49 protein-coding genes and 1 pseudogene (1 of these 50 cut by a window edge) are annotated in these 57,671 nt (G+C 69.9%); 31 read left to right on the top strand and 19 right to left on the bottom strand.

Features of this window, described 5'->3' with window-relative positions; translation table 11 throughout:
* From AB0B85_RS07265 to AB0B85_RS07235, 7 genes are all read left to right on the top strand, one after another.
* On the top strand, positions 1 to 420 hold the final stretch of the coding sequence (locus tag AB0B85_RS07265) for an extracellular solute-binding protein (protein ID WP_357404520.1). It extends 843 nt beyond the left edge of the window; only the last 420 of its 1,263 coding nucleotides appear in the window; its start codon lies beyond the left edge, outside the window; the stop codon is at positions 418 to 420.
* A gap of 5 nt (positions 421 to 425) precedes the next feature.
* A complete protein-coding gene (locus AB0B85_RS07260; RefSeq protein WP_357404518.1) occupies positions 426 to 1,406 on the top strand; it encodes a sugar ABC transporter permease in 981 nt (326 codons plus the stop codon).
* Positions 1,406 to 2,233: a carbohydrate ABC transporter permease gene (locus AB0B85_RS07255; RefSeq protein WP_357404516.1), complete on the top strand. Its 828-nt coding sequence runs from the start codon at positions 1,406 to 1,408 to the stop codon at positions 2,231 to 2,233. The genes AB0B85_RS07260 and AB0B85_RS07255 overlap by 1 nt, the downstream gene beginning before the upstream one ends.
* A 1-nt stretch (position 2,234) precedes the next feature.
* On the top strand, positions 2,235 to 3,458 hold the full coding sequence (locus tag AB0B85_RS07250) for a mandelate racemase/muconate lactonizing enzyme family protein (protein WP_357404514.1): 1,224 nt from the start codon (positions 2,235 to 2,237) through the stop codon (positions 3,456 to 3,458).
* 106 nt (positions 3,459 to 3,564) lie between these two features.
* Positions 3,565 to 4,590, top strand: coding sequence for an alcohol dehydrogenase catalytic domain-containing protein (locus AB0B85_RS07245; RefSeq protein WP_357404512.1), 1,026 nt, complete (start codon positions 3,565 to 3,567; stop codon positions 4,588 to 4,590).
* Positions 4,587 to 5,348 carry a 2-dehydro-3-deoxy-D-gluconate 5-dehydrogenase KduD gene (gene kduD / locus AB0B85_RS07240; protein WP_357404510.1) on the top strand — a complete coding sequence of 254 codons (762 nt, stop codon included), beginning with the start codon at positions 4,587 to 4,589 and terminating at the stop codon, positions 5,346 to 5,348. The genes AB0B85_RS07245 and kduD overlap by 4 nt, the downstream gene beginning before the upstream one ends.
* A 46-nt stretch (positions 5,349 to 5,394) precedes the next feature.
* Positions 5,395 to 6,402 carry an aldo/keto reductase gene (locus AB0B85_RS07235; RefSeq protein ID WP_357404508.1) on the top strand — a complete coding sequence of 336 codons (1,008 nt, stop codon included), beginning with the start codon at positions 5,395 to 5,397 and terminating at the stop codon, positions 6,400 to 6,402.
* Between the two features lie 82 nt (positions 6,403 to 6,484).
* Here AB0B85_RS07235 and AB0B85_RS07230 read toward each other — a convergent pair whose 3' ends face one another.
* Positions 6,485 to 10,033 carry a ThuA domain-containing protein gene (locus AB0B85_RS07230; protein WP_357404506.1) on the bottom strand — a complete coding sequence of 1,183 codons (3,549 nt, stop codon included), beginning with the start codon at positions 10,031 to 10,033 and terminating at the stop codon, positions 6,485 to 6,487.
* A 526-nt stretch (positions 10,034 to 10,559) separates the two neighbouring features.
* Between AB0B85_RS07230 and AB0B85_RS07225 the strand changes: the two genes are divergently transcribed.
* The 11 genes from AB0B85_RS07225 (at position 10,560) to AB0B85_RS07175 (ending at position 27,589) form a co-directional block, all read left to right on the top strand.
* Positions 10,560 to 12,071, top strand: a complete 1,512-nt coding sequence (locus AB0B85_RS07225) for a sugar ABC transporter ATP-binding protein (protein ID WP_357404504.1) — start codon at positions 10,560 to 10,562, stop codon at positions 12,069 to 12,071.
* Positions 12,068 to 13,042, top strand: coding sequence for an ABC transporter permease (locus tag AB0B85_RS07220; protein ID WP_357404502.1), 975 nt, complete (start codon positions 12,068 to 12,070; stop codon positions 13,040 to 13,042). Before AB0B85_RS07225 ends, AB0B85_RS07220 begins: the two co-directional genes overlap by 4 nt.
* Before the next feature lie 2 nt (positions 13,043 to 13,044).
* Positions 13,045 to 14,028 (top strand): ABC transporter permease, encoded by a 984-nt coding sequence (locus AB0B85_RS07215; RefSeq protein ID WP_357404500.1) that lies wholly within the window; start codon positions 13,045 to 13,047, stop codon positions 14,026 to 14,028.
* 12 nt (positions 14,029 to 14,040) lie between these two features.
* Positions 14,041 to 15,222, top strand: a complete 1,182-nt coding sequence (locus tag AB0B85_RS07210; RefSeq protein WP_357404498.1) for an ABC transporter substrate-binding protein — start codon at positions 14,041 to 14,043, stop codon at positions 15,220 to 15,222.
* 6 nt (positions 15,223 to 15,228) lie between these two features.
* A complete protein-coding gene (locus AB0B85_RS07205; protein ID WP_357404496.1) occupies positions 15,229 to 16,080 on the top strand; it encodes a sugar phosphate isomerase/epimerase family protein in 852 nt (283 codons plus the stop codon).
* Positions 16,081 to 16,135: 55 nt separating this feature from the next.
* Positions 16,136 to 18,532, top strand: coding sequence for a ricin-type beta-trefoil lectin domain protein (locus AB0B85_RS07200; protein WP_357404494.1), 2,397 nt, complete (start codon positions 16,136 to 16,138; stop codon positions 18,530 to 18,532).
* A gap of 349 nt (positions 18,533 to 18,881) precedes the next feature.
* A complete protein-coding gene (locus AB0B85_RS07195) occupies positions 18,882 to 21,347 on the top strand; it encodes a family 43 glycosylhydrolase (RefSeq protein ID WP_357404492.1) in 2,466 nt (821 codons plus the stop codon).
* 191 nt (positions 21,348 to 21,538) lie between these two features.
* Positions 21,539 to 23,959, top strand: coding sequence for a family 43 glycosylhydrolase (locus AB0B85_RS07190; RefSeq protein WP_357404490.1), 2,421 nt, complete (start codon positions 21,539 to 21,541; stop codon positions 23,957 to 23,959).
* Positions 23,960 to 23,986: 27 nt separating this feature from the next.
* Positions 23,987 to 24,619 (top strand): hypothetical protein, encoded by a 633-nt coding sequence (locus AB0B85_RS07185; protein ID WP_357404488.1) that lies wholly within the window; start codon positions 23,987 to 23,989, stop codon positions 24,617 to 24,619.
* Between the two features lie 62 nt (positions 24,620 to 24,681).
* Positions 24,682 to 25,749 (top strand): hypothetical protein, encoded by a 1,068-nt coding sequence (locus AB0B85_RS07180; protein WP_357404486.1) that lies wholly within the window; start codon positions 24,682 to 24,684, stop codon positions 25,747 to 25,749.
* Positions 25,750 to 26,050: 301 nt separating this feature from the next.
* Positions 26,051 to 27,589 carry a polysaccharide lyase family 1 protein gene (locus AB0B85_RS07175; protein WP_357404484.1) on the top strand — a complete coding sequence of 513 codons (1,539 nt, stop codon included), beginning with the start codon at positions 26,051 to 26,053 and terminating at the stop codon, positions 27,587 to 27,589.
* 91 nt (positions 27,590 to 27,680) lie between these two features.
* On the opposite strand, the gene sodN is transcribed toward AB0B85_RS07175, so the two are convergent.
* From sodN to AB0B85_RS07140, 7 genes are all read right to left on the bottom strand, one after another.
* Positions 27,681 to 28,085 (bottom strand): superoxide dismutase, Ni, encoded by a 405-nt coding sequence (gene sodN / locus AB0B85_RS07170; protein WP_357404482.1) that lies wholly within the window; start codon positions 28,083 to 28,085, stop codon positions 27,681 to 27,683.
* A 65-nt stretch (positions 28,086 to 28,150) separates the two neighbouring features.
* On the bottom strand, positions 28,151 to 28,963 hold the full coding sequence (locus AB0B85_RS07165; protein WP_357404480.1) for an inositol monophosphatase family protein: 813 nt from the start codon (positions 28,961 to 28,963) through the stop codon (positions 28,151 to 28,153).
* A gap of 3 nt (positions 28,964 to 28,966) precedes the next feature.
* On the bottom strand, positions 28,967 to 29,482 hold the full coding sequence (locus AB0B85_RS07160) for a hypothetical protein (protein WP_357404478.1): 516 nt from the start codon (positions 29,480 to 29,482) through the stop codon (positions 28,967 to 28,969).
* 138 nt (positions 29,483 to 29,620) lie between these two features.
* On the bottom strand, positions 29,621 to 30,070 hold the full coding sequence (locus AB0B85_RS07155; RefSeq protein WP_357404476.1) for a hypothetical protein: 450 nt from the start codon (positions 30,068 to 30,070) through the stop codon (positions 29,621 to 29,623).
* A 124-nt stretch (positions 30,071 to 30,194) separates the two neighbouring features.
* Entirely contained in the window at positions 30,195 to 30,896 is a 702-nt protein-coding gene (locus AB0B85_RS07150; protein ID WP_357404474.1) for an NAD(P)-binding domain-containing protein, read from the bottom strand.
* 26 nt (positions 30,897 to 30,922) lie between these two features.
* A complete protein-coding gene (locus AB0B85_RS07145) occupies positions 30,923 to 31,951 on the bottom strand; it encodes an LLM class flavin-dependent oxidoreductase (protein WP_357404472.1) in 1,029 nt (342 codons plus the stop codon).
* The gene (locus AB0B85_RS07140; protein WP_357404470.1) at positions 31,944 to 32,993 is read right to left on the bottom strand and encodes an LLM class flavin-dependent oxidoreductase; all 1,050 of its coding nucleotides are present in this window, start codon (positions 32,991 to 32,993) and stop codon (positions 31,944 to 31,946) included. The genes AB0B85_RS07145 and AB0B85_RS07140 overlap by 8 nt, the downstream gene beginning before the upstream one ends.
* A gap of 106 nt (positions 32,994 to 33,099) precedes the next feature.
* On the opposite strand from AB0B85_RS07140, the gene AB0B85_RS07135 reads away from it, so the two are divergent.
* From AB0B85_RS07135 to AB0B85_RS07120, 4 genes are all read left to right on the top strand, one after another.
* Entirely contained in the window at positions 33,100 to 33,591 is a 492-nt protein-coding gene (locus AB0B85_RS07135; protein WP_357404469.1) for a MarR family winged helix-turn-helix transcriptional regulator, read from the top strand.
* 281 nt (positions 33,592 to 33,872) lie between these two features.
* Positions 33,873 to 35,759: an ATP-binding cassette domain-containing protein gene (locus tag AB0B85_RS07130; protein WP_357404540.1), complete on the top strand. Its 1,887-nt coding sequence runs from the start codon at positions 33,873 to 33,875 to the stop codon at positions 35,757 to 35,759.
* 79 nt (positions 35,760 to 35,838) lie between these two features.
* Complete coding sequence (locus tag AB0B85_RS07125) at positions 35,839 to 36,984, top strand: sensor histidine kinase (protein ID WP_357404467.1); 1,146 nt, start codon at positions 35,839 to 35,841, stop codon at positions 36,982 to 36,984.
* The gene (locus AB0B85_RS07120; RefSeq protein WP_357404465.1) at positions 36,981 to 37,643 is read left to right on the top strand and encodes a response regulator transcription factor; all 663 of its coding nucleotides are present in this window, start codon (positions 36,981 to 36,983) and stop codon (positions 37,641 to 37,643) included. The genes AB0B85_RS07125 and AB0B85_RS07120 overlap by 4 nt, the downstream gene beginning before the upstream one ends.
* An 8-nt stretch (positions 37,644 to 37,651) precedes the next feature.
* On the opposite strand, the gene AB0B85_RS07115 is transcribed toward AB0B85_RS07120, so the two are convergent.
* From AB0B85_RS07115 to AB0B85_RS07105, 3 genes are all read right to left on the bottom strand, one after another.
* Positions 37,652 to 38,074 (bottom strand): DUF6223 family protein, encoded by a 423-nt coding sequence (locus tag AB0B85_RS07115; protein ID WP_357404463.1) that lies wholly within the window; start codon positions 38,072 to 38,074, stop codon positions 37,652 to 37,654.
* Between the two features lie 209 nt (positions 38,075 to 38,283).
* A complete protein-coding gene (locus tag AB0B85_RS07110) occupies positions 38,284 to 38,964 on the bottom strand; it encodes a class I SAM-dependent methyltransferase (protein ID WP_357404461.1) in 681 nt (226 codons plus the stop codon).
* Between the two features lie 81 nt (positions 38,965 to 39,045).
* Positions 39,046 to 39,819 (bottom strand): hypothetical protein, encoded by a 774-nt coding sequence (locus AB0B85_RS07105; RefSeq protein WP_357404459.1) that lies wholly within the window; start codon positions 39,817 to 39,819, stop codon positions 39,046 to 39,048.
* Between the two features lie 236 nt (positions 39,820 to 40,055).
* Between AB0B85_RS07105 and argS the strand changes: the two are divergent.
* Positions 40,056 to 40,294 (top strand): annotated as a pseudogene (gene argS / locus AB0B85_RS07100) (arginine--tRNA ligase); the annotation flags it as partial.
* 64 nt (positions 40,295 to 40,358) lie between these two features.
* Here the strand turns inward: argS and AB0B85_RS07095 are convergent.
* From AB0B85_RS07095 to AB0B85_RS07085, 3 genes are all read right to left on the bottom strand, one after another.
* Positions 40,359 to 40,700: a metalloregulator ArsR/SmtB family transcription factor gene (locus tag AB0B85_RS07095; RefSeq protein WP_357404457.1), complete on the bottom strand. Its 342-nt coding sequence runs from the start codon at positions 40,698 to 40,700 to the stop codon at positions 40,359 to 40,361.
* A gap of 224 nt (positions 40,701 to 40,924) precedes the next feature.
* Complete coding sequence (locus AB0B85_RS07090) at positions 40,925 to 42,118, bottom strand: endo-1,4-beta-xylanase (RefSeq protein WP_357404455.1); 1,194 nt, start codon at positions 42,116 to 42,118, stop codon at positions 40,925 to 40,927.
* Positions 42,119 to 42,646: 528 nt separating this feature from the next.
* Positions 42,647 to 43,477 carry a PIG-L family deacetylase gene (locus tag AB0B85_RS07085; protein WP_357404453.1) on the bottom strand — a complete coding sequence of 277 codons (831 nt, stop codon included), beginning with the start codon at positions 43,475 to 43,477 and terminating at the stop codon, positions 42,647 to 42,649.
* A 312-nt stretch (positions 43,478 to 43,789) separates the two neighbouring features.
* Here AB0B85_RS07085 and AB0B85_RS07080 point away from each other — a divergent pair, with 312 nt between their 5' ends.
* Positions 43,790 to 44,665 carry an alpha/beta hydrolase gene (locus AB0B85_RS07080; protein WP_357404451.1) on the top strand — a complete coding sequence of 292 codons (876 nt, stop codon included), beginning with the start codon at positions 43,790 to 43,792 and terminating at the stop codon, positions 44,663 to 44,665.
* 6 nt (positions 44,666 to 44,671) lie between these two features.
* On the opposite strand, the gene prfH is transcribed toward AB0B85_RS07080, so the two are convergent.
* Both prfH and AB0B85_RS07070 read right to left on the bottom strand, forming a co-directional pair.
* The gene (prfH, locus tag AB0B85_RS07075) at positions 44,672 to 45,310 is read right to left on the bottom strand and encodes a peptide chain release factor H (RefSeq protein WP_357404449.1); all 639 of its coding nucleotides are present in this window, start codon (positions 45,308 to 45,310) and stop codon (positions 44,672 to 44,674) included.
* A complete protein-coding gene (locus AB0B85_RS07070; RefSeq protein ID WP_357404447.1) occupies positions 45,310 to 46,494 on the bottom strand; it encodes an RNA ligase RtcB family protein in 1,185 nt (394 codons plus the stop codon). The genes prfH and AB0B85_RS07070 overlap by 1 nt, the downstream gene beginning before the upstream one ends.
* Positions 46,495 to 46,659: 165 nt before the next feature.
* On the opposite strand from AB0B85_RS07070, the gene AB0B85_RS07065 reads away from it, so the two are divergent.
* Positions 46,660 to 47,190, top strand: coding sequence for an AAA family ATPase (locus AB0B85_RS07065; protein ID WP_357404445.1), 531 nt, complete (start codon positions 46,660 to 46,662; stop codon positions 47,188 to 47,190).
* A 434-nt stretch (positions 47,191 to 47,624) separates the two neighbouring features.
* On the opposite strand, the gene AB0B85_RS07060 is transcribed toward AB0B85_RS07065, so the two are convergent.
* Together AB0B85_RS07060 and AB0B85_RS07055 are read right to left on the bottom strand one after the other, a co-directional pair.
* A complete protein-coding gene (locus AB0B85_RS07060) occupies positions 47,625 to 48,740 on the bottom strand; it encodes an ice-binding family protein (RefSeq protein WP_357404443.1) in 1,116 nt (371 codons plus the stop codon).
* A gap of 320 nt (positions 48,741 to 49,060) precedes the next feature.
* Complete coding sequence (locus tag AB0B85_RS07055; RefSeq protein WP_357404441.1) at positions 49,061 to 49,714, bottom strand: class I SAM-dependent methyltransferase; 654 nt, start codon at positions 49,712 to 49,714, stop codon at positions 49,061 to 49,063.
* A gap of 118 nt (positions 49,715 to 49,832) precedes the next feature.
* Here AB0B85_RS07055 and AB0B85_RS07050 point away from each other — a divergent pair, with 118 nt between their 5' ends.
* Positions 49,833 to 50,588 carry an SDR family oxidoreductase gene (locus tag AB0B85_RS07050; protein ID WP_357404439.1) on the top strand — a complete coding sequence of 252 codons (756 nt, stop codon included), beginning with the start codon at positions 49,833 to 49,835 and terminating at the stop codon, positions 50,586 to 50,588.
* A 9-nt stretch (positions 50,589 to 50,597) separates the two neighbouring features.
* On the opposite strand, the gene AB0B85_RS07045 is transcribed toward AB0B85_RS07050, so the two are convergent.
* The gene (locus AB0B85_RS07045) at positions 50,598 to 52,814 is read right to left on the bottom strand and encodes a hypothetical protein (RefSeq protein ID WP_357404437.1); all 2,217 of its coding nucleotides are present in this window, start codon (positions 52,812 to 52,814) and stop codon (positions 50,598 to 50,600) included.
* Between the two features lie 276 nt (positions 52,815 to 53,090).
* Between AB0B85_RS07045 and AB0B85_RS07040 the strand changes: the two genes are divergently transcribed.
* The 5 genes from AB0B85_RS07040 (at position 53,091) to AB0B85_RS07020 (ending at position 57,525) form a co-directional block, all read left to right on the top strand.
* Positions 53,091 to 54,224, top strand: coding sequence for an FUSC family protein (locus AB0B85_RS07040; RefSeq protein WP_357404538.1), 1,134 nt, complete (start codon positions 53,091 to 53,093; stop codon positions 54,222 to 54,224).
* 64 nt (positions 54,225 to 54,288) lie between these two features.
* Positions 54,289 to 54,813 (top strand): hypothetical protein, encoded by a 525-nt coding sequence (locus AB0B85_RS07035; protein ID WP_357404435.1) that lies wholly within the window; start codon positions 54,289 to 54,291, stop codon positions 54,811 to 54,813.
* Between the two features lie 72 nt (positions 54,814 to 54,885).
* Positions 54,886 to 55,728: a DUF4097 family beta strand repeat-containing protein gene (locus AB0B85_RS07030; RefSeq protein ID WP_357404433.1), complete on the top strand. Its 843-nt coding sequence runs from the start codon at positions 54,886 to 54,888 to the stop codon at positions 55,726 to 55,728.
* A gap of 34 nt (positions 55,729 to 55,762) precedes the next feature.
* A complete protein-coding gene (locus AB0B85_RS07025) occupies positions 55,763 to 56,740 on the top strand; it encodes an ATP-binding cassette domain-containing protein (protein WP_357404431.1) in 978 nt (325 codons plus the stop codon).
* Entirely contained in the window at positions 56,737 to 57,525 is a 789-nt protein-coding gene (locus AB0B85_RS07020; RefSeq protein WP_357404429.1) for an ABC transporter permease, read from the top strand. Before AB0B85_RS07025 ends, AB0B85_RS07020 begins: the two co-directional genes overlap by 4 nt.
* The last annotated feature ends 146 nt before the right edge of the window (positions 57,526 to 57,671 follow it).

Below are 57,671 nucleotides of genomic sequence, written 5' to 3'. Positions count from 1 at the left end.
GACTTCAACGAGTTCCTGACGGCGGAGAAGCTCGGCGTCATGAAGCCTCCGGTCGTCACCGCCGGCACCACCGCGAGCCTGCCGTACGACGGTGGTATCGGCTACGGCGTCGCCAAGTGGACCAAGGACCCGAAGGTGGCTGCCGACCTGGTGCGCTCGCTGACCTCGGCGGACGCGCTGAAGGCCTTCTACGCCGACGCCGGCGCGATTGTCGCCGACACCACTATCGACGTGTCGCAGAACGGTCCGGCCGTCTCCACGATCGTCAGCGAGCTGAAGACCGGCAAGCCGGCGCTGCACGTGGCGCTCTCCTCGAAGACGATCGACCTGATGGGTCGGCTGTCCCAGCAGTTGCTCAGCGGTTCGACCACCGTCGACGAGGTGGTGAAGCAGTTGGCCGCTTCGGACCAGGCGGGCTGACCCTCGTGTCAATCGGAAACACGCAACCGTCGGTCCGTCCGGCTCAGGCCGGACGGACCGACGGGGCGGCGATCACCCCCGCCGCCCATCGGCATGGTGCACAACCCCGGCGCGCCAGTGCCGGCCTGCGGGCCGAACGCTTCGCGCCCTACATCCTGGTCGCACCGGCGGTCCTGATCATCGTGTTGCTGCGGCTCTATCCGCTGGTGCTCGGCGTCAACTTCTCCTTCACCGGCGACGGTGCGCAGAACGGGACGGCGGTCGGATTCGGCAACTACCGCGAGCTGTTCCACGATCCGCTGTTCCGGACCGCGCTGAGCAACGTCGGGCTGCTGGTGCTGTTGCTCCCGGTGGCGGTGGCAATCCCCGGCCTGCTCGCCACGTTCATCTTCCTGCGGGTGCCCGGCCACCGCTTCTACCGCAGCGTCTACTTCTTTCCCGCGGTGCTCTCGCCGGTCATCGTCGGCGCGATCTTCAACCTGCTACTCGCCTTCGATGGCCCCCTCAACGCCATCCTCGGGTCGTTCGGCATCAGTCCGGTGGACTGGCTCGGCGATCCGGACCTGGCGATGTTCATGGTGGTCGGCGTGCACATCTGGGCCACCTTCGGAATGGCACTTGTGGTGTTCCTCGCCGGCTTCGCCACCCTGGACCCCGCGCTTCTGGACGCCGCCCGGGTGGACGGGGCGTCGCTACGCCAGGTGGTCTGGCACGTGATCATCCCGGGCCTCTCGCGCACCATCCAGTTCGTCTTCGTGACCACGATGATCGGGATGTTGACCTCGATGTTCGGCCTGCTCTTCGTGATGACCAGCGGCGGGCCGGAGGGTTCGACCTACCTGCCGGAGTACTACATCTGGATTCAGCAGGGCCAGATGAACCGGCCGGCGCTCGCATCTGCCGCCTCGACGATCCTCTTCATCATCATGCTCGTGGTCGGGCTGTTGCAGATCAAGCTGCTCGAACGATCCGGAAAGGAGGATTGATGTCTCGGAGCCGTCTGGGGTGGTGGTTGATCGCCATCCCCATGTCACTGCTCGCGCTGGCGACGATCTACCCGCTGCTCTTCACCGCCAACGTCGCGATGAAGACCCGCCGTGACTACATCCTCGACCGGTTCTCCATCACCGACGCGCTGCGCTGGGAGAACATCAGCACGGCGTGGAGCAGCGTCGGCATGGGTCGCTACTTCGTCAACTCGCTGCTCGTGGTGACGGTGTCGGTGATCCTGCTGCTGCTGCTCGGGTCGATGGCCGGGTTCGCGCTGAGTCAGCTGCGATTCCGGGGCTCGACGGCGTTGTTCCTGGGTTGCCTCGCGGGGCTCTTCATCCCGTTCCAGGTGATCATGGTGCCGCTGTCCCGGATCATGGCCGACACGGCGCTCATCGACACGTACCCCGGTCTGATCCTCGTCTACGTGGCCCAGTTCCTGCCGTTCACCGTGTTCCTGATGACGAGCTACTACCGGGGCATCCCGCCGGAGATCGTCGACGCCGCCCGGATCGACGGCAACACCGTGTACGGCGTGTACCGCCGGATCATGTTGCCGCTGGGCACCCCGGCACTGCTGTCGGTCGGCATCCTCAACGCCCTGTTCTGCTGGAACGACGTCCTCATGGCGCTGGTGATGATGCCCTCGGCCGATCACCGGACGCTCATGATCGGGGTGACCTCGTTGCGAGGGCAGTACTCCGACAACATTCCCACCTTCGCCTCCGGTGTGCTGATCGCCGCCATACCCGTCCTGTTGGTTTACCTGTTCCTCCAGCGCCAAATTGCCGACGGTGTAGCCGCCGGTTCCACGAAGGGTTGACATGCGGATCACGGGTTATCGGACGCTCTCCACGGTCCAGGAATGGGGGCGGCCCGTCGGCGATGCCAACGGGGTGTTCGCCGACGGGGTGGTTCCGATCTCGATCGTCATCGTCGACACCGACGAGGGCGTCTCGGGGGTCGGCCTCGGGCCGCACGTCGAGATCGAGCGGATCTTCGCAGCAATCGAGGGCGAAGACCCCCGTGCCGTGACGACCCTGTACGACCGCATGTTGCGGCACACCTTCAAGGCGGGCCACGCAGGCCCGGTGTTCGGCACCATCGGCGCACTTGACACCGCCCTCTGGGACATCAAGGCGCAGATCGCCGGCGAGCCGCTGTGGCGGCTGCTGGGCGGGCGGGACAGGAGGGTCACCGCCTACGCGTCCGGGCTGGACATCGGGCTCACCGACGACGAACTCGTCGCGGAGTACGAGGTCTACGCCAGCCACGGCCTGCGCGCCGCGAAGCTCAAGGGCGGTCTCGACATCGAGCGCGACCGGCACCGCCTCAGCCTGGTCAAGGACGTCCTGACCGAGGCGGGGCACGGCCGGCGACCGGGTCTCATGCTCGACGTCAACGAGGCCTGGACCCGTAAGCAGGCCGTCCGGCACGTCTGCGAACTCGAACGCTCCCTCGACCTCATCTGGATCGAGGAGCCGGTCCGACGCTGGGACGCCGAGGGCCTCGCCGCCGTCAGCCGTGGAGTCTGCGCGTCGGTCGCCACCGGGGAGAACCTCACCGGGCTCGAACAGTTCCGTCCGCTGCTCGCCGCCGGCGCTGTCGACGTCGTCCAGATGGCCGCCGTCTGGGGGGTCACCCACTTCCTGCGGGCGTCCGCCCTGGCGCACGCGTACGACCTGCCGGTCAGCCCGATCGGCAACAGCCCGATCGGTCTGTTGCACGCCGCGACCTCGGTGCCGAATCATCTGACAAGTGAGTTGCAGGATCTCCATCCACCGGTCGGTGTCTCCGTCGACCTGCACGTCGAGGACGGTGCCTTCATCCTCGGCGACGCACCAGGACTGGGTGTGCGCATCGACGAGGAGCGCATCCGGACGGCCAACCACCGCCCGCTGGCGCAGCAGGCCGAGAGCCCCAACGTCCGGCCGGAGCGGGCCGGCCGGCGGCTGCTGGCCGACATCGACGGGGTAGTCCCCGCCCGGCAGGTGCCGGTCGTGCCACTCAACTACCGCAACGAGGTGTCGCCCACCGTGCGGCACTGAGCTGACCGCCAGAAACAGAGGCGCGTGGGTGTACCGCCATCGCGGTGCACCCACGGCCATGTCCGGTCGGCACGAACGACGTGCCGGCCGTCGAGACGGAGGATCGATGAAGGCAGTCGTCTACCGGGGGGCGCGAGACCTCGGAATCGAGGATCGCGAACCGGTCCCGCCGGGGCCAGGCCAGGTGCGGATCGAGGTGGCGTACACCGGGATCTGCGGCACCGACCTGCACATCTACCACGGGGACATGGACGCCCGGGTCGGTGACTCCGCGATCATCGGGCACGAGATGTCCGGTCGGATCGCGGCCGTCGGCCCGGACACCACCGGCTGGCGCGTCGGGCAACCGGTCACCGTGCTACCGACCAGGCCGTGTGGGCAGTGCGCCGCCTGCAAGCGCGGGCACTCCCACGTCTGCCACGCCATGAATTTCCTCGGCATCGACTCACCGGGCGCCATGCAGTCCTACTGGACCGTGCCGGCGGAGCTGGTTCTGCCGCTGCCCGAGGAGTTGCCGCTGGACCACGCGGCGCTCGTCGAGCCGGTCGCGGTCGCCGTGCACGACGTCCGGCGGGGGAATGTGACAGCCGACGACCAGGTGGTCGTGGTCGGCGGCGGGCCGGTAGGGGCGCTCATCGCCGTGGTCGCGGCGGGCCGCGGCGCGCGGGTGCTCCTCGTCGAGCCGGATCCGTTCCGACGGGAGGTGGCGGCCGGGATCGGGATCGAGGCCGTCGACCCGGGAGCGACGGACGTGGTGGCACTTGTCAACGAGCGCACCAACGGCGCGGGCGCCGACATCGCCTTCGAGGTGTCCGGCTCCGCCGGTGGCGTCACCACCGCCGTCGACGTCCTCACCACCCGCGGCCGGCTGGTGATGGTGGCGATCCACCCCCGGCCGCGCGAGGTCAACCTGCACCGGTTCTTCTGGCGTGAGCTGGAACTCCTCGGCGCGCGGTTGTACCAGCGCGACGACATGGAGGAGGCGATCCGGTTGGTCGCCTCGGGTGCGATCCCGGCCCAACAGCTCATCTCCCGGGTGGAGCCGGTGGAGGCGGCCAGCGCCGCCTTCACCGCCCTTGAGGGTGGCGGTGTGATGAAGGTGCTGCTCGATCTGCGGGAGGGAAACAAGTGACGGCCCTGTTCGATCTGTCCGGACGCGTCGCGGTCGTGACCGGTGCCCGGCGCGGTATCGGCCTCGCCATGGCCGAGGCCCTGGCGCTGGCCGGTGCCGACATCGTGGGTGTTTCCGCCCAGCTCGAATCGGATGGCAGCGAGGTGGAACGCCGGGTGCGCGCCGCCGGCCGCCAGTTCACCGGGCTGCGTGCCGATCTCGGTGACCGAGCGGCCGTACACCAGCTGGCCCGGGACCTCACCGCGCTCGGACCGATCGACATCCTGGTGAACAACGGCGGCACGATCGCCCGCACCCCGGCCGCCGAGCACCCCGACGAGATGTGGGACCACGTCATCGAGGTGAACCTGAGCAGTCAGTTCATCCTGAGCCGGGAGATCGGCCGGACGATGGTCGAGCGGGGCCATGGGAAGATCATCTTTACCGCCTCGCTGTTGAGCTTCCAGGGCGGCATCACAGTGCCCGGTTACGCCGCGTCGAAATCGGGCATCGCCGGGCTCACCAAGGCGCTGGCGAACGAGTGGGCGGCCCACGGGGTGAACGTCAACGCCATCGCCCCCGGCTACATCGCCACCGACAACACCCAGGCGCTGCGCGACGACGCCGACCGCAACCAGGCGATCCTCACCCGGATCCCGGCCGGCCGGTGGGGTCGCGCCGACGATCTGGGCGGTGCCACGGTGTTCCTGGCGTCGTCGGCGTCGGACTACGTCAACGGGGTCGTACTGCCCGTCGACGGCGGCTGGATGGGCCGATGACGGCCCCCGGTGAGCCCGATCGCCGCGTACCCGGATCGGCGGCGGCATGACGGCGCGAGCGCTGCCGCGCCGCCCGCGGGTGCGTCTCACCGGGCTGGGGTTCGGCGCGGCCCAGGGGGGCAACCTGTACCGGGCGACGACGGACGAGGAGTTCGACGCGGCTGTCGACGCGGCGTGGGCCGCCGGTGTCCGGTACTACGACACCGCGCCGCACTACGGACTCGGGCTGTCCGAGCGCCGCCTCGGTGCGGCGTTGCGGCATCGGCCGCGCGACGAGTACGTCGTGTCGACGAAGGTCGGACGACTCCTGGTGCCGTCGCCCGAGATCGCGCACCTGCGGGATTCCGAGGGGTTCGACGTGCCCGCCAGCCACCGCCGGGTGTGGGACTTCAGCCGCGACGGTGTTCGTCGCTCGATCGAGGCCAGCCTCGAGCGCAGCGGGCTGGACCGGATCGACATCGTCTACCTGCACGACCCGGACGACCACTGGGAGCAGGCCGCGCACGAGGCCGTGCCGGCCCTGGTCGACCTGCGTGACCAGGGTGTCGTGGGTGCCATCGGTGCCGGGATGAACCAGTCGGCGATGCTGGCGCGGTTCGTGCGGGAGACCGACGTCGACGTGATGATGTGCGCCGGGCGGTACACCCTGCTCGAACAGGGGGCGGCGGACGACCTGTTGCCGGCCGCCGAGGAGCGAGGGGTGGGTGTGGTGATCGCGGGCGTCTACAACTCGGGGTTGCTGTCGCGGGACCAGCCGCCGGCCGATGCGGTCTACAACTACCAGCAGGCCCCCGCCGAGGTGATCGAGCGGGCCCGGCGGATCGCCGCGGTCTGCGAGACGCACGGGGTGACCCTGCCGCAGGCGGCACTGGCCTTCGTCCGTCGGCACCCGGCGGTGGTGTCGACGGTGGTCGGCGTCCGCACCGAGGCGCAGGTGGCCGAGACGGTACGACGCGCCGACGTTGCCGTACCGGACGAGCTGTGGGAGGCCCTGACAGCGGCCGGGCTGCTCGCCGTGGCGCCCGGTCCGGGCGCTGCGGGCCAGCCGAACTGACGGCGACGTCCCGGCCGGGACCGGCTCCGATTCTCGGACCGGTCCCGACCGGGACGTCATGTTCTACCGCGACAGCCGCAGATCAGAGAGCGGTGAACCGCCACTGCTGGTTGGCTGCGCTGTGGCAGGTCCACTGCAACAGCCGGGCGCCGTCGGCCGTGGAAGCGCCGTTGACGTCCACGCAGAGCCCGCTCAGCACACTCTTCACCGTGTACACGCCGGAGGTGCCCGTCGCGGTGGCGGTGAACTTCTGCTGGTTGCCGTTGTTGCAGGTGGCCTGCTGGAGGAAGGCACCCGCCGCGGTCGAGCTGCCGACCACCTCGACACACTTGCCGCTGTGCACCGCCTTCAGGTAGAGCGCGCCGTTGCCGGCGTCGACGGCCTGCCACTTCTGGTTGTTGCCGCCGGTGGACGCCCACTGGGTGATCTGGGCGCCGTCGGCGGTGGAGACCCCACTGACGTCCATCAGCTTGTTGCTGTGCTGTGCCGTGAGCGTGTAGGTCTTACCGGCCAGACCGGTACCGGTGCCGGTGCCGGGTGTTCCGACGCCGTTTCCGCCGAAGGTGTGCGAGTCCAGATCGAACGAGTTGTTGGAGTTCTTGAACACCATGTAGAGCGTCTGGGTCCCACTGCTGGCGGCGACGCTCACCGGTGTCGTGGACTGGTAGTTGTCCCAGCCACCGGTGCTCGGCACCGTGGTGGTGGCCAGCAGGGTACCGGTCGGTGAGCCGGCGCGCAGCTCGATCGAACCGCCGCCGGAGGGCGACGAGACCCGGTAGCTGACCGTCGAGATACCCGACAGGCTCATCGGGCTGAAGGCGATCCAGTCGTTCGAGGAGATGTCACCGACGCGCTTGGTGCTCTCCGCGGCGGCCTGGTCGATGACCCGGATGCCGGACTGGCTGCTGAAGTACTCGGACTGCTTGTGCTTCGGTTGCAGGATCGCCTGTGCGGTGCCGGTGAGCGGGGACCCGCCCCCCGAGCCGCCGTTGTCGGTGTAGCGCGCGTTCAGCACGTAGAACAGGTTGGCGCCATCGGGGTGTCCGCCGAGTAGGTCGGTGGAGATGGTGCCCGAGCAACCCGGGTACTCGGTGGTCTCGTGCGCGTGGTCGTCGTGACCCAGCGCCGGGTTGAGGAACACCTTCGAGCAGTCGACAGTGCCGCCGTCCGGATCGGTGACGGTGATCTGGTACGGCACCTTGTCACCGAAGGTGAGCATGCCACCGTTGGCAGGTGTGGTGATGGTGACCACCGGGGCGCTGTTGCCGACGGTGATCGGGACGTTGGCGAAGCCGGTCTTACCGGTGCTGTCGGTGACCTTCAACTGGGCCGTGTAGTTGCCGTTGGAGGTGTACACCTTCGACGGGTTGGCGGCCGTGGAGGTGGTGCCGTCGCCGAACGTCCACAGGTAGCTGAGCGTGTTGCCGTCCGGGTCGGACGTGCCGGCGCTGCTGAACTGGACGGTGAGCGGTGCGCTGCCGCTGGTGGGCGTACCGGTGGCCTTGACGATCGGGGACCGGCCGCCCTGGATGTAGTCGATCCGGTAGAGCCCGGAGTCGCTGTTGCCGCCGCCGAAGTTGGTGCCCCACTCCAGCAGGTAGAGCGAGCCGTCCTTGCCGAACTCCATGTCCATCGGCTTGTTGAACCCGGTCCCGGGCAGGAACGGGTTGGTGCGGGTGACCGCCGAGGAGGAGTCGAAGTGGACCTCCTTGATGTAGTTACGCGCCCACTCGTAGAAGAAGTGCACACCGTCGTAGTAGGGCGGGAACTTCGTCGCGGACGGGTTCGACGCGTCGTACCGGTAGACCGGGCCACCCATCGGCGCGGAGCCGCCGGAGCCGAGCTCCGGGAAGGTCGTCGAGGCGGGGTAGCCATACCAGATGTTGGGCATGACAACAGGCTTCAGGTTGACCAGCCCGGTGTTGTTCGGCGAGTTGTTTACCGGTGCCGAGCAGTTGAACTTCGCGCCGACGACGCCGGTGTCCGGGTTGTACGGCGCGTAGGGCTGGTTGTTGCCGTGGCAGAACGGCCAGCCGTAGTTGCCGGGCGTCTTGATCACGTTCAGCTCGACCAGGCCCTCGGGGCCACGGTTGGTGGTGGGCGGGTTGCGGTCCGGCCCGTAGTCGGCCAGGTAGACCCAGCCGTTGGCGGGGTCGATCGAGAACCGGAACGGGTTGCGGAAGCCCATCGCGTAGATTTCCGGCTTGGTCTGCGCGGTGCCCTGCGGGTAGAGGTTGCCCGACGGGATGGTGTAGCCGCCGGTGGCTCCGGGGCGGATGCGTAGCAGCTTGCCGCGCAGGTCGTTCGTGTTACCCGCACTGCGGGCGGCGTCCAGGTTGGACTTGCCCGAGCGCCAGTCCAGCGGGGCGTAGCCCTGCCAGTTGGGGTCGAGGTTCGGCGGCGTGTCGTCACCGGTGCCGATGAAGAGGTTGCCGTCCGGACCGAACTCGATGTAACCGCCGGTGTGCCCGGGCTCCGGGAACGTCCGGTCCCGGTACGCCGGGATGTCGATGATCGTCACGCCGCTCGACATGTTCAGCGTGTCACCGCTCATCGTGTAGCGGGAGACCCGGTTGACGTCTGTCGAGCTGCTCGCCGGCGAGTGGTAGAGGTAGACGTACCCGTTCGTGGCGAAGTTGGGGTCCAGCGCCATGCCGGTGAGACCGTCCTCGCCGCCGGTGTAGACGCTCAGCGTGCCGGCGGTGACTGTGCTGTTCGTGGACGGCTTGAAGACCTTCAGCTGCCCGCCGCGCTGGGCGTAGAACACCCGCCCGTCCGGGGCCACCGCCATCGCCATCGGGTCGACCGTGTTGTCGTCGAGGGTGCGCTTCTCGAAGTTGCCCCAGACGGTGCCGCCGCAGTCGCCGGGGGCGTTGCCGGCGGCCCACTTGATCCCACCGAGGACGTGGTTGCGGAAGTTCGTCTCGCTGTAGGAGTCGATCGCGTGACCCATCGCGGTGGCCCACACACGCCCGCCGTTGGTGTCGCGACACCAGGAGATCGGGTGGTCCGGGCCCATCGCCCGGGAGCCCGGGTTGTAGGTGCGCTCGTCGGCGGTGACCAGCACGTGCACCTTGCCGCGTGGGTTGGAGTCGAAGTTGTACCACTCCTCGCTGCGGTTCCACCGATCCGGCAGCCCGGCCGTCGACGGGTGCTGCTTGTCGGCGACGATCGCGGTGCCGGGCAGCACGCCGGGGGAGTGCTCGGGCATGTGGGCGCCGCCGTTGATGGTCTGGTCCCACCACGGGTACTCGGACTCGATGCCCATGTCGGTGGCGTTGTGGATGGCCACGATGCCCTTGCCGCTGGCGAGGTAACCCTCCACCGCCTGGCGCTGCGCCGCCGAGGTCCAGACCATGCCGGAGGTCTGGAGCATGACGATCACGTCGAAGGTCGCCAGGTTGGCGGCGGTGAAGACGCTCGAGTCCTCGGTCGCCACGATTTCGAAGTTGTTCGCGGTGGCCTGCTGCTGGAGCATGCTGATCCCGGCGGGGATCGAGTCGTGCCGGTAGCCGGTGGTCTTGCTGAACACCAGGGCGCGGAAGGCGGGGGCCGCCGAAGCGGGTGGGGCGAGTCCGAGGGCCAGCAACAGGCCCGCGATCACCGAGATGATCATCGTATTGCGACGCATGGCGTCTCCTAGGTTGGACGGGCGACTCCGAGTGCGCCCACGGGTCCACGCTGCGTCAGGTTGTGCCTGGACGCAGGGGTGGGCACGAGTGCGCTGGGCTGTCCTCGTGCCGTTCGCCGAAACGGCAGTCAGACCCGCGGGACCTCACAGAGGGTGATGGCGGCTGTGAAGCTTGTCCCGTGGTCCACGAGGTCAGGATGAGCTAGAAATAGATGGGTGTCAATGAATGGGGTGACGTCCGACGTCTTGCCCTGATGACGACGGCCATGTCCGAATCTCTCGGGCACGGCTTCGCTGCCGTTCGAGTGATGGCCCTGGCAATCGGCCCCGGTCGAGGATTGCGGACCTGCATCCAAACATCTATCTTCTTCATACGTGTGATGTTTCGTCGATGTCAAGGGAATGTTCGCAACATAAAAACGTAAGTCTCCGCGGCCGGCTGCGAAAGTTCGCGGCGCGGCCACGCACGGGCCGGACGCCGACCCGGGCACCCTGTCTATGACTACTGTCTGTGAGGGCTTTCGGGATGTCAGACCCACCGCCGGCGCCGCTGCTCACCCTCCGGGGCATCGGCAAATCCTTCCTCGGGGTACGCGTGCTCGACGGTGTCGACCTCGATGTCGCGCCGGGCGAGGTGCACGCCGTTGTCGGTGAGAACGGCGCCGGCAAGTCGACCCTCATGAAGATCGTGTCCGGCGGGTACGCCCCGGACGAGGGCAGCGTCGAGTTCGCCGGTGAGCCCCGCGTCTTCCGTGGCCCCCGGGACGCCCAGCGCGCCGGGGTCGGCATCATCCACCAGGAGTTCAACCTGCTGCCGGAGCGCACCGTCGCGGAGAACGTCTACCTGGGCCACGAGCCGGTCCGGCGCGGGCTTGTCGACCGTCGGGAGATGCTCGACCGCACCACGCGTCTGCTCGCCTCGATCGGGGAGACCACGTTGCCCGCCGACGCCCGGGTGGGGCAGCTCGGTGTCGCCCAACAACAGGTGGTCGAGATCGCCAAGGCGCTCGCCCTGGACGCGCGGCTGCTCATCATGGACGAGCCGACCGCCGCGCTCGCCGACCACGAGGTCGAGCTGCTCTACGGCCTGGTGCGCCGACTCCAGGAGCGCGGCATCGGCCTGCTGTACGTCTCGCACCGGCTCGCCGAGGTCTTCGACCTGTCCAGCCGGATCACGGTCCTGAAGGACGGCCGCCGGGTGACCACAGTGGAGACCGCGGACACCAGCGCGGACGAGTTGGTCCGACACATGGTCGGCCGGGAGCTGTCGAGTTACTACCCCGATCGGGCCGATCCCGACGACCCCGGTCCGGTGCGGCTCACCGTCCGTGCCGGGGGCAACCGGAAACTCCGCGACATCGACATTGAGTTGCGGGCCGGCGAGGTGCTCGGCATCGGCGGCCTCCAGGGCTCCGGCCGATCCGCGCTGGCGCGTGCGCTCTTCGGGGTGGCCCCGTTCACCACCGGCGAGGTCACTGTTGACGGTCGGCAGCTGCGGCTGCGCTCGCCACGCACCGCGATGCGGGCCGGCATCGCCTACGTCACCGAGGACCGTAAGGGCGAGGGGATCGTCCCCCGGCAGTCGGTGCTCGACAACGCGCTGCTCGCCAGCCGGGCCGTCTTCGCCGCCCGCTCTGGCCGCGCGGCCCGCACCGGTCGGGTACGCGATCTGCTCGCCGCCGTGGAGGTCCGCGCCGCGGGCGACGACCAGGAGATCCGATTCCTGTCCGGCGGGAACCAGCAGAAGGTCGTCCTGGCCCGGTGGCTCGCGCTCAACCCGCAGATCCTGCTCTTCGACGAGCCGACCCGCGGCATCGACGTGGGCGCGAAGTCGGCAATCCACGACCTCGTCCGACGTCTCGCCCGCGACGGTGCGGCGGTGCTGATGATCTCGTCCGACCTGCCCGAGCTGTTGGGCATGAGCGACCGGATCGTCGTCCTGCGCGACGGTCGGATCGTGGGTGAACTACCAGCCGGCGCGAGCGAGGAAGACGTGGTCACCCTGGCGATCGGGGCCGCGCGGGAGGCTGCCGCATGAGCGCCCTGACGCTCCTGCCGGCCCGCCGCCCCGTACCCGGCGTGTTCGTGGCCCTGGCCCTCACCCTCGTGATCGGCTGGCTTGTCGTCCTCGTCGACGGCGGTCAGCTCTTCAACCAGTCCACGACGGTGAGCCTGCTGCACGTGGCGGCCGGCCTCGGGCTCGTCGCCGTCGGCCAGACCCTTGTCATCCTCGGCGGCTCGCTCGACCTGTCGGTGGCGTACGTGATCAGCCTCAGCACCCTGGTCGCGGCCGAGACGATGAACGGCAGCGACGGCGCGTTGCTACCGGCGATCGGCCTGGCGCTCGTGGTCAGCGCTGGCGTCGGGCTGCTCAACGGGCTGCTCGTCACCAAACTGCGCATCAACGCGTTCATCGCGACCCTCGGCGTCGGGCTGCTGCTCAAGGGATACCTCGACAACGGCTACGACGGGCCGGCCGGCACCACCGCGCCCGCACTCGTGCAGTCGCTCGGCTACCAGCGCATCGGCCCGGTGCCGGTGTCGTTCCTGCTGCTTGTCGCGGTGACCGCGGCGGCCTGGTTCGCGCTCTCGAAGACCCGCTTCGGTCACCACCTGGTCGCCGTCGGCGGAGACCCGGAGGTGGCCCGGCTCTCCGGCGTCCGCAACGACCGGGTCCTGGTCACGGCCCACGTGCTCTGTTCGATGTGTGCCGGGCTCGCCGGTGTCTACCTCGCCAGTCGGCTCGGCTCGGGCGCGCCCCGGGTGGGCACCGAGGGCCTCTACGACCTGGAGTCGATAGCCGCGGTGGTGATCGGCGGAACCGCCCTCGCCGGTGGGCGCGGTGGTGTCATCGGCACGGTCGGGGGAGTGCTGCTGCTCGCCAGCATCGACGCGATCTTCAACCAGTTGGAGGTCGACGCCTTCTTCAAGCAGGTGATCCGGGGCGCGATCATCATCGCCGCGGTGGCCGTCTACGCCCGTCGGACCATGCGAAAGGCGGCTGCCTAGCCATGCAGACAGTTCAGCGTCGTACGCTGCCACTGCGTCTCCCGCGGCTCCGCCCCGGTGGCCTGCTGCCGATCCTCGCGATCCTCGCCGTGCTCGTGGTGCTCGTCGGCGTCCGCCAGCCCGACTTCCTCGCCCCCGCGTCGCTGATGTCGTTCCTCGGGCGTTCGGCGCCGATCATCCTGCTCGCCGCCGGCCAGTACTTCGTGATCGTCTCCGGCGAGTTCGATCTCTCGGTCGGCTCCCTGGTCACCGCGCAGGTGGTGGTCGCCGCCCGGCTCATCGACAGTGACCCGGCGCGTACCTGGCCCGTGGTGCTGCTCCTGCTCGCCTTCGGCGCGCTCGTCGGGTTGGTGAACGGCCTGATCACCACACGGCTGCGGGTGCCGTCGTTCATCACCACGCTCGGCATGTTCCTGATCCTGGTCGGCGCCGTCTACCTGTGGTCCGACGGCGCGCCCAAGGGTGGGCTCTCGGAGGAGTTCCGCCGCTACGGTCGGCGGGCCTTCGAGGACGTGCCGCTGCTCGGTCGCGTGCCCTACGCGCTGCTGATCCTCGTGGCCATGGCGGTGCTGGCAGTGCTGCTGATGCGGTCCGACTTCGGCCGGACGCTCGTCGCCGTCGGCGACAATCCGCGCACCGCCGAGTTGAGCGGGGTACGCGTCTGGCGTACCCGGACGATCGCCTTCATCCTCAGCGGGCTCGTGGCGGCGGTCGCGGCGATCCTCCTGGGCGGCTACAGCGGTGTGTCGTTCCAGGCCGGCGTCGGCCTGGAGTTCGGTGCGATCACCGCGGTCGTCCTCGGTGGGGTAGCGCTGGGCGGCGGTCGCGGTTCGGTCGTCGGCGCGATGCTCGGTGCGCTGACCCTCGAACTTCTCTTCGCCCTCATGAATTTCTACGGCGTCTCCGGCGCCCTCAAGTCGACCGTCCAGGGCGGGATCATCCTGCTCGCCGTGGCGGTCTCGGCAACGCGTTCTTCGTCGAGATAAAGGGGAACCATAGTGCGACGTTCCATGGCGGCGCTGGCCGCTGTCACCTTGCTGTCCCTCGCCGCCTGTGCCACGGATGAGCCGGGCGCGAGCCCGTCGGGCAGCCCGCCCGCCGCCGGGTCGGGCACCGGGGAGCAGTCGAAGTTCTTCGTGCAGGCCGACTACGACGCCGAGCTCGCGCTGCTCGACGCGACCCCGACGGGTCCCGCCGACAAGCCGTGGGAGCAGGTGCTCAACCCGAAGATGGTGGACACCGCCAAGTTCAAGAAGAGCGGCCCGCACAAGATCTGCTTCTCGAACGCGGCGCTCAACAACCCGTGGCGGCAGGTCGGGTTCAAGACCATGCAGGCCGAGGTCGAGGCGCAGAAGAGCCGGATCAAGGAGTTCGTGCACGTCGACGCCGAGGGCAAGGACCAGAAGCAGATCGCGGACATCAACGATCTGCTCGGCAAGGGCTGCGACGCGCTCATCGTCTCGCCGAACACCACCGCCACGCTCACCCCGGCCGTCGAGGCGGCCTGCCAGGCGGGCCTGCCGGTGATCGTCTTCGACCGGGGCGTCAACACGAAGTGCCCGGTGACGTTCATCAACCCCATCGGCGGCTACGGGTTCGGCCACGTCGGCGCCGACTTCGTCAGCCAGAAGATGAAGCCCGGCGGCAAGGTCCTCGCCCTGCGGATCCTGCCCGGCGTCGACGTCCTGGAGACCCGCTGGTCGGCCGCGAAGGTGGCGTTCGACAAGGCGAAGGTCGACGTCGTGGGCGTCGAGTTCACCGACGGCGACCCGGCCAAGACCAAGAAGATCGTCGACGACTACATCCAGCGGTACGGCACCATCGACGGTGTCTGGATGGACGCCGGGGCGACGGCCGTCGCGGCGGTCGAGGCGTTCCAGGACGCGGGTAAGCCGGTGCCGCCGATGAACGGCGAGGACCAGCTCGACTTCCTGAAGATCTGGAAGGACAAGAACCTCACAGCGATCGCGCCGACGTACCCGACCTACCAGTGGCGTACGCCGATCATCGCGGCGCTGCGGATCCTGGACGGCGAGCAGGTGTCCAACCCGTGGAAGCTGCCGCAGCCGACAGTCACCCAGGACAACCTGGACAAGTACCTCGACACGAGCATGCCGCCGCTGCACTACGCGATGTGTGGCTGCACCGACCTGCCCGGCTACCCGCAGCGCTGGAAGTAGGAACAGATGTACGCCATCGGCGTCAACCCGTGGGTGTGGGCCTCGCCGGTCGATGACAAGGCCCTGGCCGAGCTGATCCCGCGGATCGCGGCGTTCGGCTTCGACGCTGTCGAGTTGCCGATCGAACAGCCCGGCGACTGGGATCCGGCCCGCACCCGGGACCTGCTGGCGGAGCACGGCCTCGCCGCCGCCGGGGTCTGCGCGGTCACCCCACCCGGTCGGGAGTTGGTGGACGCCGCGCCAGCGGTCGTCGAGTCGACGGTGGCGTACCTGAGGAAGTGTGTGGCAGACGCGGCGGCCGTCGGCGCTGGATGCGTCGGCGGCCCCGTGTACGCCTCGGTCGGTCGCACCTGGCGGATGTCACAGGCGGCTCGCGCCGCCTGCTACGCGGACTTCCGGCGGGCCCTGGCGCCGGTGGCCGACCTGGCGGGCGAGCACGGCGTGAGCATCGGTGTCGAGGCGCTCAACCGCTACGAGACAAGCGTCGTCAACACGATCGAGCAGACGGTCGAGCTGATCGACGGTCTGCCGTCGAGCGTCGGCATCATGATCGATACCTATCACATGAACATCGAGGAGGCGGATCCCTACGCCGCCCTCGCGGTCGCCGGCCCGCACATCAAGCACGTGCAGGTCAGCGGCACCAATCGGGGCGCACCCGGGGCGGACCACTTCGACTGGCCCCGGTTCTTCACAGTCCTGCGGGACACCGGTTACCAGGGCGCGATCTGCATCGAGTCGTTCACGGGGGAGAACGAGGCGATCGCGACCGCCGCGGCGATCTGGCGTCCGTTGGCACCTTCGCAGGACCGTCTCGCCACGGACGGCCTGCGCTATCTCCGGGAGGTCCTCGGGTAACCGCCGTCCGGTCCCGGGGAACTCCCGCCCCCTCTAGAGTCAGGAGCACCGTCCCGTGTCCGTCTCCCCCATCCCACCGCTGCGGCGGATGCTGGCCGGCGTTGCCGCGTCCGCACTGACCGCGCTGGTCGCGGTGACCGCCTCGGCGTCCCCCGCGCTCGCGGCCACCACCACCCTCTACGCCTCGCCCGCCGGCACCGGCACCACCTGCTCGGCAAGCCAACCGTGTTCGCTGTCCGCCGCGCAGACCGCGGTCCGGGCGGCCAACAGCACGATGTCCGGTGACATCGTTGTGGAGTTGGCCGACGGGGTGTACCGACTCTCGGCGCCGATGCGGCTGACCGCCGCCGACTCCGGCAACAACGGCTACCAGGTGATCTGGCGGGCCGCCGCCTCGGCGCGTCCGACGATCACCGGCGCTCGCGCGGTCACCGGTTGGTCGCTCGTCGACTCCGGGAAGAACATCTGGCGGGCCACCGTTCCCGCCGGGCTGGACTCCCGTCAGCTGTACGTCAACGGGGCCGTCGCCACCCGGGCGCGTACCGCCGTGAACCGGTCCGACTTCACCTTCACCACCTCCGGTATGCGGTTCAGCAACAGCGCACTGAACTACCTCAACAACCTCGGCAACCAGAACCGCGTCGAGGTGGAGAGTGTCGGCTCGTTCACCGACAGGTACTCGCCGGTGCAGAGCATCAGCGGCAACTTCCTGACGATGCAGCAGCCCGCCTGGAACAACAACACCTTCGGCTTCGACACCCTGTCCCGCCCGCACCGCGCCGGCCCGTTCTACCTGGCCAACGCGTACGAGTTCCTGGACTCGGCGGGGGAGTGGTATCTCAACCCCGGCAGCGGCCAGCTCAACTACATCCCGCTCGCCGGGCAGAACATGAGCACCGTCAGCGTGGAGCTGCCGCAGTTGCAGTCCCTGGTGAACGTCGGCGGCACCCTTGACGCGCCCGCCCACCACATCTCGTTCAGCGGGATCACCTTCACCGGCACCAGTTGGCTCGGCCCGAGCAGCAGCAACGGCTTCGCCGACCAGCAGACCGGCGCGCACATCGTCGGCTCCTGGGCCCGCCCGTCCGACGCGCTGACCTCCTGCCAGGAGGGCTGCCCGCTGTTCGAGGCGACCCGCCCGAGCTGGGCCCAGATGCCCGCCGCGGTGCAGGTTTCGGCCGCCAACACCATCAGCTTCAGCGACTCCCAGTTCGTCAACCTGGGCCAGACGGCCATCGGCATCGGCAACGACGCCAACGCCCACGCCAGCGGTGTCGGCCTGGGCGCCAGCAACATCACCGTCACCCGCTCCGAGATCGCCCGCAACTCCGCTGGTGGCATCGTGGTGGGCGGCGTGCGCGCCGACGCCCACCACCCGAGCGACCAGCGGATGGTCAACCGCAACATCACCATCAGCAACAACCGGGTGCACGATCTCGGCCTTGAGTACCGGGGTGTGGTGTCGATCCTGACCACCTACGTGAACACCTCGCTGGTCTCGCACAACGAGGTCTACAACATGCCGTACACCGGTCTGTCCGTCGGTTACGGCTGGGGCGCCAACGATGCCGGCGGCAGCCAGCACTACGCCAACCGTGGCCTGTACAACTACCAGCCGCGGTACTCGACGGCGACCACCGCGGCGAACAACCAGGTGATCGGCAACTACGTGCACGACGTGATGCAACAGATGACCGACGGCGGCTGCATCTACACGCTCTCGGCGAACCCGGGCGGGTTGATCGCCGAGAACTACTGCCTGCGGACCAACGGCTGGTTCGGGCTCTACTTCGACGAGGGCTCGCGCTACTACACCGCCCGCAACAACGTGTTCTCCTCCACCGGCACCTGGGCCACGGCCAACTACTACTACGCCGAGAACATGGGCAACTTCACTGTCACCAACAACTGGTCGACAAGCAGCGGCACGAACGTGACGAACGGAGATCGCGGCAACGTCGTCAACGGCAACGTCACGGTGTCCAACGGCAGTTGGCCGTCCGGCGCGCAGACGGTGATCAACACGGCCGGTGTGCAGAGCGGTGGCAGCACCAACCCGACGAACGTGCAGATCGTGGGCGCCCAGTCCGGCCGCTGTGTCGAGATCGGCAACTCCAGCACCACCAACGGCACGCAGGCTCAGATCTGGGACTGCATAAGTGGGGCCGCCAACCAGCGGTGGACCCACACCGCGAGCCGTCAGCTCATGGTGTACGGCACCAAGTGCCTGGACGCCTCCGGCCAGGGCACCAGCAACGGGACCACTGTGGTGATCTGGGACTGCAACGGCCAGGCGAACCAGCAGTGGAACGTCAACGCCAACGGCACGATCACCGGGGTGCAGTCGGGTCTCTGCCTGGACGCCAACGGCGCCGCGACGGCGAACGGCACGAAGTTGATCCTCTGGGCCTGCTCCGGCGGCGCCAACCAGCGGTGGCAGCTGCGTAGCTGACAGATCCGCGGGCGCTCGGCCGGCCGCAGTTGGCCGAGGAGCGGTACACCTCAGAGGGATATCCCTCTGAGGTGTACCGCTCACTCCTGTCTCCGCCCCGACGGCAGAGACCGACGGTGGTCGTGGACGGCGGCGAGCACCTCGCTGTCGTCGAGGACGGGTTGAGGCCGGGGGAGTGTCCGTTGTGGCGGGTGTGGGGTTACGGGGATAGTTCGGGCGTGTTTCATTGACGGTCTTGACAGGCGTTGTTAGCGATAACACGATGGCCTTCACGCCGCTCTCGCGTTTGGAGTTCGCCTTGGTCGTGTCGGTCCGCTCGCGTCTCCTGAACACCGCCCGTGCATCCGCTGTGAACAGCCTGAACGCCGCCGCTCGTCACGTCTGGAAGGCACTCGCCCCACTACTTCCCACTGCGCCCGTCGGTCGGCTCCGTCCACTGTGCGCGTTCGCATCGGCGGCCCTCATCGGCGGCGCCGTCCTGGTCGTCGCCCCGGCCGCCGCGCACGCCGCCGAAGCATGGTCGCCGCGCTCGTCGTACACCTCGACCGACACCGGCGCCGGCACCTACTCGGTGCCGCTGCTCAACGCCGACGTGCCGGACATCAGCGTCGAGCGGGTGCCGGCCGCCGAGAACGACGAAGGCCGCGACGTCTACTACATGATCAGCACGACGATGCACCTGAGCCCGGGTGCGCCGATCATGAAGTCGTACGACCTGGTCAACTGGGAGATCGTCAACTACGTCTTCGACCGGGCGAGCATCGGCGACTCGTTCTCGCTGCGCAACGGCCAGAACTCGTACGGCCAGGGCCAGTGGGCGTCGTCACTGCGCTACCACGACGGCATGTTCTACGCCGTCTTCAACACCAACAACCTCAACGGCGCGTACCTCTACCGCACCGACGACATCGAGAACGGCGCGTGGCAGCGCACCGCCCTCGGCCGAGGCCTGCACGACCCGTCGCTCTTCTTCGACGTCGACGGCACGCCGTACATCTTCTACGGCTCCGGCGGCACCAGCGCGGTACGCCTCAACGCCGACCTGACCGCCGTCGCGCAGGACTACCCGAACATCTTCACCGCGAACAACTACGCCGGTCAGCCGTTCATCGGCGGGCTGTTCGAGGGCGCGCAGGTCTACCACATCGACGGCTGGTACTACGCCGTCATCATCACCTGGCCGTCCGGGCAGGGCCGCCAGGTGGTGATGTTCCGGTCGAAGGACCTGCTCGGGCGATACACCTCGGCCGGCGGAGTCAACACCTACGAGGCGCGCGGCGTGCTCAACTCCAACGGCTTCGCGCAGGGCAGTCTGGTGCCGATCAGCCGGGCCGACGGCCGGACCGACTGGCACGGCATGTTCTTCCGCGACACGTTCCCGATCGGGCGGATACCGGCGCTCATCCCCGCCACCTGGCAGGACGGCTGGCCGACCTTCGGCACCAACGGTGTCGTACCGGTGAACGGTGTGTTCGACAAGCCGATCCGGCTCAGCCCGGCGCAGGAGACGTTCGAACGGCAGAAGAGCATCGTCGCCTCGGACGACTTCGCCAACGACGCGCCGCACAAGGCGTACCAGGACGAGCAGTGGACGGTCCCGGCGCCGCTCGACCCGGCGGAGATCGCGCCCAACGGCTCACGGCTGGACCTGGCGTGGGAGTGGAACCACGCACCGGACAACAGGTACTGGTCACTCACCGACCGCGACGGGTGGCTGCGGTTGACCGGCGGCAAGGTGGTCACCGGCCAGTACGTCTACACGAAGCTGTCCAACCGGGCCGAGCTGGCCTGGTTCGAGGAGTCCCGTAACACCCTCTCGCAGCGGACGTTCGGGCCACGGCAGTCGGTGGAGACCCGGATGGACATCTCGGCGATGAAGAACGGGGACGTCGCCGGCCTGGCCGCCTACAATCGCGGCTTCTCGTACGTGGCGGTCAAGCGCGTCGGTGGGGTCAACACGCTCGGCGTGGTCAACCGGTCGCAGCCGTTCGCTGTCGACCTGGACCAGTCGACGCTTGAGAACTTCGTGGCGGGCACGACAGTGGCGCTGGGGGATGCGACAGAGGTGCACGTGAAGGCGGACCTCGACTTCACCTCGCCGGTCGGCCAACTGTGGACCACGTTCTACTACAGCCTCGACGGGTTGACGTGGACCCGGCTGGGCAGCCGCGTCGGCCCGCAGGCGTTGGACGGCAGCCTCGCGCACTTCATGGGCCACCGGGTCGGTCTGTTCAACTACGCGACCCAGGAGACCGGCGGCAGCGTCGACTTCGATCACTACCTGCTCAGCGACACGCTTACCGAGCAGTCCCGGCCGCTGGACACCACAGCCCTGGACGCGGCCATCGCCCACGCGCAGACCCTCGACGCCCGCCACTACCCGGCCGACGCCTGGGCCGCGACGCGGTCCGCACTCGCGGCGGCGACGTCGGCGCGCGCCGAGGGGTTCGGCACCCAGAACCAGATCGACGCCCCGGAGCGGGCGCTCAGCTACCAGCTGGCCCGGCTCGGCGTGCTCGCGGCACTACCGGTCACGGTCACCGCCCAGGCGCGGTGTCTGGCCGGCAAGGCGTACGTGGCGGTGCAGGCCCGCAACGACTCGGACGCACCGGTCGGGATCACCGTGGAGACGCCGTACGGGAACCGGTCCTTCCCGACAGTGGCCCCGGGTGCCAACGTCTACCAGTCCTTCCACACCAGGGCCGCAGCGTTGCCGGCCGGTTCGGCGACGGTCCGGGTCACCGGGGCGATCGGTGGTCGGGACGTGACCACCGTACGCACGGCGCAGCACCCCGCCACCTCCTGCGACGGATAACCCACCACGAGCCTTCGGCTCACCGACCACCACCGGCGACCGGCCGGGCGGCGCGGAACAGCGAACCTGTCCCGCGCCGCCGGCCGCGGTCGAGCCGGTGGCGACAGTCGACCCCTGATGTCCGGACCACCCATCACCACCGATCCCCCGTACACCGATGACCGCACGTCAGAGATAAAGGAGGATGTTTCGTGGCACAACGAATGCGACGGGCGACCCGAGGACGGGTCGCCGCGCTCGCGACGGTCGGCCTGATGCTGGCCGCAGGGTTCGTCACCGGGGCGGCGCCGGTCCAGGCCGCCGACGCGGATCTCATCGTCAACGGCGGGTTCGAGGACGGCCTGGCCAGTTGGTTCGTCAACAATGGCAATGCCGCCGACGGCGCCCAGTTGTCGGCCACCTCGGATGCCTTCTCGGGCGCGACCGCCGCGCTCGTGACCAGCCGGACGACCACCGGGTCCGGGCCGATGCAGGACCTCAGCGGCAAGGTGCAGGCCGGCCAGGCCTACACCCTGACGGCCCGCATCAAGTACGAGAACCCGAACGGCCCGGCCACCAAGCAGTTCTTCGCCACCATGCACTACGGCGGCGGCACCTATACCAACCTGGTGAGCGTCACCGCCACGAAGGGCCAGTGGGCGCAGTTCAACGGGACGTTCACGATCCCGTCGGGGCAGGTCGTGTCGACGGCACGACTGTTCTTCGAGACCCCGTGGACGGCCACGCCGGCCACCGATCCGGACCTGCACCTGATGGACTTCACGCTCGACGACGTGTCGGTGGTCGGCGCCGCGCCGCCCGCGCCGGCGTCGAAGACGATCGAGGTCGTCGGAAAGCTGCCCGGGGAGCACAACCCGTTGATCGGGCACAAGTTCGGCGCCGACGGCTTCGGCTTCGTGCATGACGGCCGGGTGTACATGTACCTGACGAACGACACCCAGGGCTACGCCCCGAATCCGGCCACCGGCGTCTCGCCGGGCATCAACTACGGCGACATCAACCAGATCACGGTGATCTCCTCGCCGGACCTGGTGAACTGGACCGACCACGGTGAGATCCAGGTCGCCGGCCCGAACGGGGTCGCGCCGTTCACCACCAACTCGTGGGCGCCGGGCATCACCAAGAAGGTGGTGAACGGTCAGGAGAAGTTCTTCCTCTACTACGCCAACGGTGGCGGTTCCAGCAACGTGATCACGGGTGCGTCGCCGCTCGGCCCGTGGACCAGCGAACGCACCAGCACGCTGATCAACGGCAGCACCCCCGGTGCGGAGGACGTGGCGTGGAAGTTCGACCCGGCCCCGTTCGTGGATGACGACGGCCAGCCGTACCTCTACTTCGGTGGCGGCCCCGCGTCGACGAGCATGCCGCCGGCCGAGCGCTTCAACAACCCGAAGAACATCCGGGCGATCGAACTCGACGACAGCATGGTCGCGACCCAGGGCACGGCAGCGGTTGTCGACGCTCCTGTCGCGTTCGAGGCGGGTCACGTCTTCAAGCGCGAGGGCAGGTACTACTTCTCGTACTCGTCGCACTTCGGCGGCAACGACTTCGGTGGCAGTCAGCAGCCGCTGCCCGGCTACCCCGGGGGTGGCCAGATCGGCTACCTGATCTCCGACAACCCGATGTCGTGGCCGAAGGAAACCTACGCGGGCGTGCTCTTCCCGAACCAGTCGCAGTTCTTCGGAGCCGGCACCGGTGGCAACAACCACCAGTCGGTCTTCGAGTTCGAGGGCAAGTACTACTTCACCTACCACGCCCCGACGTTGAACAAGCGCATCAACGGCAACACGACTCAGGGGTACCGCAGCCCGCACATCCAGGAGTTGGCCTTCAACCCGGACGGCACGATCCAGCAGGTGGTCGGCACCTACGCCGGGGTGAACCAGGTCCGCGACTTCGACCCGTACCGGGTCTTCGAGGCCGAGACCTTCGGTTGGAGCAAGGGCGTCGCGACCACGAAGGTCGACGGCAGCTCCGCCCAGTTCGGCGGCGCGGCACCGAACCTGGTGGTCCGCGACATCGACAACGGCGACTGGACCGCGCTGTCGTCGGTGAACTTCGGCGCCAACGGCGCGCAGCGCGTGACCGCGAAGGTGCGGGCGCTCGCCGCCGGCGGGCAGATCCAGGTCCGGCTGGACACCGCCACCGGTCCCGTGGTCGGCACGGTCCCGGTCGACACACCTGTCGGCCAGTGGGCCGAGGTGACCGCCGAACTCGAGGGCGTCAGCGGCGTCCACGACGTCTACTTCACCTACACCGGCCCGGCGGGCGTCGACCTCTTCGAGCTCGACACCTGGTCCTTCCGGGCGGCCACCCTCGAACTGCCTGTCACTGTCACCGCGTCGGCGCGGTGCGTCGGCGGCAAGGTCTACGTCGCCGTGCAGGCGCGCAACGACAGCGACGCGCCGGTGGGGATCACCGTGCAGAGCCCGTACGGCGAGCGCTCGTTCGCGGCAGTCGCGCCGGGTGCGAACGCGTACCAGTCGTTCAACACGCGGGCCGTCTCGGTGCCGGCGGGTTCGGCGACGGTCCGGGTGACCGGGGCGATCGGCGGACAGGACGTGACGACCGTCCGCACCGTGCAACATCCCGCCGGCACCTGCGGCGGATGACCCTTGATGGCTGAGAACGGAGACCAGATGAACACAGACAAACGGCGGCGGATGCTCGCGGCCGGCGCCGTCGGAGCGGTGCTGGCCGGGGCGGCGGTGCTGCCGTCGCCCGCCCTGGCCGACCCCGACGACGACGCCAGCGTCCGGGTCACCGTCGACATCGACGAGATCCGGGAACCGGGCGTCCTGGCCCTCTCCATCGCCGGTGACGCGGTCGCGCTGTCCGAGGACGGCTCGACCCTGCTGGTCCGCCAGTTCGTCGGTACGCTGCCGACGGTGACGGTCACCGACACCCGCGTCGCCGACGAGGTGCCCGACGGGGCTGCCTGGGCGGTGCTCGGCAGCGCTACCGACTTCGCGGGCAGCTCCGGCCAGGCGCCGATCACCGCCGACCACTTCGGCTGGAAGCCCCGCCTGCTCGACGGCGGGGAGACCGGTCTGGTCACCGAGGGCGAGGAGGTGGTGACCGCGTTGGACGAGGCGACCCTGCCGGGCAACAACGTCGGCCTCGTCGACCAGGAGCTGCTTGTCTCGGCCTTCGACTCGGAGGCGGTGGCCAGCGACTCGTACTCCGTGAACGCCGACCTGTACCTGCGCACTCCGGCGGAGGTCGCCGCCGGCGAGTACAGCTCGACGCTCACGCTCTCCCTGTTCGAGTAGTGCTGTGGCGGGGGCCCGGAGTGGGCCCCCGCCACACCTCGCCTGCCGAAGGGCCCATCGTCATGACCGTCTCCCCGCTGCGCCGGGCGCTCACCGTCCTCGCCGTCGTGACCCTCGCGGTGACGGCCGCGCCGACCGTGGCGGCGGCGGAACCAGACCCGAAGGCGTTGACCTGGACGGTCCAGCCGGCCACCCCGAGCGGTCCCGACCAACGCCGGTGGATCAACGCCAGCCTCGACCCGGGGCAGGTGGTGACCGAGCACCTGGCGGTCCGCAACTTCAGCCGGAACGCTGTCGCCTTCTCCCTGAAGGCCGCCGACGGCTACCTCACCGACAAGGGTCGCTTCAACATGTTGTCGTCCGACCGTCCCTCGGTCGACGGAGGCACCTGGATCGACGTACGGGAGAAGGTCACCGTCGGCCCCGGCGAGACGCGGGTGGTGCCGTTCACGATCACGGTCCCCAGGGCTGCCACGCCGGGGGACCACCCGGCCGGCATCGCCGCGACCGTCACCAGCACCGGTGGCACGGTAAACGTCGAGAGCAGGGTCGGCTTCCGGGTGATGGTGCGGGTCAACGGAACCGCCCAGGCCGCGCTGTCCGTCCGGGACCTCAACGCGACGTACACCTCGTCGTGGAATCCCTTCGCCGGTGGCACCGTCCGGGTCCGCTACACGGTGCAGAACGACGGCAATGTCTGGGTCAGCGGGACGAGCCGCGTCGCGGTGTCCGACCTGCTCGGCCGGACCGATCACGACGCCACCGGTCAGGTCGAGGAGCTGCTGCCGGGCGGTACGCGGCAGATCGATACCCGCGCCGACGGTATCTGGGCGCTGGGCCGCGTCCGGACGACAGTCAGCACGTCACCGACAGTGCTCGGTGACGCTCAGGCCGGCACCGAGGTGCGGCAGGCGTCCGCCTCCGTCACCACCTGGGTCGTACCGTGGGCACAGCTCGTGCTGCTGTGTCTTGTCGCCGCTCTGCTCCTGGGCGTGCGGGCGGTGCTCCGGCATCGGCGGCGTCGGCTGGCCGGGCTGCTCGCCCGCGCCCGGCAGGAGGGCCGGGACGCGGTCCTCGTCGGCGGTTCGGCCGCCGGTCCCGAACCCGACGCGGGCGACGCCTCCCGATAGGCCACCACACGCCGGGCACTGCAACAAACCTGCAAGCGCCAACCCTTGCCCCGAGGGAAACCGCTTTCCTACCATTGCGTCACATCGATGTTTCATTCATGAGGCCGGATGATCGCATTGTGCGTCCGCCGCCAGACGGTGACGGATGTGTGACGCTCCATCGCGTCCACCAGGGTCTCGTGGATGTCGAAGGCGGCAGAGCAATTCAATGCCGTCAATTCCATGGACGCGCGTGGTGCGGCCGGTCGCGACGGTCGTCGCTGTGCGTCGCGAGAGCCAGACGAATGTGGAGTGAGGCGAGATGAGACGACAAGTTGCGTTGCGATATCAGGCGGCGTTGGCCACGGCGGCCGTGGGGATCGCGATCGGGGTGGCGCTGCCCACCCCCCAGGCGTCGGCGGCGGTCGGCAGCGCCACCGGTTACGCCACCCAGAACGGCGGGACCACCGGCGGCGCGGGCGGGCCGACGGTACGGGCCACCACGGGCACGGCGATCCATGCCGCGCTGTGTGGTCGGGCCAGCAGCAGCACCCCGATCGTCATCGAGGTCACCGGCACCATCAACCACGGCAACACCACAAAGGTGTCCGGGTCGAGCTGCAACACCGCGGCGGGCGTGATCGAGCTCAAGCAGATCAGCAACGTCACCATCATCGGGGTCGGTAGCGGGGCCGTCTTCGACCAGCTCGGCATCCACATCCGCGACTCCAGCAACATCATCATCCAGAACGTGACAGTCCGGAACGTCAAGAAGTCGGGCTCGCCCACCTCGAACGGCGGGGATGCCATCGGCATGGAGAGCACGGTGCGCAACGTCTGGGTCGACCATGTGACCCTGGAGGCCTCGGGCGGGGAGTCGGAGGGGTACGACGGACTCTTCGACATGAAGGACAACACCCAGTACGTAACGCTGTCCTACAGCATCCTGCGCAACTCCGGGCGGGGCGGCCTGATCGGGTCCAGCGAGAGCGACCTGTCGAACGGCTTCATCACCTTCCACCACAACCTGTACGAGAACATCGACTCCCGCACACCGCTGCTGCGCGGTGGCACGGCCCACATCTACAACAATCACTACGTGAGCCTGCACGAGTCCGGGATCAACTCGCGGGCCGGCGCCAAGGCCAAGGTGGAGAACAACTACTTCCGCGACTCCAAGGACGTGCTCGGCACCTTCTACACCAGCGAGCGCGGCTACTGGCAGGTCAGCGGCAACATCCTCGACAACGTGACCTGGTCCGGCGCCGGCAGCGAGACCTACCCCGCCGGTCCCAACCTGACGTCGACCACCACCGTCAGCATCCCGTACCCGTACACCCTCGACGGAGCGACCTGCGTTCCGGAGATCGTCCGGCAGACGGTGGGCGCCAACACGGGCCTGCGGGTGTCGAACGGCAGTTGCTCGCCGCAGACCCCGCCGCCGACCACCCCGCCGCCCACGACGCCACCGCCGACCACCCCGCCGCCGTCCGGTGGGACCAACCTCAGCCTCGGTGCCGGTGCCGACGGTTCCAGCAAGGCCAGTGGGACGAGCTACGGCAACGTGCGCGACGGCAACCTCGCCACCTACTGGTCGCCGGCCGGATCGACAGGCACCATCTCGATCAAATGGGGCTCGGCCACCCGGGTGTCCCGCGTGATCATCCGGGAGCCGTCCGGCACGCAGGGCTCGATCGGGTCCTGGCAGCTGATCAACAACGACAACGGGGTCGTGCTGGCCTCCGGTAGCGGGGCGGGCTCGATCACCTTCTCCGCAACCACGTTGAGCAAGATCAATTTCAAGATCAACAGCTCCGGTGGTACGCCGCGCGTCGGCGAGTTCGAGACGTACGCCAGTTGACCGCCGAGCGGGCGGGAGTGGCCGGTGCTGCCGCTCCCGCCCGCGAGCGTCGGTCGATCAGGAGGCAGGTGCCACCCGGTTCGGTGTCGATTCAGCTCTGCTTGGTCTCCCAGAAGATCTTCGAGATCCCCTCGATCGCGCCGAGCAGCCGTTCGGCGACGGCCGGGTCGGCGGCGCCCTTCGCGCCACCGGCGCCGGCCAGTTTGGTGGCCTCGTTGAAGAGTTCGTGCAGCTGGGGGTACTTCTCGAAGTGCGGCGCCTTGAAGTAGTCGGTCCACAGGACCCAGAGGTGGTGCTTGACCAGCTCGGCGCGCTGCTCCTTGATGATCAACGCCCGGGTCCGGAACTCCGGATCGTCGCTGGCCTGGTACTTCTCGGAGATCGCCTTGATCGACTCGGCCTCGATCCGGGCCTGGGCCGGGTCGTACACGCCGCAGGGCAGGTCGCAGTGGGCGCTCGCGACGGTACGCGGGCGGAGAAGGCGGGGCAGGTGCATGAGATTCCCTCCGACGACGAGCTGAGGTGACGGACGGGAGGCTAAGACCTCAACCGGACTTCATGTCAAGGTCGCGCCGTCGCGTGACGTTGTTTCCGGACGAGGGCCAGCAGGGCGGCGTGTGTCGGCTGGTCGGCGGCGACCACGAGACCGTTCCCGCCGGTGTCGAGCGGTTCGCCGTCGAGCCCGGTGACCACGCAACCGGCTGCGTGGCAGAGGGCGATCCCGGCCGCGAAGTGGACGCTGCGGCTCAGGTCGTGGCGGTCCGTCACGTAGGCGGCGCGGCGACCGGCGGCGACCCACGCCACGGCCAGGGTGGTGGAGACCACCCGTGGCTGGAACCTGTCGCTGAAGTCCTCGTCGGCGAGCATCCGGGCGGCCAGGAAGACGTCCCGACTGGGAAACGGCGGGTCGAGGTTGACGTCGACAAGTTTCGACTCGGCCGACGGGACAAGACGTTCGTCAGTGCCGGCGCTGCGGACGTACGCGGCACTGCCGTCGGTCCAGAACACCTCACCGCTGAACGGGTCCGCCGACGCGGCCACGGCACTGCCCGTTCCGGTGTGCAGCGCGACGTTGACAGCGACAAGCGTGGTGCGGGCGGCGTAGTTCAGAGTGCCGCAGAGCGGGTCGACGAGCCAGGTGCGTCCGTTGTCGCCGGTGCCCGTGCGTCCGCTCTCCTCGCCCACCACGACGTCGTGCGGACGCGCCCCGCGCAGGACGTCGAGGATGGCCTTCTCCGCCTCGATGTCGGCGCTGGTGGCGAAGTCGTGTCCGACCTTCTTGATGCGGGTCAGCTGCGACCCGTATCGTGCGCGGACGACAGCCGCTCCGGCCTCCGCCGCCGCGATGGCAACGGCATGGTCTGTGATCGACACGCGTCACTCCTGCAGTTCGGTGATCGCGAACCGACTGGCCACCGCGATCATGATCATCGGGGCGTCGCCGTCGCACTGGTTGACCGAGACCGCTACCCACCGACCCTCGGCCGCCGTCGGCCCCCACACCGTCAGGTCGCCGTAGCAGTCCATGTCGCTCAGCGACTGGAACAGCGCCGGCATCGGTGTGCCGGCCTGCTTGCGGAACAGCGGTACGTGCATCGACACCCTGCGGTGCGGGCCCCAACGGCGGTCCAGCTCACCGACGACAAGGGTCAGGTTCGCCGTGGCGGTCTCCTCGGCCTCGTTCCACTCGGTGCCGTACACACCGACGAGGTCGTCGCTCTCCCACAGCGGAATGATCTGGAAGCCCGCCCCCCGGGTGCCGGTCCACTCCCCGGTGGCCGGGTCACCCTCGCTGACCGTCTCGCCGGCCGTGCGCAAATCGGCGGCGAGCAGCGACGCGACGTCGGACACCGCCCGACCGGTGTCGAACGCCTGACCTGCCCTGGCCGTCACCGGGCTGCTCGTCTCACCGCTCGCCTGCGCCACATCGTCCGCACTGTCCAACTCCCTCGGTTGCCGATCACGATCATCGCTCACCTCGGGCCGGACGGGCCACTGCTGTCGCCCCGATCCACGCAGTTTCCGGGAAGATCAGGAAACCGCTGCCCGCACCAGCTCGGTGATCTTCTTCTCGACCGCAGGGCTCCACTTCTGCAGCGCGTACGACGCCGGCCACATGTCTCCGTCGTCGAGGTTGGCGGTGTCCTGGAAGCCCAGTGTCGAGTACCGGTAGTTGAACTTCCCGGAGTCTTGGAAGAAGACCACGATCTTGCCGTCCGCGTTCGCGTAGGCGGGCATCCCGTACCAGGTCTTGGGCGACAGGTCCGGTGCGGCGGCGGTCACCGTCACGTGGACGCGCTCGGCGAGCGCCCGGTCGTCCGGCTCCATCTGCGCGATCCGGTCGAGGACCGCTTGCAGCCCGTCGGCCTTCTTGGCGCCCTTCTTGCCCTCGGCGCGCAGCTCGGCGGCGCGCTCCTTCATCGCGGCGCGCTCCTCGGCGGTGAAGCCGTCGGACTTGGTGGCGGTGGTCTTCGCGGACATGCTCGGGCTCCCTCTCGTCGTCCGGCTCGGCGTGCCGCCGGCCGTTCTGGGAAAAGGCTAGGCCGGACGCCGGCCTCGGGGCTTCTCGATTCCTGATCAGTACGGAGCCCCGCCGCCGGCGCCCCTACGACGCCTCGCGGGCGGCGGCGATGATCCGGCCCCGCTCGGACTCGGGGAAGCGGTCGAGCATGGCGCGGGCGTCGTCGGCGCTCACGTTCGCGCCGAACAACTCGCTTCCCGGTTCGAGCCGTACCCCCTCGCCCAACGGACCGGCGACGACCGGATCGAAGCCGAGCGCGTCCACGAGGTACGCGACGGCGCTGACATCGGTGGCGTCGTCGCCGGCGATGACGATGGCCTTGCGGTCGGTGGTGCCCGCTGGCCGCGCCCCGTCCTCGAGGTCGTGGTAGCCCATGTGGTTGAACGCCTTGACGACGCGTGCGTCGGACAGGAATGCCTGGACGATCTCGCTCGACGAGGTTCGCGGGTCGGTGAGGTCGTCACGGATACCGTCGATCTCCCACCAGTAGTTCATCGCGTCGACGACGAGCTTGCCGCGCAGTGCCTCCACGGGGACGCTGCGGTACTTGCCGAGCGGCAGGGCGAGGATGACGATGTCGGCGCGGGCCGCCGCGTCGACGGCCGTGGTGGCCTCCGCCCCCGGAGCGAGCACCTCGACGGTGAGGGCGATCTTCGCCGGATCGCCGGAGCCGGCGACCAGCACCCGGTAGCCGGCGGCGACGGCGAGCCGGGCCAGCACCGTGCCCACCTTGCCGGCCCCGAGGACACCGAGGGTCTGTGGCCGGCTCCGGTCGTTGTCGTTCATGTCGTCCTCTCGCTGGGGAGTTCTGATCAGGCCAGCAGCTCGCGGACCATGGGGATCACCTTGGCGCCGTACAGTTCCACGGCCCGCATCCGGGCGCTCACCGGTTGCGCTCCGGCCGAGTAGATGAGGTCGAACCGGCCGACGCCGAGGCTGCGGATCGCGCGGGCCATCCGGCGGGCCACCGTCTCCGGCGAGCCGATGTAGAGGGAGCCGTTCTCCACCTCGGAGTCGAACTCCTGGCGGCGGATCGGCGGCCAGCCCCGCAGCTTGCCGATCCGGTCCCGCATGATCCGGTAGTGCGGCCAGTAGATCTCCTTGGCCTCCTCGTCGGTGTCGGCGACGAAGCCGGGGGAGTGCATCCCGACCGGATGCGCGGTGGTGCCGAGCTGGTCGGCCGCCCGGCGGTACAGGTCGATGTAGGGCGCGAAGCGCTCGGGGGCGCCACCGATGATGGCGAGCATCAGTGGGAGGCCGTACTGGGCGGTGCGGACGACCGACTGCGGCGAGCCACCGACGCCGACCCAGGTGTCCAGGTGACCCGACTCGGTCTTGGGAAAGACGTCGGCGTTCTCCAGCGGGGCCCGCAGGGTGCCGCTCCAGGTCACCGGCTTCTCGTCGAGCAGCTTCACGAACAGCTCGATCTTCTCCTCGAACAGCGTGTCGTAGTCGCGCAGGTCGTAGCCGAAGAGGGGGAACGACTCGGTGAACGAGCCGCGACCGAGGATGACCTCGGCCCGGCCGTTGGACAGCGCGTCGACTGTGGCGAAGCGCTGGAACACCCGGACCGGGTCGTCCGAACTCAGCACTGTCACCCCGGAGGCCAGCCGGATCCGCGAGGTACGGGTGGCGATGCCCGCCAGTACCGTCTCCGGCGTGGACACCGAGTACTCCGGGCGGTGGTGCTCGCCCAACGCGATGACGTCGACGCCGAGCTGGTCGGCGAGCACCGCTTCGTCGACGACCTGGCGGATCGCCGCGGCGTGCGAGACGAGCTTGCCGGCGTCGTCCTGCGGTACGTCGCCGAACGTGTCGAGGCCGAACAAGAGATCAGACATGGGTGGGCTCCTTCGCCAGCAGCTCCCGGACCCGCGGCGCAACCTCACTGCCCAGCAGTTGGATGGTGCGCGCGCGTGCCTCGCGGGGCAGGTGCATGATGTCGTACTTCAGATCGAAGCGGTTCAGCCGCAGGTCGCGGGCGACCGTGGCGATCTTCTGCGCCACCGTCTCGGGTGACCCGACGAAGAGCGCCCCGTGCGCGATTTCGGCCTCGTAGCGTGCGCGGTCCGGTTTGTAGAAGCCGCGTTCCGCGGCGAGCGCCGCCGCGACCGGCTGCCAGTACCGCCACCACGTCTGCACCGCCTCCTCGTCGGTGTCGGCGACCAGGCCGAGAGAGTGCTGCCCGATTGGCTGCGGGGTATGCCCGAACTGGTCGAGCGCCTTGGTGTAGAGGTCGACGTGGCCGGCGAACCGTTGGGGTCGCCCACCGATGATCGCCAGCATCAGCGGAAGACCGTGTCGGGCGGCGCGGACCACCGAGTTCGGGCTGCCCCCGACGCCGATCCAGGTCGGGATGCCGCCGGGCCGCATCCGGGGGTGCAGGCGCTGCCCGGTGAGTGGGCTTCGCACCGTTCCGGACCAGGTGACCGTTTCGTCGCGCTGTAGCCGCAGGAAGAGGTCGAGCTTCTCCTCGAACAGCCGCTCGTAGTCGGCCAGGTCGTAGCCGAACAGTGGGAACGACTCGGTCGCCGACGCGCGGCCGAGGACCAGTTGGGCGCGGCCGTTGGACACGGCGTCGAGGGTGGCGAACTCGTGGTAGAGGCGTACCGGATCGTTCGTGCTGAGCACCGTGACCGAGGTGCCGAGGCGAATCCGCTCGGTGGCCGTCGCGGCTGCCGCGAGCAACACCGGTGTCGCCGAGTCGTTGTGACCCTCCCGGTAGTGCTCGCCCAGGCTGAACACGTCGAGTCCGACCGACTCGGCGAGTTCAGCCTCGGCCATGAGCAGCCGTACGGTCTCGGCGTCGCTCAGCACCCGGTCGCCGTCGGTGGCCACCTCCCCGAACGAGTTGAGCCCCAGTTCGAAACCTGTGGCTGTCATGGTGTCCTCCTCGGCTTCCCGTCGGTGACCGGCGGGAGCGGCCTACCGATTGACGTGTCAATGATGCTAACTTGGCAATTGACGCGTCAATTCCCGGGAGAATGAGATGACGGAGACCACACCGTCGCGGCGGGGAGGGCGCCAGCTACCCGCGGCGGAGGAGTTGCGGATCTGGCGCGACTTCATCGAGGCGACGGCGGCGCTGAGCTCCCGCCTGGAGTCCCGACTGCAGAGTGACTCCGCCCTCTCGACCGGGGACTACGCCGTACTGCTCGCGCTCAGCGAGGCGCCGGAGCGGGCGATGCGATCGTCCGCGCTCGCGGCGCACATCGGCTGGGAGCGTAGTCGGCTCTCCCACCACCTGGGGCGGATGGAGCGCCGCGGCCTGATCCGCCGCCAGGAGTGCCCGACCGTCCCCCGCGGGGCCGAGGTGCTGCTCACCGCGGCCGGCGCCGAGGCGTTCGGCAACGCGACATTTCCCCACCTGCGTGCCATCCGTGAACTCTTCGTCGACGCCCTCACACCGGAGCAGATCGTCGCGGCCGGCGAGATCGCGGCGGCGCTGCGAGCGCGCCTCGACGCGCCGGACAAGGGCTGATCACGTCATCTGGCGAGCTGCCGGAGCACCCTGGGGTTGTCGTCGAACGGCAGGTGCAGGAATGCCATGACCGAGAGTGCTCAGACGATTGCCGAAAGCGACAGTCGGGTGGTCCAATCCTCCAGGAACCCGCCGATCCGCTGTCGAGGTGGAGCTGGCTACGGCTGCGCGCCCCGGGAGGTACGCCCATGACCGAGACCGCCGCCGCCGCGGCCCACCGCACCCGGGCGGACCGTCCCGGCCCGGTCAGCACCGAGTCGGTGTTGCCGGAGCTGCGCGAGATGTGGTGGGAGACGGGGGTGCGGGCGCGAGCCGAGGCCGGTGTCTTCGCCGTCTTCGCCGAGCTGCCCAGGCTCGTGCGGACCGCCCTGGGCATCAGTTGGCGCGCGGACCGACTCCGTACCGGCGTGGTGGCCGCGGCGACGGTCGGCGCGGGGGTGATGGCGGCCTTCGGGTTGCTCGCCACCCAGCGGGTGCTTGTGGAGTTGTTCGCCGGCGGGCCGACCGCCGACAAGGTGCGGGCGGCGATACCCGCCCTGGCCGTGCTGGCGGCGGCGGTCGCGCTGCGCGCGGGGATGGGCATCGCCACCGGGTACGCGCAGAACGGATTGACACCGCGGGTGAGCCGGGAGGTGGAGCGGGGTCTGTTCGAGGTGTCCACGGCGGTGCGTCTGGAGGCGTTCGACGCCGACGCGTTCGCCGACGACATGGAACGCGCCTCGCGGGGGACCGAGTCGACGATCGGGCTGGTGCAGGCGTCGATGAACCTGCTCGCCGGGCTGGCCGGGCTGCTCGCCGTGGCGGCGGCCGTCGTCATCATCCACCCGCTGCTGCTGCTGGCCCTGCTGGTGGCCACGGTGCCCAACGCCTGGGCGTCGCTGCGGGCCGGGCACCTGCGGTACCAGACGTACACCGCCGGATCGGTGCGCCGCCGTCGACTGTGGCTGCTGCACAAGCTGATGGCCGAACGCGCCTCGGCCCCGGAGTTGCGCTCGTACGGGCTGCGCGGCTTCCTCCTTGATCAGTACGACCGGGTGATGCGGGTGGAGACCGACATCCAACTCGCCCTGGCCCGTCGGGTCACCACCACCACCACTGTCGGGGCGATCATCGGCGGCCTCGCCACCGGCACCGTCTACGTCCTGCTCGGCCTGCTGCTGCTGGACGGGCAGATTCCGCTCGCCGCCGCGGCGACCTGTGTCATCGCGGTCCAGTCCGCGCAGCGGTCCCTGGCCATCGCCACCTTCCAGGTCGACCACGTCTACACCGAGGGTCAGCACTTCGGCGACTACACCGGCTTCATGACCCGTGCCGACGCCTACCTGCCGGACGCCACGCGACCCGCCGCCGGTCCGCAACGGCTACGGGAGCTGACAGTCGACAAGGTGAGCCTGCGCTATCCCGACCGGGACACCCCCGCCGTCGACAACGTGACGTTGCGGATCACCGCTGGCCAGACCGTCGCCTTCGTCGGTGAGAACGGCTCGGGCAAGACCACCCTCGCCGCGATGATCGCCGGCCTCCGGGTCCCCTCCGAGGGCAGCATCGAATGGAACGGTCGACAGCTGGCGGACTGGGACGTCGCCGGGCTGCGGGCCCGGATCGCGGTGGTGACGCAGGAATACCACAAGTGGCCGTTCACCGCGGCTACGAACATCGCCATCGGCGACGTCGACACCGAGCCCCGGCAGGACCTCATCGAGGCCGCCGCCGCCCGCGCGGTCGCCCACGACATGATCAACGACCTTCCACACGGGTACGAGACGCTGCTCGACCGGACCTTCGCCAGGGGCCAGGACCTCTCCGGTGGACAGTGGCAGCGCATCACCGCGGCCCGCGGGTTCCTGCGCGACAGCGAGCTGCTGATCATGGATGAGCCGTCCTCGGCCCTCGACCCCCGCGCCGAGGACGCCCTGTTCCAGGCCATCCGCGACCGTCGTGGCCGCGCCACCACGATCCTCATCACGCACCGGCTGGCGAACGTCCGGCACGCCGACCGGATCTTCGTCCTGCACCACGGCCGGCTGGTCGAGGAGGGCACCCACGACGATCTCGTCGCCACCGGCGGCCGGTACGCCGAACTGTTCGCGCTCCAGGCCGCCGGCTACGACGCCACCCGGACCGAGCGCCCGCCACTTCCGCACCAGGACACCACCTCCGCGCGCTGAGAAGCACCGCCACGACGAGGGGTACGCCCGCCGGTCGGGGCGTTCGCCCGCCTGGCCGACGGAGGCTAGGCTTCGGCCTATGTCAGGGGCGCGATGGCGTGGCCGGACGGCGGACGTCGCCCTGGTGCTCGCCGTCGGGCTGGTCGCCCTCGTCGGCCTGGTGGTGCAGTCCCGCGGCATCGACAGCACCGCCGAGTGGACGGCACTGCCTGTGGTGCTCACCTCCTCCGCCGCGCTGTACGTGCGCCGCCGTCATCCGGTGCCGGTGGGTGTGGTGGCGCTGGCCGCCGTCGGCGCGTACGGGGCTCTGCTGCACAAGCCCGGCCCGATCATGCTGGTCTTCGTCGTGGCGCTCTACACAGTTGTCGACGAGGGCCATCTCCGGATCGCCATCGCGCTCGGTGTCGCCTCGGTGATCGCCTTCGCCGCCGCGGACAGCGTCGACCGGTCCCCGGACACCATGAACGGGGCGACGCTGCTGCACGCCGGTTGGCTCGTCGCGGTCATCGTCGGCGTGACCCGTAACCGCCGGGCCTACCTCGCCGAGGCGCAGGCCCGTGCGGCAGTCGCCGAACAGCGGATGGAGGAGGAGGCCCGGCGGCGGTCCACCGAGGAGCGGCTGCGCATCGCCCGCGAGTTGCACGACGTCCTCGGCCACCATCTCTCGCTGATCAACGTGCAGGCCAGTGCCGCGTTGCACCGGCCGGACCCGGCCCGCGCCGAGCAGGCGCTCACCGCTATCAAACAGACAAGCAAGGAGACGTTGCGCGAGCTGCGGGTGACGCTCGGCGTGCTGCGGCGGGAGGGGGAGGCGCCGACCGCGCCCGGCCCCGGCCTTGATCGCCTCGGCGACCTGATCCGGACGGCCGGACGACCCGAGTTGACGATCAGCACCGAACTCGCCGAAACCAGGTCGCTGCCCCCGGAGGTGGACCTGGCCGTCTACCGCATCGTCCAGGAAGCGCTCACCAACGTGGCTCGGCACGCGGGTGCCTCCGCCGCCGTGGTCCGGGTACGACCCGACCGCGACGACGTGCTGGTGGAGGTGGAGGACGACGGCACCGGCACGCCCGGCGCTCCGGGCAGCGGGATCATCGGGATGCGCGAGCGGGCCAGCGCGCTCGGCGGTTCACTGACCACCGGAGCGCAGCCGGGCGGCGGCTTCCGGGTCCGCGCCCGCCTGCCGCTGCGGCCCGCTTCGACAACGGCGGGGGAGCCGACGTGATCCGACTGCTGCTCGCCGACGACCAGACCCTGGTCCGCGCCGGCTTCCGATCCATCCTGGACGGCGAGGACGGCATCGAGGTGGTCGGCGAGGCCGCCGACGGCGCCGAGGCGGTGCGGCTGGCCGGGCAGTTGAGTCCGGAGGTCGTCCTCATGGACATCCGGATGCCCGTCCTCGACGGCCTCGCCGCCACCCGGCAGATCGTCACCACCGGCACGGCCCGGGTGATCATCCTGACCACCTTCGACCTGGACGACTATGTCTACGGGGCGCTCCGGGCCGGCGCGAGTGGGTTTCTGGTCAAGGACACCGAGCCGGCGGAGCTGATCCACGGGGTGCGGGTGGTCGCCCGTGGAGACGCGCTGATCGCGCCGTCGATCACCCGGCGGCTGATCGCCGAGTTCAGCGCTCGGGCCACCCATCCCGACCCCGGGCCGCGGCTGAGCGGGCTCACCACCCGGGAGCGCGAGGTGCTCGCACTTGTCGCCGCGGGCCTGTCGAACGACGAGATCGCCGCGCGGTTGGTGCTGAGCCCGGCCACCGCCAAGACGCATGTCAGCCGGATCATGACCAAGACGCAGGTCCGGGACCGGGCACAGCTGGTGATCCTCGCCTACGAGTGTGGTCTGACCGTGCCCGGTTGGCTCACCCGCTCCTGAGCACGACCTCAGGCGGCCAGCCGGGCACTGCGGCGGGCCCGGACCAGAGCCAGTCCACCGAGGACCACCGCGGCCAAGCCGACCACCAGGGCCACGTAGGCCCCGCCGAGCCCGTTACCCGTACCGACGCCGCCGTCGGCGGTGGCCACCACCAGCCCACCGAGCGCCATCCCGACCAGCCCCGCCGCCAGGGCGAAGGCGGCCCCACCGCTCCCGGAGCTGGTGCCGACCCGACTGGTGGGACGGGCCAGGGCCAGTCCACCGACGACCGCGCCCACGAGCCCCAGCAGGGCGCCCACGCTCGCACCGATCCGCCCGGAGCTCATTGTGAGAACGGTGGCGGCGGCCGGCTGGACCGAGGCGCGGGCGACCAGCTCGATCCCGGCGGGCGGGGCGGCTACGGCGGCGACAAGCAGGTGACGGACGGACATCACGGTTCCCTTCGACGGTGTGACAGCTACCGGTGGCAGCGTAGGTAGCGCGCCGCAGCCGAGTCGTCATGCCGGAGTTGCCGACCAACCCACAACCGGGGAGGTACGCGACCGGGGCGGCGTACCGTCCCAGTCGTCTCTCCGGGCATCCGACGTAGACCTGGCACCCCAGGGCCGGCCCGCTGGACGACTCGGCCGGCAGATGGCCGTCAACCGCTGACGTGCCCGGCCGTGGCCAGGAGGAACGCCTGGTCGTCCCGCTCGGTGCTCCCGGCCCGCCGCACCAGGCGGCACTCCTCCCGCAGGCCGGCGGCCTCGATCTCGGCGGCGACCTGGTCTGCCGTGTATCGGTGCCGCGTCAGGTGGACCTCTAGGCCAAAGCGGCGGCGGTAGGGGCCGGACATGTCTCGTGCACCTTCGCCGGCCTGGAAGCCGACGAGCAGATGGCCCGTGGGCCGGAGCACCCGGGCCGCCTCGGCGAAGACGCGCGCCTGCCCGGCGGGGGGTGTGTGGATGGTGGAGTACCACAGCAGGACACCGGCGAACTGGGCGTCCGGGAAGGGCAGGGCGGTCAACGAGCCGACGGCGAACATCAGGTCGGGGTGGTCGCGTCGTGCTCGGACGATCATGCCCGGCGACAGGTCCACGCCGTGTACCAGACACCCACGATCGGTGAGGTACCTGCTCATCCGGCCGGTGCCGCATCCGGCGTCGAGGACCGCGCTGTCGCCGCTGGCCGTCACCGCCTCAGCGAACGCGTCGACCATGGCGAGGTCGAGTGCGGCTTCGGCGCGGGTGTCCGGCAGGCAGGTGGCGTAGTCCGCGGCGACGGTGTCGTAGGCGCGTCGCACACCGCGCAGGTCGAGCGGATCGGAGGGCGAGGAAGTCACGGCCGCATCATCGCAACCGGCGAAGCCGCCCGTCGGTCTGGTGGCAGGGGATCGAGCGCCGCGCTGGCGGCAGTGGTGGCACTACCCGTGCCAGGCGTCGATGGCTCGCACGCCGTCCCGCACGACCCGGTCCACGACTGCGGGATTGCCGCTGGAGCCCTCCCACCCCTGGTCGTTGAAGACCGTCACCACCGTGTCGACGCGGGCCACCGCGATCTGGCTGGACCCGTTGCCGCCCGTGTGTTCTCCGTTCAGGTTCGTGTTGGGCCACGTCCGGGTCAGCAGCAGCGCCTCGTCACCGATGCCGGGCAGAGCCTCGGTCTTGACGGTCGCCCGGTTTCCGAATTGCTGGTAGGAGGGACACGCCTTCAGGTCGGTGCGCAGCCGGGCCAGGTAGTCCGTGGCCCCGGTGCCGGCGAAGGTGAAGATGGTCTGGTGGACCATCCCCTGGGGCGTGTACGAGGGACCGTCGTCGGCCCCCTTGTAGGTGACTGTCATCGCCGCGGCGGCGGTGACCTGGCGGCCCCCGGTGCCGAACTCGTTGGCGCAGAGCTTCGGCAGGGCCTGCTCGACCGGCACCGTTCGACGCGGAGACTTCCGCAGCTCGGGCGGCAGCTCGACGAACGCCGACGTCGGGATGGTCACCGGGCCGCTCGCGCTGGTGCTCGGCGACGGCTGGCCGGTCGGGTCCGCTGCCGCCGCTGTGGATGTCGGTGCCGCACCCGACGGGGTCGAGCCGGGCGGGTCCGCGGCGGTGGTGGTGCAGGCGGTGGCAAGTGTCATGGTGCCCACCAGCGGGATCAGCGCGAGCACGCGTCGCGTACGGGTGGACGGTGGCGGTGTGTGTCGGCTCATGATCATCCTTCGTCGATGTCGGGGCAGTTCCCGGTGGCGTACCGTCCCAAACGACGATTCGCGGCGTCGGACGCTCGCCCGAGCGGTGGTAATCGGGATGTCGACACACCCGCCGACCCGCCAGGTTGCCCGCGTGACCAGCGTGATCGCCAGGTGCACCGGAGCGTGGTGTGACGTCCAGGTCGGTGCGCGGCGACGCCAGCGATCCGTCGCGCCTGCGCTGAGCTGTCTCCCGCGACTATTCGGCCCCGGACGTGGCGAAGGAGATGCACGTCGGGCATCTTCGCTCCACTGTCGTCGGCGACGCGGCGGTGCGGCTGCTGGACTGGCTGGGGCACCGGTGGCGCGGGGCAACCACCTGGGTGACTGGGGGACACCGTTCGGCATGCTGATCGAGCACCTGGCCGACCTCGGTGAGGCCGGTGCGGCGCACGAGTTGTGCATAGGTTCCCTGGACGGCTTCTACCGGGCGGCGGCCCGGACGCTGCGGCAGGGGCTGCACCTGCTCGGCATCCGAACCCCGGAGCGGATGTGCCGGGTCAGCGGACCTTCTTCGTCGCCCGCTTCCGGGGCGGCGTCAACAGGTCGGCGATCTGGGCGATGGCGGTGGGCACCAGGCGGTAGTAGGCCCACACCCCCCGCTTGTCGCGTTCGAGGAGGCCGGCCTCGGTGAGGATCCGCAGGTGATGACTCACTGTCGGCTGGGACAGGTTGAGCGCCCCGGTGAGGTCGCTGACGGACGCCTCACCTTCCGGCGCGGACTGGATCAGACTGAGCAGACGCAGTCGTGCTGGATCGGCGAAGGCCTTCAGCACCCCCGCGAGCCGTTCGGCATCGGCCCGCTTGATTGGATCGCCGGTGAGCGGCGAGATCGCAGGCATGGCAGTTTTCGCAGTTCCCACGCCCACTATGGTTACACCAACACCATCAATAAGCAGGTAGAACCGGCATCAATACTCCAATGGCGTCCGTACGGCCACCCGCGACGGCTGAACGTGAGTCGAACGCCGACGACCGTGGGGACGTACCGGCCGTGTGGGGCTCCGCCGCGCCCCACACGGCCGTACGTCGACGGACACGCCGTCGGGTCAGCCGCGACCGAGGGTCAGCGGCGGGGTTTGGGTGCGACGCGCGGCAGGACGTACGGCGGTCCAGCGAAGATCAGGTCCGACTTCAGCTCCTGGTACGCCCGCTTGGGCTGGTAGTTCTCGTCGTAGATGGTGGCCAGGCCCTCCGGCGGGTCGTCGAACCAGCCGGGCACCCAGGAGTACTTGTCGCTGAACCCCCAGACCGTGTACGACAGGCAGCTCCGCACGGCCAGGCACGCCTTCATCAGCACGCTGAAGTTGGCCGCCGACGCCTGGAGCCGAGGGTTGATCTCCTCCGCGTTGCCGGCCTGGACGCCTGCCGTCATCTGGCTGCGGACGTCGACCTCGGTGAAGGCGGTGGCGACGCCGAGCCCGCCGAACTTCTTCAACGCGGCGGTCACCTGGAGGGTGTCGAAGTTGCCGTACTGGGTGCCCAGGTGCCCCTGGGAGCCGACGCCGTCGATCGGCACACCCTGCGCGCGCAGGCCCTTGGTCATCTCGTAGACGAACTGGGTCTTGTCGTCCGCCGCGTTGCCGGAACCGAACGCCTCGATGTTGTAGTCGTTGTAGAACAGCAGGGCCTTGGGGTCGGCGGCCCGCGCCCAGCGGAACGCGTCGGCGATGTAGCCCGGCCCGAGGTTCTCCGCCCAGAAGCCCTTGTAGTGCAGGGTCGACGGGGTGTCCCAGGGGTCGCTCACCGCCTCGTTGACCACGTCCCACTGCCAGATCTTGCCCTTGTACCTGTTGACGACGGTGGTGATGTGCTTGCGCAGCAGCTCGCGCAGCTCCGCCTTGCTGATGGAGCCGTCGGCGACACCGCTGGTCAGCCAGCCGGGCAGTTGGTTGTGCCAGACCAGCACGTGGCCGCGTACGCTCTGCCGGTTGCGCTTGGCGAACTCGATGAGCTGGTCGGCCCCGGCCCAGTTGTAGGTGCCGCGGGTGGGCTCCAGCACCTCCCACTTCATCACGTTCTCGGCGGTCACCGAGGTGAACTCCGTGGCGGCCAGCGCGCGGTACTGCGGGTCACCGGCGTCGTTGAGCGCATCCATGTTGACCGCGGTGCCGACGTGGAGGCCGTGGCGCAGGCCGAGGGCGCCGAGGCTCTGCGCGGTGGGGTCGTACGGCCGACTCGCGGTGGCGGGCACCGTGTTCAGCGCCGCGACGGTGAGGACGGCGACCACGCCGACGGTGGTCCACTGTCTCAGCTTCATCTGCGTTCCCTTCCGTTTTCATAGACATTTATCGATCTTGAAGCGCAGGGTGCGGTGCGGACGGGTTGAGCAGGGGGCCGGTGCCGCGCGCCCGAGCTGGGGCTGATGGTGAGCGGTGGTGCCGTGCCGACCGGAAACTGGAAACTCGCTCGAAACGTTAAGGTGGTCGATGTCGGGACGTCAACCGTCAATACTTCCGGAAATTGGTCACATGAGCTGCGGAGCCTCAACCGGCTCGCTGTCGAAAGTTTCGGATGACGGCGGTGCGGTGCGTGGGTGCGGAGGGGCCCGAGACGGGTGAACGTGAAGCGGTCACCGCACGGCGGGGGCAGGGCGGCTGCTGCTGACCGCGGAGCGGTGGGGCGATCACCGGCCGCATCAACCGGCCGTGACCACCTCGCCAGCCACCGGGCTACCTGTCGTAGGGACGGGTGACCCGGTGTGGTGCCTCGCGGACGACCCAGCTGGCCGCGTGATTCCCCATCATGAGCTCCGCGAGGAACGACGCGAGGGTCTCATCCACATTGGTCAGCGCAGACCGGCGAAGAGGTCGTCCTCGGGGGTCGCCGCGCCGGTCCGGTCCCGGACCCGCACGAAGGTCTCCACCCCCATCAGCTCGGTGAACCGCTCCCGGCCCAGTTGCAGGAAGAAGATGTTCTCGGTCTGACTGGCGTGGGTGGCCAGCGCGTCGAACTTCTGCGCGCCGTAGCTGCTCGTGTCCACCCAGGTGCTGATCTCGTCGTCGGGCAGGCCGAGCTGCGGCATCGGCTCCGCCGCCGGGTCCGGCGCGTCCCACTCGACGCCGAGCTCCCGCATGATCTGGCCGAACTGCTCGAACGCGGCGCGCGGCACGGTGGTCCAGTAGACCTTGGCCGGGCTGTCGGTCATCTCGACGGCGGCCATGGTGATCCGGTGTGCCTGGATGTGGTCCGGGTGGCCGTAGAAGCCGTTCTCGTCGTACGTGACGATCACGTCTGGCTGGTACTGCCGGATCAGCTCGGCGAGGCGGCCCGCCGCCTCCGCCACCGGCGTCGTCCAGAACGCGCCGGGCTGGTCGTTTGTCGGCCAGCCCATCATCCCCGAGTCGGCGTAACCGAGGGTCTCCAGGTGGCTGACCTTCAGCACCGCGCAGCTGGCCTCCAGCTCGGCCTGGCGCATCGCCACGACAGCTGCCGGATCGTGCCCCGGGTCGCCCGGTTTCACCCCGCCAGGGCCGTCGCCGCACCGCCCGTCGGTGCAGGTCACCAGGACCGTCGTGACGCCCTCCGCGGCGTAGCGGGCCAGCACGCCACCGGTGCTCGTCGCCTCGTCGTCGGGGTGGGCGTGCACCGCCATCAGGGTCAGGGGTCGCTCAGCCATGCCACCACCCTACGGTCACCCCCCGACGGTCCCACGACCTCCACCGGCAACGAGGCAGTCCCGGTCACCCGAGCACCCGGTCCGGTCCGGGTGCGCACCCCGGCCCGGTGGCGGCGAACCCGGCGAAATGCCAGGTCAACGGCTTGTGTACGGCGGGCATCCTACCCAGATCGGCATCTCGGCTGCGGTCCTTGCGCATAGCGTCGTCGGGCCGGTGACCGGCCCCTACGTTGATCAGGACGGCAGGTCAGAGCAGCTCAGGACGCGGGGGAGAGGTCGATCGCGGTGGCCGGTGCGGGGACGTTCGGCGAGGTGAGACAGGTCGACGCCGGGGTGCTGAACGTGGGCTACGTGGACGCCGGGCCGCCCGACGGTCCCGCCGTGATCCTCCTGCACGGCTGGCCGTACGACATCCACAGCTTCGTCGACGTCGTGCCGCTGCTCACCGACGCCGGGCATCGGGTCGTCGTGCCGTACCTGCGGGGCTACGGCACGACCCGGTTCCGCTCCGACGACACCATGCGCAACGGCGAACCGGCAGCCATGGGGCTCGACCTCATCGCCCTGATGGACGCCCTGAAGATCGACTCAGCGAAGCTGGCCGGGTTCGACTGGGGTGCGCGGACGGCCGACGTGGTGGCCGCGCTGTGGCCCGAGCGCTGCCGAGGGCTGGTGTCGGTGAGCGGTTACCTGATCGACGGCCAGGCCTCGGGCAGGGTGCCGCTGCCACCGAAGGCGGAGCTGGCCTGGTGGTACCAGTACTACTTCGCCACCGAACGCGGCCGGGAGGGCTACGACAGGAACCGGCGCGACTTCGCCAGACTGATCTGGCGGACCGCGTCGCCGAAGTGGTCGTTCGACGATGCCACCTTCGACCGCAGCGCCTCCGCGTTCGACAACCCGGACCACGTGGACATCGTGATCCACAACTACCGGTGGCGGCTGGCCCTCGCCGCTGGCGAGTCACAGTATGACGAGGTGGAGCAGCGGCTGGCCGCGAAACCGGAGATCACCGTGCCCAGCATCTCCCTGGAGGGGGACGCCAACGGCGCACCGCACCTGGAGCCTGGCGTCTATGGCAAGCAGTTCACCGGGCAGTACGAACACCGGACCGTCGGCGGCGGGGTCGGGCACAACCTGCCGCAGGAGGCCCCGCAGGCGTTCGCGGACGCGGTGATGGACGTCTGAACCGGATCACCGCCCGCGCCGATTCGGTCGCTGGGGCTCCGGACGTTCTACCCGCACCGGATCGCCACGGACCAGGTCGTCGTGCACCCGCCACCGGGCCGTGCTGACCGCACGCCGCGCCGCCTCGTCGCCCTGCTCGACGCGTTGCCGCAGCAACTGCAGGGCGACAGCGCGGTTGAGGCTGAACTGCCGCTCCTCGTCCACCACGACGACGAGGCCGGACGGACGGTGCGTCGCGCGGACCGCCGTGCTTGCCTTGTTCCGGTGCTGACCACCCGGACCGCCGGTACGGCAGCCGACGATGTCGACGTCGGCCTCGGCGAACGGCGTCGGCGTGGCGTCGGGCTGCGGCGGTTGCGCGGTGACGTACCAGTTCTTCCGGCCCGTGCTCGTCCGGTACGGACTCGGGGCCTGCCAGCACAGCGTTCCGGTCCAGGAGGCGGCGAACGCGTCGGCGTCCGCGCCGGTGATCCGGATGAGCGCCGAACGGTAGGTGCCGGGTCGATCACCGGGCACCAGCTGAACCTGTTCGATCGTCAGAGCTCGGCGGGTGCCAGCTTCGGTCAGCCGACGCAGTAGCTGGGCGAGTGCCCAGGCGCACTCCCGCGGACCACGGCCGGCGGACAGCAGCAGGAGCACGCCCATCACCGGCCCCGTCCGCCGTGCTGGCCCCGCCGTTGCGTCCGGGACGCGGAGCCGGGATCGGGCGTCTTGTAGGTGACCAGCGGAGTCGTCCTGACCACCGGGGTGGCCAGCCGGTGCTCGACCAGGTCGGCGATCACCTGCTCGATGCGCTTGTACGCCGTGGGCGCCTCCTCGAACAGCAGTTGGCGGTCGCCGCACACCACAAGCGAGCCCACCGGCGTGCGCCGTAGCTCCTCGACGGTGTGCTTGGCCCGGCCCCGCCGCAGGGCGTCGGCGCGCGACATCTTGCGGCCGGCGCCGTGCGCCACCGAATGGTTGGCCTCCGCGCCGGCGTGGGCGGCCACCAGGAAGGAGGCAGTGCCCCGGGTGCCGGCGACGAGGACGTCGCGGCCATCGCCCGGCGCCGCGCCCTTGCGGTGCAGGTAGACCCCGTCGCGAAGCTCGACCAGGTTGTGGCACTGATCGACGATCGGTGCGGTGGGCTCCGCCCCCAACGCGTCCGCGACCCGGGCCGCCAGCAGCCGGCGGTTGAGCGAACCCCAGCGCACGGCGGCGTCGTGCATGCTCAGGTAGGCGCCGGGATCGGGAGCGGCACCGGCGCCGTGCAGCTCGGTGTGTGCCCGCAGGATCCGTTCGCCCAGACCACGGGAACCGCTGTGCACGATGAGCACGAGATCGCCGGCGTCGAGCCCGAGACGACTCGCGTGGCCGGTGTCGAGGACGGTGTCGACGCGCGCCAGTTCGACGAAGTGGTTGCCGCGGCCGACCGTCCCGAGACCGTCCAGGTGACCGGCCGGGACGTCACCCTGGAGGACCGCCCAGACCGGGTCGTCGGCGTCCTGTTCCGGATCCAACGCGCGGTCGAGGTCGGGGAACCGGGCGGCGAGGCGCTCCGGCACGGCCCGCTTGAGCCTGATCGGGAACACAGCGATGCCGCAACCGATGTCGGAGCCCACCAGGAACGGGTACAGCACTGTCGACGCCATGGCCGCACCGATGGGTGCGCCCTTGCCGGGGTGCAGGTCCGGCATCGCCGCGACGTGGATCATGCCGTCGAGGGCGGCAACCTGCTGGCACTGGTCGAGCGCGGCGGACTCGATCCAGCTCGCGGGTGAGGCGAACACCGAGACGGTGGCCGGGGTGGACGGGGGCAGGGACTCCCGAGGGGAGTGGTGCTGGAGCAAGGGAGACTCACTTCTCACTGACGCGGGAACGGGCGACGGCACGCCCACCGGGAGGTGTCACCGGGGGCGGAGGCGTGGGTGGTTCCGTCAGTACGTCATGGACGACACTCTCCTGCGGCCCGTCCCGTACGGCAAACCATTTTCCGTCGCGCGTACGCTGCCGCGATGACCGCACCGCGCCGCATCCTGGTCTACGGGGTGCACGGCTCGGGCAAGTCCACTCTCGCCGAGCGCTTGGCCGAGCGCCTCGGATTGCCGTGGTATCCGGTGGACGACCTGCTGTGGCTGCCGGGGTGGGTCGAGGTGCCGGTCGCCCAGCAGCGCGGCCGGATCGAGGAGATCTGCCGTCGGGACACCTGGATCCTCGACGGCGCGTACCACGGATGGCGGGACGTGCCGCTGGCCCGGGCCGACCTGGTGGTGGCCCTGGACTACCCGCGGTGGCGCTCGTTCTGGCGTTTGCTGCGTCGTACCCTGCGCCGCCTGGGCTCCGGCGAGGTGATCTGCAACGGAAACCGCGAATCACTTGGCAGTGTGCTGTCCGGGGACTCGATCCTCGTCTGGCACATCGCCGCGTTCGGCCGGGAACGGCGGCGAATGCGGACCTGGCAGGCCGACCCGGCCGGGCCGCCGGTGCTGCTGTTCAGGAGCCCGGCGGGCCTGGATGACTGGGTGGCGGGCCTGCCGACCCGGTGACGCCGGTCGGGGTGCGGATCCACTCGGGCGCGCCGCGGAGCGCACGGCATTGGGCACCCGAAAGGACTGCACAGGAAGTCTGCCGATGTACCGGCACGGAAGCCGATCACCGCTCTCCTGCACTGCTGCGCGCGGGCCGTCGAGGTCGGTGAACAGACGTTTGACTTCGCGCCGGCCGCCGGCGAGCTGGGCAGCGCGCGGTTTGCGCAGACCTATGTCGTGCGGCCGGCTACAGGTTCTGCTCTACCTCTCGCACGAACGAGAGGACGAGCCATGCGGAAGCTGGGCCTGACCGACTGACCCGGTGCGTGCGGTACCGGGCCCGTTGGCCCGGCACACCGTCGGCCCACTCCCCGCGGGGAAGTGGGCCGACGGTGTCGCGCGTGGTCAGTGCCGAGGGTGCCCGGCGGGCAGGTCACCGGCCGGGCCTCCGATCAGGACTCCCCGGTGCGACGCCTGGCGAGGAAGAACGCGAACGCGCCAAGCACGATCAGTGCACTTCCGATGCCCGTCATGGCCGGGACCGCGCCACTGCCGGTCACCGGCAGGACGGGGAACCTTCCGCCGCCGCCCGGGCTGCCGGGTGCGCCGGGGCTACCGGGTGCACCGGGTGCGCCGGGTGCGCCGGGGCTGCCGGGTGCACCCGGGCTGCCGGGTGCGCCGGGTGCGCCGGGTGCGCCGGGGCTGCCAGGTGCACCGGGTGCGCCGGGGCTGCCGGGTGCGCCGGGTGCGCCAGGGCTGCCGGGCGGGCCGGACGGTCCGGGCGGACCGGTGGGCCCGGGCGGGCCGGACGGCCCGGGCGGACCGGTGGGCCCGGCGCAGAGCGGCGCTGTGATGACGTTGGTGTCGAGGGTGACGGCGGCGGTACGTGCCAGTGCACGGCCCTGGAGGGTCGCGCCCGTAGCCATCGTGATCGCCGCTTGGGCCATGACGGTGCCCACGAAGGTGGTACCCGTACCGATTGTCGCTGAGCTGCCGATCTTCCAGAACACGTTGCAGGCCGAAGCGCCGTTGATCAGGACGACACTGCTGTTCGACGCCGTCGTCAGCGCGGAGTCGACCTGGAAGATGAACACGGCCGCGGGATCGCCCTGGCCGTTGAGCGTCAACGCCCCGGTCAGCTGCGCGGCCCCGATCCGGTAGACACCAGCATTGAGGGTGTTGCCGCCGAGTTCCGCGGGCAGGTTGGTGAATGGTGTCCGTCCGGCGGCGTCGTTGAAGGCGATCGTCAGGTCACTCTGGGCCTGGAGAGCGACCGCGTCGCCGAGGTGGACCTCACCGCCGATGGTTGCCGTGTCGAAGCCCGCCGCGGTGTTTCCAGGGAATCGCCCAAGGCTTTGACCCAGGAAGCTCGGGCCGGTGTTGGTCGGCTCGGCTCCGGCAAGGACGGAGAAGTTGCCGGCTGTCCCCAGGTTCACAGGTGCATCCGCGGCGCTGGCCGGCGTGGAGCCGAGCAGCAGGAAGCTCGCGACGACGGCGGCCGCTGCGGATGCCGCGAGCGCGGGTAGCAGCCGTTGGCGAAGGCGATGATGATTGGGTTTTGCTGTCACAGAACACCCTCCGTGGGTATTACCTCGCAGGAGAGCTTGGTGAGCCACACGCTGCGTGAAAGGCCTGGATGGCACTGACAAAGTGCGCTCATCACCACATCACGTAACGGTCGCGTATGCCCACAAAACGGGATATTAAGGTACGCCGGACGAGCCAATAACCATTCGCGTTCATGTTGTCCGCAGCCCGTAACCGGCTGGCCGGACCCTGCGGCCGACATCGCGAAAGGCGGCCGACATCGCGAAGCGCGGTCGACATTCGCGAAAGGCGAGCTGCTATCGATCGAGCGCCGTTATGGACGGCAGCCCGGCTTCAGTTCTCAGGGCTGGTGTGCCGCAGCGGGCCGGATCGCCCGGCCGTGTACGCAGGGTGCGGACGGGCTGTTGCTGGTGGCCGGGAAGCGGAACCGACGCAGCTCCTCGATCACGAACCCTTCGGCGCTGATGGCGGCGACGGTGTCGCGGTTGGTGTGGCAGCCGCCGAACAGCTTGGGCCACAGTGTCGCGTCGAGCAGACGTTGGGCTCGGTGCAGGCGGCTGTGCTGCTCGGCGGCGACGTGTTCGAAGAAGCGCAGTTGGCCGCCGGGGCGCAGCACCCGGCTCACCTCCGCGAGCGCGCTCGCCTGATCCGGCACTGTGCACAGCACCAGCGCGACGACAGCAGCGTCGAACTCGCCGTCGCCCGCGGGCAGGGCGTCGGCCAGACCGTCGACGACGGTGACCGGTACCGGCGCGTCCGGTGCCGCCCGCTCGGCGGCGGCGCGCAGTCGACGTTCCGGCTCGACCGCGAGGACCTCGGTCACCCCGGGTGGATAGTGGGCGAACAGCAGGCCGTTGCCCGCCCCGATCTCGATCACCCGGCCGGACAGCCCGGCGACCAGGTCCCGGCGGAACTCCGCGGTGCCGGCACGGTCCATGGCGACGCTGAGCTTCTCGTACACCCGGGCGAAGACCGGATGGGACACCGCAGTCATGTCGACCTCCAGATCTCGTCGGACCGTATCTCCGGCGATTGTCCTACATCGGCGCACGCTTTCCGTCTTACTGGTTGTCAGCACGGTGCAACCCAGCGCAGACAGGACGTGTTCGACCATGAAGATCGTCGTCATCGGCGGCAGTGGCCTCATCGGCACCAAGCTCGTGGACAGTCTCGGTGCCCAGGGGCACGAGGCGGTGCCGGCGTCGCCGAAGACCGGCGTCAACACCCTTACCGGCGAGGGGGTGGCCGAGGTGCTCGCCGGTGCGGATGTCGTGGTCGACGTGTCGAATTCGCCGTCGTTCGAGGACGACGCCGTGCTGGAGTTCTTCGAGACGTCCACCCGCAATCTCCTCGCCGCCGCGGCGGCGGCCGGGGTCGGCCACTACGTGGTGCTCTCGATCGTGGGTTGCGACCGGATCCCGGACAGCGGGTACATGCGGGCGAAGGTCGCCCAGGAGAAACTGGTCGTCGCGGCCGGGATCCCGTACTCCGTCGTGCACGCCACGCAGTTCTTCGAATTTCTCCAGGGGATCATCGACGCCGCCACGGATGGCGACACCGTGCACCTCGCGCCGGTCCTCATCCAGCCGATGGCAGCGGACGACGTCGCGGCCGGGGTGGCCGAGGTAGTGGTCGGTGCTCCCACGAACGCGGTGGTCGAGATCGCTGGCCCGGAGCAGTTCCGCCTCGACGAACTGGGCCGATCCATCCTCGCGTCCCAGCAGGATCCCCGCTCGGTGGTGGCCGACCCGGGCGCCCGCTATTTCGGTGCCACGCTCGGCGAACGCTCGTTGGTCCCCGGCGACGGCGCCCGCATCGCCGGCACGCGCCTCGACGACTGGCGTGCCCGGGCGACCCGCCCCGGGTGACCCGGCCCGCTATTCGGGTGGTTCCGCCTGCCCCTCGAGGCGCCGCACCAACTCCCGCACCACCTCGGTGAACGCCTCGTCCGCCTCGTCCGGCCAGTGTCCGTGGATGGGAGGGGGGACGCTGTCGCTGGGCGGGGTCACCACGTCGCGGGGATCGCGTTGTCGACGGTCCACCGCCGCTGCCGGGTCGCTGCTCGGCGCCGTCCGGGGTGACCGGTGGGCGGAGAAGACCCAGCCGCCGATCGGGTCGGTGTCGCGCCACAGGTTCACCCAGCGCCAACCGACCCGGTGGCCGATGTCCCGCAGTACCGCGTCGTCGATGTAGGCGGGGAAGAGCCGCGCGTAGAGGCGACGCAGCGGTGAACCGTGGGTGAGTAGGGCGACCCGGCTGCCGACCTCCGGAGGCAGTTGGAGCACCGCTGCGGCGAGCAGCACCGAACCGTGGCTGTGCCCGGTGAGCAGCACGGCGTTGCCGCTCTCGACGAGGTACGTGATCCGGCGGGTCAGCTCCGGTACGGCGCGTTCGGCGTAGCAGGGCGGTGCGAAGGGGTGGGCGGCCCGGGGCCAGAACGTGCCGAGGTCCCAGAGCACCCCGACGTGCCGGCGGAACGGGATGGTCCGGTAGGCGAAGATGCTGCCGATGATCAGGCCGAGGATGATCGCGGCGATCAGCCAACTGCCGAACGCGATGGCGAAGGTGACCGCGTCCGCCGGCAACCCGGCGTTTCGCTCCACGACGTCGCCCGGGAACTGTCCCAGCAGGCCGATGGTGGTGGTGGCCGTGGCCAGTCCGGCGAGGCAGCCGAAGAGCACCGCGAGCGGCACCAGTTTCTCGGTGAACCGAGCGCGGGCAATCGCGTCGCGGACCTGCCGCAGTCGGTTCCTGGCCTCCGCCGGGGCGTTCGGGTAGTCGTGGGCGACGATCGTCGCGGCGTCGCGACGCCGCTTGCGGCGGGAGATCACCGCGACCAGGCCGGCGACGACCACCGTGATCAGGATCGCGCGGAGGAAACCGAAGATCACCCAGGTGTACGCGCGGGGTGGGCCGGCGGCGATGCCCGCACCGGTCGGCACATCCCGGTCGAGGAAGTCCGCGGCCCGGTAGACCGCCTCGGCGGAGTACGCCACCGCCACGCTGATCCCGGCGGCCGCGATCGCGAGCCCGCCCAGCCCGAACAGTGGCGTCGCACCCCGCCGGTCCCGCAGCCGCAGCAGCACCACACCCAGGATGGCCAGCACTGTCGTCTGCGTGACGAACAGGCCGGCCAGGGTCGTGTCGTAGCCGGGCAGCTCGCGGCGTCCGTCCCACGGCTGCGGGCTGGCCAGCACGTGGGCCACCACGAGCACGGTCAGGACGATGGCGGTGGACCGCAGCGCGTGGGTGATGCCGTCGAGTCGCCGATCGGTGGCGGCCTGGTCGATCAGCGGGGGAGTGCAGAGCGATCCCACGCAGGCGGCCAGGACCAGCACGGTGGCCACCGTCAACGCGACGCCGATGGCGGTGGCACCGGTGGCGACCCGGGCCAGCAGCAGGGTGAGGTCGAGCGTCGCGAACGCGGCGGCGACGTGGATCGAGCGCAGCCGCCCGACGAGCGGCTCGGCGTCCCACTGACCGACAGCGCCGAGCCGGTGCCCGGCTACCCGCTCGGGTGCGCGAAACGCCTCGAACGTCCGACCCGGGCGGCTGCTGATTCGCCAGATCAGGCCGATCGCGGCGGCCGGGACCAGCGCGAGCACCGCCAGTCGCAGCCCGACCGGCCGCCCGCTCAACCAGGACAGCCAGCTGCGTCCGGCGAGGCAGTTCGCCGAGTTCAGACACTTCCAGCCGACGAGGTCCAGGGCGACGCCGGCGATGGCGAGCACGTAGAGCACGGTGAGCGTGAGCGCCAGCACCCGGCACAGCGACCTGACAGTCGCCTCCGAACCGGAGTTCGCGGGACGCATCCAGATCGCCACGTTGACGAGCATGAAGGGCAGCAGGAAGACCAGCCCCAGGGCGCGGGCCACGGTCCCGGAGGGCAGGTCACCCCAGCGGTACGCCTCAAGCGTCACCCCGTGCGCGCCGGTGGCGTCCGTACACCGGGGGCGCGGCCGGTAGAAGCCTCCGCTGCGGTCACCCGCCACCTGTGCGGTCTGCCGCAGGCCCAGCACCTCTTCGGCGTTCGCGCCGGAGACTCCGTGCACCCGCAGCTCCACGATGCCGCAGGTGCTGTGTGGCCCGCTCAACCGCGCTGATCCATCCGAATGTCCCCCGAGGCGTCTCGGCAGCCCCATGGCACACGTTCGACCCGGGGCCAGCCCTGCCAGCACCGCGCCGGGGTCGGCACCCGGACGGGCGGCAGAGCGCGGTCTACCCGAACCGGGCGGCCTCAATCGCGTCGCCGCTCACCGCAGGCTCCGCTGGGGTGTCGACGCACCGGAGTGGGGGATTGGGCGGGCGCTGGCGGGGTAGGTGCCGCCATGGTCGCAGCCGGTCGGCACGGAGCGGACGGCCGCGCTCCGATGGTGGCCCGGCTTTCGGCGCGTGCGGTGCGCACGCTGCGCGACCGGTTACGTCGGGTCCGGGCCATCGGCGGTCTCGCCCTGCAGGCCGGCCTGGCCGCGGCGCTCGCATGGTTTGTGGCGCACGAACTGCTCCACGTGTCGCAGCCGGTCTTCGCTCCGATCTCCGCGGTCTCGACTCTCGCCGCGTCCGTCGGCCAGCGGCTCCGCCGGACCGTCGAGCTGATCATCGGGGTCACCGTCGGGGTGCTGATCGGTGACCTGCTGCTGCTGGTGATCGGCACCGGGTGGTGGCAGCTCGCCCTGATCGTCGTGCTCGCGATCGTTGTCGCGTTGTTCCTCGTGGGCAGTGCGGCGGTGGTCGTCCAGGCCGGGGCGACGGCCGTGCTGATCGCCACGCTCAGTCCGTCCGTGCGTGATCTGGAGATCCCTCGGTTCGTGGACGCGCTGATCGGGGGCGGCATGGCGCTGCTGGTCACCACGGTGCTGCTGCCGCTGAACCCGCTGCGGGTGCTCAACCGGGCCGCGCGGCCGGCGTTGGATCTGCTCGTCACCCAACTCGACGCGACCGCCGGCGCGCTGGCCGAGCGGGACGCTGATCGGGCCCGCACCGCCCGCGGCGAACTGCGCCAGAACAAGGGCCAGTTGCAGGCGTTCGTCGAGGCGACCCAGGGCGCCCGGGAGACCAGTGTCCTGTCGCCGCTGCATTGGCACGAACGGCGCGGTCCGGTGAGCCAGTACGCCCAGGCGGCGGAGCCGATCGACCGGGCGATGCGTAACAGCGGAACGTTGATCCGCCGGGCGGTGACGCTCATCGAGGACGGCGAACCGGTCCCGGACGCACTGCCGGGGGCGGTGGCCGATCTCGCCGAGGCCGTCCGACTGCTCAAGCGGCAGTTCGCCGCCGCGGTCGAGCCGAACCGGGCCCGCGAGCAGGCGCTGCGGGCGGTCCGGGCTGCCGGTCACGCCTACCGGGAGGGGGTTGGCTTCTCCGGGGCGGTCGTGGTGGCGCAGATCCGAACAACCGTCAGCGACCTGCTGGTGGCCACCGGACTGACCCAGGAGGAGGCGAATCACCTGGTCCGGGGCATGTTCGGCGACCTGGAAGCGGCCGAACTGCCGCAGCGGGACTGATTCTCGGCACCATCCTGAGCCAAGACTGTTGCATGCTGAGCCAAAGTGGTGCCATGATGGTGCCATGGAGCTGAGGTCGTACGTAGAGAACCTGCGAGACGAGTTCGCCGTGGCCGCGGAGGGGGTCGACCCCGAGGCCCGGCTGTTGGCAGAGCGACTCTTCACACAGTTGGAGGCGGCGACCCGTCTCACCCTGCTCGAAGCCCTGTCCGACGCCGCCGACGAGATCACCCGCGATCTCGCGCCGGGTTCGGTGCACGTCCGGTTGCGCGGGCGCGAGCCGGACTTCGTGGTGACGCCGGCCAGCCCGCCCGTCGACGAGGTGCGCGAGGTCAGCGGCCCGCCGACGCTCGCCGCGCCGGCCCCCGCACCGGAGGGGGAGGAGGGCGGCACCTCACGGATCAACCTCCGACTCCCCGACCACCTCAAGGCCAGCGTCGAGGAGGCCGCCGGGCGCGCCGGGCTCTCGGTGAACGCCTGGTTGGTGCGCGCCGTCGCCGGTGCGGTGAGCGCCGGCGAGACGCAGCATCGGCCGCCCCGGCGGGTGGAGCCGCGCTCCGGCCAGCACATCACCGGCTGGGCCCGCTGACTCTCCGTACCCCGCAGTTCTCGCGCCGCTGACCAGCGGCGACAGTCACCGACCACCTTCCGGGAGACCACCATGCCTGTTTTCGAAACGCCAGAACCCATCGCCGCGCGGGTCGAGCTGCCCGTGGGAGATGTCTGGATCAAAGCGACCGACCGCACCGACACGGTGGTGACGGTGCGGCCCCGCGACCCGTCGAGCAAGGCCGACGTGAGCACCGCGGACCAGACCACCGTCCAGTACGCGGGGGGACAACTACTGATCAGGGTGGCGAAGACGTGGCGCCGCTACGGCTTCGGTCCGGGGCCGTCGGTGGACGTGCTGATCGAGCTGCCGGCCGGGTCGCGGGTGCACGCCGAGTCGTCCTGGGCGGCGTTCCGCTGCGAGGGCCGGCTGGGCGAGTGCCGGATCAAGACCGGGAGCGGGATCCGGCTCGACGAGACCGGGCCGCTGGACATCGACAGCAGTCACGGCGAGGTGGCGGTGGAGCGGGTCGTCGGCTCGGCCCGGGTGAAGGCCTCGTCCGGCAAGGTACGCCTCGGTGCCGTCGACGGCTCCGCCGAGATCAAGAACTCCTCCGGTGACTGCTGGATCGGCCGCAGCGGCGGCGACGTCCGGGTCAACACCGCGTACGGCGACATCACCCTCGACGCGCCGCTGGCCTCGGTGACGGCCCGCACCGCCTACGGCAACGTCCGGCTGGGAGAGGTCGTCCGGGGGGCGATCGAGCTGAACACCTCGTACGGCGCCATCGAGGTCGGCGTCCGACGCGGGACCGCCGCCTGGCTCGACGTCAGTTCCAAACACGGCCGCGTGCACAACGCCCTGGAGACGACCGACGGTCCCGCGGAGACCGACGAGACGGTCGAGGTCCGGGCGAACACCTCCTACGGCGACATCATGATCCGCCGCGCCTGACCTGTTCGCACCGCGACCCGCAAAAGAGGAGACCATGACCAGCTCCACGAAGCCCGCAATCGTCGCCACCGGCCTGCGGAAGTCCTACGGTGACAAGGTAGTGCTGGACGGCATCGACCTGCTGATCACCGAGGGGACGATCTTCGCCCTGCTCGGCCCCAACGGCGCCGGCAAGACCACCACAGTGCAGATTCTCTCCACACTGATCAACGCCGACGGCGGTGCCGCCCGCGTCTTCGGCCACGACCTGACCCGAGCGCCCGACGCGGTACGCGGACTGATCGGCGTCACCGGCCAGTTCTCCGCCGTCGACAACCTGCTCACCGGTAGGGAGAACCTCAACCTGATGGCCGACCTGTGCCACCTGGACAGGGCTGCCGGTCGGCGACGGATCACCGAACTGCTCGACCAGTTCGACCTGACCGAGGCGGCCGGCAAGCCGGTGTCGACGTACTCGGGGGGCATGCGGCGGCGGCTCGACCTCGCGATGACCCTTGTCGGTGCGCCCCGCGTGATCTTCCTCGACGAGCCGACCACCGGCCTCGACCCGCGCAGTCGTCGGGCCATGTGGCACATCATCCGCGCGCTCGCCGCCGAGGGCGTCACCATCCTGCTCACCACCCAGTACTTGGAGGAGGCCGACCATCTCGCCGACCGCGTCGCGTTCCTCGACCATGGTCGGCTGATCGCCGAGGGCACCCCGCGCGAACTCAAGCGGCTCATTCCGGGTGGCCATGTGCTGTTGCAGTTCGCCGACCAGGACGGTCTCGACTCGGCGGCCCGTACGTTCGCCTCCGGCAGGCGCGATGACGCGGCGCTCACCCTCCAGGTGCCGAGCGACGGTGAGGTCGGGTCGCTGCGCTCGCTTCTCGACCACCTCGACAGCGCCTCGATAAGCGTGGCCGGGCTCTCCGTACACACCCCCGACCTCGATGACGTCTTCCTCACCCTCACCGGTCAACCGGACTCCCGGACCGGCCGACCCGACCAGGAAAGGGCCACCGCGCGATGAGCACCCTCTCTCTCGCCGTCCGCGATTCGAGCACCATGTTGCGGCGCAACCTGCTGCACATGCGGCGGTACCCGTCGATGACCTTCCTGCTCATCGGCATTCCGATCATCATCCTGCTGCTCTTCGTCTACGTCTTCGGCGGCACGCTCGGCGCCGGCCTCGGGCCGACCGGCGACCGCGCCCAGTACGCCAACTACGTCACCCCCGGCATCCTGCTCATCACTGTGGTCAGCGCGGCCCAGGGCACCGCCATCTCGGTGGCGATGGACATGACCGAGGGCATCATCGCCCGGTTCCGGACAATGGCGATCTTCCGACCGTCGGTGCTGACGGGTCACGTACTGGGCAGCCTGGTCCAGACCATGATCAGCCTCGCGGCCGTCACCGGTGTGGCGCTGCTCGTCGGATTCCGTCCCACCGCCAACCCGGTCGAGTGGCTCGCGGTGATCGGCGTCCTCGCCATGATCACCTTTGCGCTCACCTGGCTGTCGGTTGCGCTCGGCCTGGTCAGTGACAGTGTCGAGACGGCCAGCAACCTCCCCATGCCGCTGATTCTGCTGCCGTTCCTCGGCAGCGGATTCGTCCCCACCGACTCCATGCCGGCGCCGGTGCGGGTGTTCGCCGACTACCAGCCCTTCACGCCCGTCATGGAGACCCTGCGCGGCCTGCTCTTCGGCACTGGGATCGGCGCCAACGGAGTCATCGCGGTCATCTGGTGCGTCGTCATCAGCGTGGGTTGCTTCTGCTGGGCCAGGGCCCGGTACAACCGCGGTCGGGTCACCTGACCCCGGCACCGGCTCGACGTCCGCCATCGCGACGGACAGCCGGCGGGGGGGGGGGCCCCCCGCCGGCGCCCCCGCGGCGGGGGCGGGGGGCCGGCGGGGGGGGCGGGGGGGCGCCGCCACGGCGCCCGAGAGGGACTTTAAGTAAT

This window comes from Micromonospora sp. NPDC049044, from assembly GCF_040649215.1.
Taxonomy (GTDB): Bacteria; Actinomycetota; Actinomycetes; order Mycobacteriales; family Micromonosporaceae; genus Micromonospora.
The sequence above is the reverse complement of the archived record's forward strand: the minus strand, read 5'-3'. Positions and strand labels throughout refer to the sequence as shown.

Bases quoted from the DNA above. Each gene is read 5' to 3' on its own strand.
- AB0B85_RS07255 (WP_357404516.1), top strand. From the start codon at position 1,406: ATGTCTCGGAGCCGTCTGGGGTGGTGGTTGATCGCCATCCCCATGTCA.
- AB0B85_RS07250 (WP_357404514.1), top strand. From the start codon at position 2,235: ATGCGGATCACGGGTTATCGGACGCTCTCCACGGTCCAGGAATGGGGG.
- AB0B85_RS07245 (WP_357404512.1), top strand. From the start codon at position 3,565: ATGAAGGCAGTCGTCTACCGGGGGGCGCGAGACCTCGGAATCGAGGAT.
- AB0B85_RS07235 (WP_357404508.1), top strand. From the start codon at position 5,395: ATGACGGCGCGAGCGCTGCCGCGCCGCCCGCGGGTGCGTCTCACCGGG.
- AB0B85_RS07230 (WP_357404506.1), bottom strand. From the start codon at position 10,033: ATGCGTCGCAATACGATGATCATCTCGGTGATCGCGGGCCTGTTGCTG.
- AB0B85_RS07225 (WP_357404504.1), top strand. From the start codon at position 10,560: ATGTCAGACCCACCGCCGGCGCCGCTGCTCACCCTCCGGGGCATCGGC.
- AB0B85_RS07220 (WP_357404502.1), top strand. From the start codon at position 12,068: ATGAGCGCCCTGACGCTCCTGCCGGCCCGCCGCCCCGTACCCGGCGTG.
- AB0B85_RS07215 (WP_357404500.1), top strand. From the start codon at position 13,045: ATGCAGACAGTTCAGCGTCGTACGCTGCCACTGCGTCTCCCGCGGCTC.
- AB0B85_RS07205 (WP_357404496.1), top strand. From the start codon at position 15,229: ATGTACGCCATCGGCGTCAACCCGTGGGTGTGGGCCTCGCCGGTCGAT.
- AB0B85_RS07185 (WP_357404488.1), top strand. From the start codon at position 23,987: ATGAACACAGACAAACGGCGGCGGATGCTCGCGGCCGGCGCCGTCGGA.
- AB0B85_RS07180 (WP_357404486.1), top strand. From the start codon at position 24,682: ATGACCGTCTCCCCGCTGCGCCGGGCGCTCACCGTCCTCGCCGTCGTG.
- AB0B85_RS07175 (WP_357404484.1), top strand. From the start codon at position 26,051: ATGAGACGACAAGTTGCGTTGCGATATCAGGCGGCGTTGGCCACGGCG.
- sodN (WP_357404482.1), bottom strand. From the start codon at position 28,085: ATGCACCTGCCCCGCCTTCTCCGCCCGCGTACCGTCGCGAGCGCCCAC.
- AB0B85_RS07155 (WP_357404476.1), bottom strand. From the start codon at position 30,070: ATGTCCGCGAAGACCACCGCCACCAAGTCCGACGGCTTCACCGCCGAG.
- AB0B85_RS07150 (WP_357404474.1), bottom strand. From the start codon at position 30,896: ATGAACGACAACGACCGGAGCCGGCCACAGACCCTCGGTGTCCTCGGG.
- AB0B85_RS07145 (WP_357404472.1), bottom strand. From the start codon at position 31,951: ATGTCTGATCTCTTGTTCGGCCTCGACACGTTCGGCGACGTACCGCAG.
- AB0B85_RS07140 (WP_357404470.1), bottom strand. From the start codon at position 32,993: ATGACAGCCACAGGTTTCGAACTGGGGCTCAACTCGTTCGGGGAGGTG.
- AB0B85_RS07135 (WP_357404469.1), top strand. From the start codon at position 33,100: ATGACGGAGACCACACCGTCGCGGCGGGGAGGGCGCCAGCTACCCGCG.
- AB0B85_RS07130 (WP_357404540.1), top strand. From the start codon at position 33,873: ATGTGGTGGGAGACGGGGGTGCGGGCGCGAGCCGAGGCCGGTGTCTTC.
- AB0B85_RS07125 (WP_357404467.1), top strand. From the start codon at position 35,839: ATGTCAGGGGCGCGATGGCGTGGCCGGACGGCGGACGTCGCCCTGGTG.
- AB0B85_RS07115 (WP_357404463.1), bottom strand. From the start codon at position 38,074: ATGTCCGTCCGTCACCTGCTTGTCGCCGCCGTAGCCGCCCCGCCCGCC.
- AB0B85_RS07105 (WP_357404459.1), bottom strand. From the start codon at position 39,819: ATGAGCCGACACACACCGCCACCGTCCACCCGTACGCGACGCGTGCTC.
- AB0B85_RS07095 (WP_357404457.1), bottom strand. From the start codon at position 40,700: ATGCCTGCGATCTCGCCGCTCACCGGCGATCCAATCAAGCGGGCCGAT.
- AB0B85_RS07090 (WP_357404455.1), bottom strand. From the start codon at position 42,118: ATGAAGCTGAGACAGTGGACCACCGTCGGCGTGGTCGCCGTCCTCACC.
- AB0B85_RS07085 (WP_357404453.1), bottom strand. From the start codon at position 43,477: ATGGCTGAGCGACCCCTGACCCTGATGGCGGTGCACGCCCACCCCGAC.
- prfH (WP_357404449.1), bottom strand. From the start codon at position 45,310: ATGGGCGTGCTCCTGCTGCTGTCCGCCGGCCGTGGTCCGCGGGAGTGC.
- AB0B85_RS07065 (WP_357404445.1), top strand. From the start codon at position 46,660: ATGACCGCACCGCGCCGCATCCTGGTCTACGGGGTGCACGGCTCGGGC.
- AB0B85_RS07055 (WP_357404441.1), bottom strand. From the start codon at position 49,714: ATGACTGCGGTGTCCCATCCGGTCTTCGCCCGGGTGTACGAGAAGCTC.
- AB0B85_RS07050 (WP_357404439.1), top strand. From the start codon at position 49,833: ATGAAGATCGTCGTCATCGGCGGCAGTGGCCTCATCGGCACCAAGCTC.
- AB0B85_RS07040 (WP_357404538.1), top strand. From the start codon at position 53,091: ATGGTGGCCCGGCTTTCGGCGCGTGCGGTGCGCACGCTGCGCGACCGG.
- AB0B85_RS07035 (WP_357404435.1), top strand. From the start codon at position 54,289: ATGGAGCTGAGGTCGTACGTAGAGAACCTGCGAGACGAGTTCGCCGTG.
- AB0B85_RS07030 (WP_357404433.1), top strand. From the start codon at position 54,886: ATGCCTGTTTTCGAAACGCCAGAACCCATCGCCGCGCGGGTCGAGCTG.
- AB0B85_RS07025 (WP_357404431.1), top strand. From the start codon at position 55,763: ATGACCAGCTCCACGAAGCCCGCAATCGTCGCCACCGGCCTGCGGAAG.
- AB0B85_RS07020 (WP_357404429.1), top strand. From the start codon at position 56,737: ATGAGCACCCTCTCTCTCGCCGTCCGCGATTCGAGCACCATGTTGCGG.